49 protein-coding genes and 1 pseudogene (1 of these 50 only partly in view) are annotated in these 55,150 nt (G+C 66.4%); 23 read left to right on the plus strand and 27 right to left on the minus strand.

Annotated elements, in window-relative coordinates:
- From ACYCAX_RS07925 to ada, 4 genes are all read right to left on the minus strand, one after another.
- Nucleotides 1–90 carry the 5' end (the start) of an amino acid ABC transporter permease gene (locus ACYCAX_RS07925; RefSeq protein WP_460247751.1) on the minus strand. Its footprint begins 657 nt before the window's first position, so only the first 90 of its 747 coding nucleotides appear in the window; the start codon lies at nucleotides 88–90; its stop codon lies beyond the left edge, outside the window.
- 195 nt (nucleotides 91–285) lie between these two features.
- Nucleotides 286–1,194 (minus strand): glutamate/aspartate ABC transporter substrate-binding protein, encoded by a 909-nt coding sequence (locus ACYCAX_RS07930; RefSeq protein ID WP_294978285.1) that lies wholly within the window; start codon nucleotides 1,192–1,194, stop codon nucleotides 286–288.
- A gap of 231 nt (nucleotides 1,195–1,425) precedes the next feature.
- A complete protein-coding gene (locus tag ACYCAX_RS07935; RefSeq protein ID WP_294978282.1) occupies nucleotides 1,426–2,040 on the minus strand; it encodes a phosphatase PAP2 family protein in 615 nt (204 codons plus the stop codon).
- A 69-nt stretch (nucleotides 2,041–2,109) separates the two neighbouring features.
- Nucleotides 2,110–3,168, minus strand: coding sequence for a bifunctional DNA-binding transcriptional regulator/O6-methylguanine-DNA methyltransferase Ada (ada, locus tag ACYCAX_RS07940; protein ID WP_294978280.1), 1,059 nt, complete (start codon nucleotides 3,166–3,168; stop codon nucleotides 2,110–2,112).
- Nucleotides 3,169–3,364: 196 nt separating this feature from the next.
- Between ada and ACYCAX_RS07945 the strand changes: the two genes are divergently transcribed.
- The 5 genes from ACYCAX_RS07945 to ACYCAX_RS07965 all read left to right on the plus strand — a co-directional run bounded on the left by ACYCAX_RS07945 (nucleotide 3,365) and on the right by ACYCAX_RS07965 (nucleotide 9,742).
- Nucleotides 3,365–5,635: an ATP-binding protein gene (locus ACYCAX_RS07945; RefSeq protein WP_460247752.1), complete on the plus strand. Its 2,271-nt coding sequence runs from the start codon at nucleotides 3,365–3,367 to the stop codon at nucleotides 5,633–5,635.
- A gap of 65 nt (nucleotides 5,636–5,700) precedes the next feature.
- Nucleotides 5,701–6,882 carry an HD domain-containing phosphohydrolase gene (locus tag ACYCAX_RS07950; RefSeq protein WP_460247753.1) on the plus strand — a complete coding sequence of 394 codons (1,182 nt, stop codon included), beginning with the start codon at nucleotides 5,701–5,703 and terminating at the stop codon, nucleotides 6,880–6,882.
- Nucleotides 6,883–6,955: 73 nt separating this feature from the next.
- A complete protein-coding gene (locus ACYCAX_RS07955) occupies nucleotides 6,956–7,852 on the plus strand; it encodes a PA4780 family RIO1-like protein kinase (RefSeq protein WP_294978275.1) in 897 nt (298 codons plus the stop codon).
- 5 nt (nucleotides 7,853–7,857) lie between these two features.
- On the plus strand, nucleotides 7,858–8,409 hold the full coding sequence (locus ACYCAX_RS07960) for a nucleotidyltransferase family protein (RefSeq protein WP_460247754.1): 552 nt from the start codon (nucleotides 7,858–7,860) through the stop codon (nucleotides 8,407–8,409).
- A 442-nt stretch (nucleotides 8,410–8,851) separates the two neighbouring features.
- On the plus strand, nucleotides 8,852–9,742 hold the full coding sequence (locus ACYCAX_RS07965; protein WP_460247755.1) for an EamA family transporter: 891 nt from the start codon (nucleotides 8,852–8,854) through the stop codon (nucleotides 9,740–9,742).
- Nucleotides 9,743–9,877: 135 nt separating this feature from the next.
- Here the strand turns inward: ACYCAX_RS07965 and ACYCAX_RS07970 are convergent.
- From ACYCAX_RS07970 to ACYCAX_RS07985, 4 genes and pseudogenes are all read right to left on the minus strand, one after another.
- A pseudogene (locus ACYCAX_RS07970) lies at nucleotides 9,878–10,078 on the minus strand (type II toxin-antitoxin system HicB family antitoxin); the annotation flags it as partial.
- 113 nt (nucleotides 10,079–10,191) lie between these two features.
- The gene (gene cueR / locus ACYCAX_RS07975; protein ID WP_015475603.1) at nucleotides 10,192–10,593 is read right to left on the minus strand and encodes a Cu(I)-responsive transcriptional regulator; all 402 of its coding nucleotides are present in this window, start codon (nucleotides 10,591–10,593) and stop codon (nucleotides 10,192–10,194) included.
- Between the two features lie 47 nt (nucleotides 10,594–10,640).
- Nucleotides 10,641–13,043, minus strand: a complete 2,403-nt coding sequence (locus tag ACYCAX_RS07980; RefSeq protein ID WP_460247756.1) for a heavy metal translocating P-type ATPase — start codon at nucleotides 13,041–13,043, stop codon at nucleotides 10,641–10,643.
- A gap of 99 nt (nucleotides 13,044–13,142) precedes the next feature.
- A complete protein-coding gene (locus ACYCAX_RS07985) occupies nucleotides 13,143–13,601 on the minus strand; it encodes a hypothetical protein (RefSeq protein WP_460247757.1) in 459 nt (152 codons plus the stop codon).
- Nucleotides 13,602–13,756: 155 nt separating this feature from the next.
- On the opposite strand from ACYCAX_RS07985, the gene ACYCAX_RS07990 reads away from it, so the two are divergent.
- A complete protein-coding gene (locus ACYCAX_RS07990) occupies nucleotides 13,757–13,954 on the plus strand; it encodes a heavy-metal-associated domain-containing protein (protein ID WP_015475606.1) in 198 nt (65 codons plus the stop codon).
- Between the two features lie 180 nt (nucleotides 13,955–14,134).
- Here the strand turns inward: ACYCAX_RS07990 and ACYCAX_RS07995 are convergent, their stop codons facing one another.
- Nucleotides 14,135–14,767, minus strand: a complete 633-nt coding sequence (locus tag ACYCAX_RS07995; RefSeq protein ID WP_015475607.1) for a TetR family transcriptional regulator — start codon at nucleotides 14,765–14,767, stop codon at nucleotides 14,135–14,137.
- A 154-nt stretch (nucleotides 14,768–14,921) separates the two neighbouring features.
- On the opposite strand from ACYCAX_RS07995, the gene ACYCAX_RS08000 reads away from it, so the two are divergent.
- The 3 genes from ACYCAX_RS08000 to ACYCAX_RS08010 all read left to right on the plus strand — a co-directional run bounded on the left by ACYCAX_RS08000 (nucleotide 14,922) and on the right by ACYCAX_RS08010 (nucleotide 20,635).
- A complete protein-coding gene (locus ACYCAX_RS08000; RefSeq protein ID WP_460247758.1) occupies nucleotides 14,922–16,106 on the plus strand; it encodes an efflux RND transporter periplasmic adaptor subunit in 1,185 nt (394 codons plus the stop codon).
- Nucleotides 16,107–16,118: 12 nt separating this feature from the next.
- On the plus strand, nucleotides 16,119–19,271 hold the full coding sequence (locus tag ACYCAX_RS08005) for an efflux RND transporter permease subunit (protein WP_294978258.1): 3,153 nt from the start codon (nucleotides 16,119–16,121) through the stop codon (nucleotides 19,269–19,271).
- Nucleotides 19,272–19,459: 188 nt separating this feature from the next.
- Entirely contained in the window at nucleotides 19,460–20,635 is a 1,176-nt protein-coding gene (locus ACYCAX_RS08010; protein WP_015475610.1) for a multidrug effflux MFS transporter, read from the plus strand.
- Nucleotides 20,636–20,641: 6 nt separating this feature from the next.
- On the opposite strand, the gene ACYCAX_RS08015 is transcribed toward ACYCAX_RS08010, so the two are convergent.
- On the minus strand, nucleotides 20,642–20,821 hold the full coding sequence (locus tag ACYCAX_RS08015) for a hypothetical protein (RefSeq protein ID WP_015475611.1): 180 nt from the start codon (nucleotides 20,819–20,821) through the stop codon (nucleotides 20,642–20,644).
- A gap of 105 nt (nucleotides 20,822–20,926) precedes the next feature.
- Nucleotides 20,927–21,808, minus strand: coding sequence for an AraC family ligand binding domain-containing protein (locus tag ACYCAX_RS08020; protein ID WP_460247759.1), 882 nt, complete (start codon nucleotides 21,806–21,808; stop codon nucleotides 20,927–20,929).
- Nucleotides 21,809–22,041: 233 nt separating this feature from the next.
- On the opposite strand from ACYCAX_RS08020, the gene ACYCAX_RS08025 reads away from it, so the two are divergent.
- Nucleotides 22,042–23,937: a propionyl-CoA synthetase gene (locus tag ACYCAX_RS08025; RefSeq protein WP_460247813.1), complete on the plus strand. Its 1,896-nt coding sequence runs from the start codon at nucleotides 22,042–22,044 to the stop codon at nucleotides 23,935–23,937.
- Between the two features lie 109 nt (nucleotides 23,938–24,046).
- Here the strand turns inward: ACYCAX_RS08025 and ACYCAX_RS08030 are convergent, their stop codons facing one another.
- From ACYCAX_RS08030 to ACYCAX_RS08045, 4 genes are all read right to left on the minus strand, one after another.
- On the minus strand, nucleotides 24,047–24,214 hold the full coding sequence (locus tag ACYCAX_RS08030; RefSeq protein WP_460247760.1) for a YgaP family membrane protein: 168 nt from the start codon (nucleotides 24,212–24,214) through the stop codon (nucleotides 24,047–24,049).
- A gap of 89 nt (nucleotides 24,215–24,303) precedes the next feature.
- Nucleotides 24,304–24,927, minus strand: coding sequence for a Crp/Fnr family transcriptional regulator (locus ACYCAX_RS08035; protein ID WP_015475615.1), 624 nt, complete (start codon nucleotides 24,925–24,927; stop codon nucleotides 24,304–24,306).
- Nucleotides 24,928–25,029: 102 nt separating this feature from the next.
- Nucleotides 25,030–25,926, minus strand: coding sequence for a KPN_02809 family neutral zinc metallopeptidase (ypfJ, locus tag ACYCAX_RS08040; RefSeq protein ID WP_460247761.1), 897 nt, complete (start codon nucleotides 25,924–25,926; stop codon nucleotides 25,030–25,032).
- A gap of 66 nt (nucleotides 25,927–25,992) precedes the next feature.
- A complete protein-coding gene (locus ACYCAX_RS08045; protein WP_460247762.1) occupies nucleotides 25,993–26,853 on the minus strand; it encodes a PhzF family phenazine biosynthesis protein in 861 nt (286 codons plus the stop codon).
- A 174-nt stretch (nucleotides 26,854–27,027) separates the two neighbouring features.
- Here ACYCAX_RS08045 and alaC point away from each other — a divergent pair, with 174 nt between their 5' ends.
- Nucleotides 27,028–28,245 (plus strand): alanine transaminase, encoded by a 1,218-nt coding sequence (gene alaC, locus ACYCAX_RS08050; protein ID WP_460247763.1) that lies wholly within the window; start codon nucleotides 27,028–27,030, stop codon nucleotides 28,243–28,245.
- 155 nt (nucleotides 28,246–28,400) lie between these two features.
- Here alaC and ACYCAX_RS08055 read toward each other — a convergent pair whose 3' ends face one another.
- Nucleotides 28,401–28,835: a DUF411 domain-containing protein gene (locus tag ACYCAX_RS08055; RefSeq protein ID WP_015475619.1), complete on the minus strand. Its 435-nt coding sequence runs from the start codon at nucleotides 28,833–28,835 to the stop codon at nucleotides 28,401–28,403.
- Nucleotides 28,836–29,037: 202 nt separating this feature from the next.
- On the opposite strand from ACYCAX_RS08055, the gene ACYCAX_RS08060 reads away from it, so the two are divergent.
- The 3 genes from ACYCAX_RS08060 to ACYCAX_RS08070 all read left to right on the plus strand — a co-directional run bounded on the left by ACYCAX_RS08060 (nucleotide 29,038) and on the right by ACYCAX_RS08070 (nucleotide 30,422).
- Nucleotides 29,038–29,502, plus strand: a complete 465-nt coding sequence (locus tag ACYCAX_RS08060) for a DUF4345 family protein (RefSeq protein ID WP_015475620.1) — start codon at nucleotides 29,038–29,040, stop codon at nucleotides 29,500–29,502.
- Between the two features lie 166 nt (nucleotides 29,503–29,668).
- A complete protein-coding gene (locus tag ACYCAX_RS08065) occupies nucleotides 29,669–30,019 on the plus strand; it encodes a hypothetical protein (protein ID WP_157883297.1) in 351 nt (116 codons plus the stop codon).
- A gap of 100 nt (nucleotides 30,020–30,119) precedes the next feature.
- Nucleotides 30,120–30,422 (plus strand): DUF1883 domain-containing protein, encoded by a 303-nt coding sequence (locus ACYCAX_RS08070; protein ID WP_015475622.1) that lies wholly within the window; start codon nucleotides 30,120–30,122, stop codon nucleotides 30,420–30,422.
- Nucleotides 30,423–30,425: 3 nt separating this feature from the next.
- Here the strand turns inward: ACYCAX_RS08070 and ACYCAX_RS08075 are convergent, their stop codons facing one another.
- From ACYCAX_RS08075 to ACYCAX_RS08085, 3 genes are all read right to left on the minus strand, one after another.
- Nucleotides 30,426–30,923, minus strand: coding sequence for a DUF4136 domain-containing protein (locus ACYCAX_RS08075; RefSeq protein WP_294979230.1), 498 nt, complete (start codon nucleotides 30,921–30,923; stop codon nucleotides 30,426–30,428).
- 89 nt (nucleotides 30,924–31,012) lie between these two features.
- Entirely contained in the window at nucleotides 31,013–32,098 is a 1,086-nt protein-coding gene (trmA, locus tag ACYCAX_RS08080) for a tRNA (uridine(54)-C5)-methyltransferase TrmA (RefSeq protein WP_294979233.1), read from the minus strand.
- A gap of 185 nt (nucleotides 32,099–32,283) precedes the next feature.
- On the minus strand, nucleotides 32,284–33,579 hold the full coding sequence (locus tag ACYCAX_RS08085; RefSeq protein ID WP_460247764.1) for an NCS2 family permease: 1,296 nt from the start codon (nucleotides 33,577–33,579) through the stop codon (nucleotides 32,284–32,286).
- A gap of 277 nt (nucleotides 33,580–33,856) precedes the next feature.
- Between ACYCAX_RS08085 and ACYCAX_RS08090 the strand changes: the two genes are divergently transcribed.
- Nucleotides 33,857–34,348, plus strand: coding sequence for a SecDF P1 head subdomain-containing protein (locus ACYCAX_RS08090; RefSeq protein WP_015475626.1), 492 nt, complete (start codon nucleotides 33,857–33,859; stop codon nucleotides 34,346–34,348).
- A gap of 184 nt (nucleotides 34,349–34,532) precedes the next feature.
- On the opposite strand, the gene glyA is transcribed toward ACYCAX_RS08090, so the two are convergent.
- Nucleotides 34,533–35,786 carry a serine hydroxymethyltransferase gene (glyA, locus tag ACYCAX_RS08095; RefSeq protein WP_460247765.1) on the minus strand — a complete coding sequence of 418 codons (1,254 nt, stop codon included), beginning with the start codon at nucleotides 35,784–35,786 and terminating at the stop codon, nucleotides 34,533–34,535.
- 261 nt (nucleotides 35,787–36,047) lie between these two features.
- Nucleotides 36,048–40,214: an EAL domain-containing protein gene (locus tag ACYCAX_RS08100; RefSeq protein ID WP_460247814.1), complete on the minus strand. Its 4,167-nt coding sequence runs from the start codon at nucleotides 40,212–40,214 to the stop codon at nucleotides 36,048–36,050.
- A 392-nt stretch (nucleotides 40,215–40,606) separates the two neighbouring features.
- On the opposite strand from ACYCAX_RS08100, the gene ettA reads away from it, so the two are divergent.
- Complete coding sequence (ettA, locus tag ACYCAX_RS08105) at nucleotides 40,607–42,271, plus strand: energy-dependent translational throttle protein EttA (protein WP_294973878.1); 1,665 nt, start codon at nucleotides 40,607–40,609, stop codon at nucleotides 42,269–42,271.
- A 67-nt stretch (nucleotides 42,272–42,338) separates the two neighbouring features.
- Here the strand turns inward: ettA and ACYCAX_RS08110 are convergent, their stop codons facing one another.
- Nucleotides 42,339–42,635 (minus strand): prefoldin domain-containing protein, encoded by a 297-nt coding sequence (locus ACYCAX_RS08110; protein WP_294973875.1) that lies wholly within the window; start codon nucleotides 42,633–42,635, stop codon nucleotides 42,339–42,341.
- A gap of 214 nt (nucleotides 42,636–42,849) precedes the next feature.
- Between ACYCAX_RS08110 and gdhA the strand changes: the two genes are divergently transcribed.
- Nucleotides 42,850–44,184, plus strand: a complete 1,335-nt coding sequence (gene gdhA, locus ACYCAX_RS08115; RefSeq protein ID WP_015475669.1) for an NADP-specific glutamate dehydrogenase — start codon at nucleotides 42,850–42,852, stop codon at nucleotides 44,182–44,184.
- A gap of 176 nt (nucleotides 44,185–44,360) precedes the next feature.
- On the opposite strand, the gene ACYCAX_RS08120 is transcribed toward gdhA, so the two are convergent.
- From ACYCAX_RS08120 to ACYCAX_RS08140, 5 genes are all read right to left on the minus strand, one after another.
- Nucleotides 44,361–45,386, minus strand: coding sequence for a cytochrome-c peroxidase (locus ACYCAX_RS08120; protein WP_015475670.1), 1,026 nt, complete (start codon nucleotides 45,384–45,386; stop codon nucleotides 44,361–44,363).
- Nucleotides 45,387–45,513: 127 nt separating this feature from the next.
- Complete coding sequence (locus tag ACYCAX_RS08125; protein WP_015475671.1) at nucleotides 45,514–45,873, minus strand: hypothetical protein; 360 nt, start codon at nucleotides 45,871–45,873, stop codon at nucleotides 45,514–45,516.
- A 160-nt stretch (nucleotides 45,874–46,033) separates the two neighbouring features.
- Entirely contained in the window at nucleotides 46,034–47,254 is a 1,221-nt protein-coding gene (locus ACYCAX_RS08130) for an RtcB family protein (protein WP_460247766.1), read from the minus strand.
- Between the two features lie 52 nt (nucleotides 47,255–47,306).
- Complete coding sequence (locus ACYCAX_RS08135; protein WP_460247767.1) at nucleotides 47,307–49,172, minus strand: Lnb N-terminal periplasmic domain-containing protein; 1,866 nt, start codon at nucleotides 49,170–49,172, stop codon at nucleotides 47,307–47,309.
- Between the two features lie 61 nt (nucleotides 49,173–49,233).
- Nucleotides 49,234–49,722 carry a DUF3015 domain-containing protein gene (locus ACYCAX_RS08140; protein WP_015475674.1) on the minus strand — a complete coding sequence of 163 codons (489 nt, stop codon included), beginning with the start codon at nucleotides 49,720–49,722 and terminating at the stop codon, nucleotides 49,234–49,236.
- A 222-nt stretch (nucleotides 49,723–49,944) separates the two neighbouring features.
- Here ACYCAX_RS08140 and ACYCAX_RS08145 point away from each other — a divergent pair, with 222 nt between their 5' ends.
- From ACYCAX_RS08145 to ACYCAX_RS08170, 6 genes are all read left to right on the plus strand, one after another.
- Nucleotides 49,945–50,268 carry a TraR/DksA family transcriptional regulator gene (locus ACYCAX_RS08145; RefSeq protein WP_015475675.1) on the plus strand — a complete coding sequence of 108 codons (324 nt, stop codon included), beginning with the start codon at nucleotides 49,945–49,947 and terminating at the stop codon, nucleotides 50,266–50,268.
- 96 nt (nucleotides 50,269–50,364) lie between these two features.
- Entirely contained in the window at nucleotides 50,365–52,842 is a 2,478-nt protein-coding gene (locus ACYCAX_RS08150) for a Lon protease family protein (protein WP_294973858.1), read from the plus strand.
- Nucleotides 52,843–53,007: 165 nt separating this feature from the next.
- Nucleotides 53,008–53,349 carry a PA4575 family protein gene (locus ACYCAX_RS08155; RefSeq protein WP_460247768.1) on the plus strand — a complete coding sequence of 114 codons (342 nt, stop codon included), beginning with the start codon at nucleotides 53,008–53,010 and terminating at the stop codon, nucleotides 53,347–53,349.
- A 154-nt stretch (nucleotides 53,350–53,503) separates the two neighbouring features.
- Nucleotides 53,504–53,998, plus strand: coding sequence for a TIGR00645 family protein (locus tag ACYCAX_RS08160; protein ID WP_015475678.1), 495 nt, complete (start codon nucleotides 53,504–53,506; stop codon nucleotides 53,996–53,998).
- 124 nt (nucleotides 53,999–54,122) lie between these two features.
- Complete coding sequence (locus ACYCAX_RS08165) at nucleotides 54,123–54,419, plus strand: DUF6482 family protein (RefSeq protein WP_015475679.1); 297 nt, start codon at nucleotides 54,123–54,125, stop codon at nucleotides 54,417–54,419.
- Nucleotides 54,420–54,495: 76 nt separating this feature from the next.
- Nucleotides 54,496–55,113, plus strand: coding sequence for an FKBP-type peptidyl-prolyl cis-trans isomerase (locus ACYCAX_RS08170; RefSeq protein WP_460247769.1), 618 nt, complete (start codon nucleotides 54,496–54,498; stop codon nucleotides 55,111–55,113).
- The last annotated feature ends 37 nt before the right edge of the window (nucleotides 55,114–55,150 follow it).

The raw sequence follows: 55,150 nt of genomic DNA on the forward strand, positions 1-55,150 counted from the left end.
GCCCAGGCCGGTGACGTACCAGTCCAGGTAGCGCTCGTCGCCAATCCCGGTGGACTTGAAGAACACGCCCCAGTCCCAGTTGTAATCCATGACGGGTTTCCCCTCGGTTGCTTTGCACGGTTGCTTTAGTACGCTACGGGACCGGACGCGGGCGCAAGGCCGCCCGCCACCCGCGGGTAGCGGGTGGTCCGGCATCGTCATCAGGAAGTGTGGGCCGGGAGCGCATGGCTTGCGCTCCCGATCCCCCGCGTGGCTACGCCTTGTGAACGCAGCCGCGCGCGACCGTTACATCTGCTCGGCAGCCTTGTCGGTCGGAGTGGCGATCAGCTTCTTGAGCTCATCGCTCATCGGGAAATTGAGGTTCAGGTTCTTCGGCGGGATCGGCTGCATGAACCACTTGTCGTAGATCTTGTTCACTTCACCCGAGGCAAAGGTATCGGCGATGGCCTTGTCGACCACCTTCTTGAACGGCGCGTCGCCCTTGCGCACCATGCACGCGTAGATCTCGTAGGACTGCGGCTTGCCGACCACGTGCCAGTCGTCCGGCTTCTTGGCCTTGGCCATTTCGCCGTAGAGCAGCGCATCGTCCATCATGAAGGCCACGGCGCGGCCGGATTCGAGCATCAGGAAGGACTCGCCGTGGTCCTTGGCCGAGATGATGTTCATGCCCATCTTCTTCTCGGCGTTCATCTGCTTGAGCAGACGTTCGGAGGTGGTGCCGGCGGTGGTCACCACGTTCTTGCCGTTCAGGTCGGAGAAGTCGTTGATGCCCGAGGTGGTCTTGGTCAGCAGGCGGGTGCCCACTTCGAAGATGCCGACGGAGAAGTCGACCTGCTTCTGGCGCTCCAGGTTGTTGGTGGTGGAGCCGCACTCGATGTCCACGGTGCCGTTCTGCACCAGCGGAATGCGGGTCTGGGAGGTGACCAGGTTGTAGCGCACCTTCAGGTCGGGCAGGTTCAGCTCTTTCTTCAGGGCATCGACGACCTTCAGTTGCAGGTCGTGGGAGTAGCCCACCGGCTGGCGCGGATTGGTGGCGAGGTAGGAGAAGGGGATGGAGGCGTCACGGTGGCCGAGGACGACGGTGCCGGAGTCCTTGATCTTCTTCAGGGTACCGGTGAGCTCTTCGGCGACGACGGGAGTGGCGAGCAGGGCTGCGACAATGGCGGCGCCCAACGCACGGGGTGCGAAACGCATGGAATCTACCTCGACTGGTTGTGTTTGTTATTCAGTCCTGCGACCGGCGAGGGTAGCCATGCCGCATGCTCGGGGTGAAAAGGAGCAGGCTCTGTGCCAACTTCTAGTATTGTTTTTAACTGATTGAATTAAAACGATATTTTTTATTTTTCCGGTGCACCTGAAGCTGGACGATGTTCGGTTATCCGAAAATTTTCCGAATTGTCGTTCGGAAATCCGAACGAGATAATGTCAGACGTCCGGCTGGTCGGCCCATTGTCCGCGCTGAAACGGCAGTTCGCGGTCGGCCAGGTGCGCGGCCAGGCGTTCCAGCAGGTGATGGGTGGGCGCGCGCACGCCAGTGAGGCCCTGCGCGGCGCCGAGGGCCAGGACCAGCGCCAGTACCGCTGGAGTGAAGGCCGGCAGGCGCAGGCGGGTCGCGCCGAGGAAGACCGCGCTGGCCCCCAGCCCCAAGGCAAGGCCGACGTAGACCTCCGCCGGGGAGTGCACGCCGATCGCCAGCCGCGAGAGGCCGACCAGTACCGCCAGCCCCCCGGCCAGCCCGGCGGCGGCCAGCGCCCGGGGGCGAGTGCCGCAGAGTTGGGCGGCGAGAGCGGGCAACAGGCAGCCGGCCATCATGCTATGGCCGGAAATACCGGTGAAGTTCCAGGCTGGAATACCGATGCCCCAGCCCATGAACGCTAGCTTGGAGAACACCACCAGGGCGCATGCCAGGCCGAACACCGCCAGCCAGAGCACGGCCTTGGCCGCTTCGCCGCGGTACAGCAGCCAGGCGAAGAGGAAGGCTGCCGCGGGCAGCAGCAGCGCGCTATCGCCGAGCCGGGTGATCAGGGGCCAGAGGTTCATGGTGCGCCGCAGCACAAGGGAGTGGCGGGCACCTTAGCACGCCGGTCGCCGGTCCATGCGTGGCCGGTCTCATTCGTTGTCGCTGGGCTGACCGGCGGCTCCCTCGCGGCGCAGCAGTTCTCGCTTGCGCGGCAGGCCCCAGCGGTAGCCGCCTTCGCCCGTACTGCCGACCACCCGGTGGCAGGGCACCAGCAGGCCGATGCTGTTGCTGGCGCAGGCGCGGGCGATGGCGCGCGGATGGCTGTCGAGCTGCGCGGCCAGCTCGCCGTAGCGCCGTGTCTCGCCGCTGGGGATGCGCGTGAGGGCGCGCCAGACGCGCAACTGGAAGGCGCTGCCGTGCAAGTCGAGCGGCAAGTGGGCGGCCTGTTCGGGCTCCGCCAGTTGCGCCAGCACCTGATTCAACCAGTCGCCCAGGCCCGCGTCGTCGCGCACGCGCTCGGCGGCGCCGAAACGCTCGGCCAACTGCTCCTCCAGCTCGCCGGCCTCATCGGCGAACAGCAGCGCGCAGACCCCCTTGTCGGTGGCCGCCAGCAGCATCCGCCCCAGCGGGCAGGGCGCGATGACATAGCGCAGGCGTTCGCCGGCGCCCTTCTGCCGGCGCTGCGCCGGGCTCAGTGGGGTGGCGTTCTCGTAGAGGGCGCGGGTGCCGGAGTAACCGGCTTCCAGGGCGGCATCCAGCACGGAGCGCGCTTGCGGCAGTGCGGCGGCCAGGCGTTGTTCCCGACGTGATTCGGCCCAGGCGCGCGGCGTCAGACCGGTTCGGGCCTTGAAGGCGCGAGCCAGGTGCGAGGCGGAGAGGCCGATGCGGCTGGCCAGTTCGTCCAGGGTCAGCGGTTTTTCCGCCCGGTCGAGCAGGTCGCAGGCCGCGGCGACCAGCGCGTCCAGCTGCTCGCGGGGGCTCGGGCCTTGCGGCGAGCAGCGCTTGCACGGGCGGAACCCCGCGGCCTCGGCGGCGGCCGGGTTTTCGTGGAAGGCCACGTTGCCGCGCGAGGGGCGGCGGGCCGGGCAATTGGGGCGGCAGTAGACACCGGTGGAGCGCACGCTGAAGACGAAACGCCCCTCGAAGCGCGCGTCCCGCTCGCAGACTGCCTGCCAGCAGCGCTCAGGGTTCAGCTCGATGCTCATCATGGCGTGTCTCCACGGAATGGGGCGATGTGGGAATTGTCTGTCCGGCGCTGCGGGCGGGCAATCCGCATCGCGTTTTCAAACTGCGGACTACGCTTGCCGATGTCCGACTTCAGAGAGCGTTGCCTTGCTTCGATTCTGCTTCTGTTACCTGCTGCTTGCCCTGCTGTATGTCCCGGCGCACGCAGCGAGCCTTGCGTTGACCGATCAGGAGCGGGCCGTCATCAGCGCCCACGAACCGATCCGCGTCGGGCTGTTCCGCGCCGGCTGGCCGCCGTTCGAGGTGATCGACGAGTTCGACCAGTTCCACGGTATCAGCGCCGACTACCTGCAACTGATTTCCGAACGGCTGGGCATGCAGGTCCGACCGGTGATCTACAACACCTGGGACGACGTGCTCGCCGCCGTGCACGCCGGCGAGGTGGATCTGGTGCCGTCGGTGGCGATGACCGACGAGCGCAAGCGCTTCCTCAGCTTCAGCCAGCCGTACCTGTTGACCAGCAGCCTGATCTTCGCCCGGCGCGACAGTACCATCCGCACGCTCGACGACCTGTCCGGGCGGCGGGTGGCGGTGGAGCAGGGCTATGCCGTGCAGGAGTTGCTGGCGAAGGCCGTGCCCGGCGTGGTCTTCGTGGTCAGCGAGGATTCGGCCGGCGCCCTGAAGGCGGTGTCCATCGGCAGGGCCGATGCCTATGTCGGCAACCTGATCACCTCCAGCTACCTGATCGAGCAACTGAGTCTGAGCAACCTGGAAGTCCGCGGCGACAGCGGCCTGGGCAACAGCCAGGTGCGTTTCGCCGTGCGCAAAGCGCTGGAGCCGCTGGTGCCGCTGCTCGACCGCGCCTTGGGCGACATCAGCCGCGGTGAGCAGGAAGACATCCAGGCGCGCTGGCTGCCGTCGCTGGACGTGTTCGACTGGATGCACCTGCTGCAGATCGCCTGGCCCTGGGTGGTGGGTGTGCTCGCCCTGCTGGCCTTCGTGCTGGTGTGGAACCGGCGGCTGTCCATCCAGGTCGCCGAGCGCGCCCGCGCCGAAGCCGAGGAGCGCCGCCAGCGCAGTACTCTGCTGGCGCTGATCAACGCCATTCCCGACCCGATCTGGTTCAAGGACACCCAGGGTCGCTACCTGGGGGTCAACCAGGCGTTCGCCGACTGCCTGGGGCGGCTCCCGGAGGAGATCGTCGGGCGTAGCGACCGCCAGTTGTTCAGCCGCGCAGCCGGCGCCGGCCGGCACGAGCGCGACCAGCAGGCGCTGACCGGCAGCGAGCCGTACGCCAGCGAGGGCTGGGTGATCTATCCGGATGGTCGCCAGGTACTGTTCGATACCCTGCGCAGCGCCTTCCATGACGACCGCGGACGCCTGCTGGGACTGGTCGGCGTGAGCCGCGACGTCACTGCGCGCAAGTCCACCGAGGTCGCGCTGGCCCAGGCCCGCGATCTCGCCGAGGAAGCCGCGCAGCTCAAGAGCGACTTCCTCGCCAACATGAGTCACGAAATCCGCACGCCGATGAATATCATCATCGGCCTTGCCCACCTGTTGCAGGAAACCACCCTGGATCAGCAGCAACTGGACTACCTGGGCAAGATCCAGGGTTCGGGCCAGTACCTGCTGGAGCTGATCAGCGACATCCTCGACCTGTCGCGGGTGGAGGCCGGCAGGCTGGAGTTCGAGCGCATCGCATTCGACCTCGAACGCCTGCTCGGCGAGCTGTTCGACCTGCTCAGCATCCGCGCAGCGGGCAAGGGACTGGCGGTGCGTTGCCAGATCGACCCGAGGGTGCCGGCCCAGGTGGTCGGCGACTCGCTGCGCCTGCGGCAGATCCTGATGAACTACGCCAACAACGCGCTGAAGTTCACCGAGCGCGGCGAGCTGGAGCTGATCGTCGACCTGGAGCACGAAGACGAGGACAGCCTGCAGCTGTACTTCGGTCTGCGCGATACCGGCATTGGCATCTCCGCGACGCAGCAGGACCGCCTGTTCGAGTCGTTCCGCCAGGCTGACAGCTCGATTACCCGACGCTACGGCGGCTCGGGGCTGGGGCTGGCGATCTGCAAGCACCTGGCCGAGGCGATGGGCGGCAGTGTCGGTGTGGAAAGCGAAGCGGGGCAGGGCAGCCTGTTCTGGTGCCGCCTGCCGATGGGGCGGGTGGACGATGCGCTGGAGGTGAACCTGGACAGCATCAGCCATGCCGCGCCTCCGCTGCCCGCGCTACCGGCGGCGGAAGCGGCGCCCCTGCCGGAGCCGAGCGGCGACAGGGTGGAGATCGAGCGTGTCTGCCGGCGCCTGGCGCAACTGCTGGCCGCCGACGACCCGCGTGCGGGGCGTCTGCTGGGCGAGCGTGCAAGCCTGCTGCGCAGCGTCTTCAATGAGGGGTACGAGGGCATCGCGACGAACGTCAGGCGTTTCGAGTTCGAGCGCGCCCTGGAAAACCTGGTGAACCTCGCGAGGGAGCGCGACATCAGGATCTGAACGCCGGCGCGGATGGAAGGTCCGATCCGGTGCCGCGTGGCAGTCTGAACAATAAGGGGAATGCAATGGATAGCATGTTGGACCGGCCGGAACAGGAATTGATCCTGGTGGTGGATGACCAGCCGGATAATCTGATGCTGATGAGCGAGCTGCTGATGGACCGCTACCAGGTGCGCGTCGCCGCCAGCGGCGCCAAGGCGCTGCGCCTGGTGCAGAGCGATCCGCGCCCGGACCTGGTGCTGCTCGACATCATGATGCCGGAGATGGACGGCTACGAAGTCTGCCGGCAGCTCAAGGCCGACCCCTTCACCCGCGATATCCCGGTGATCTTCCTCACCGGCATGGTCAACGCCGCCGATGAGCAGAAAGGCCTCGACCTGGGCGCGGTGGACTACATCACCAAGCCGATCAGCCCGCCGGTGACCCTGGCGCGCATTCGCGCGCACCTCAACCTCAAGGCCAATGCCGATTTCCTGCGCGACAAGAGCGAATACCTGGAGCTGGAAGTGCGCCGCCGCGCCCGCGAGCTGCAGGCCATCCAGGACGCCACGCTGGAGGCGATGGCGACCCTGTGCGACCTGCGTGACAACCCGCACAGCCAGCATCTGGTGCGCATCGAGCACTACATGCGCCTGCTCTGCTGCACTCTGGCCCTGCGCAACGAATTTTCCGGCGAACTCTCGGTGGAGAATATCGAGCTGCTGGCGCGCTCGGCGCAACTGCACGACATCGGCAAGGTCGCGGTGCCCGACCGCATCCTGCACAGCCCCGGCCAGCTCGACGAGGCCGACCGGCTGATCATGCAGAGCCACACCACGGTTGGCCGCGACGCGCTGGCGGCGGCCGAACGCAAGCTCGGCTATCCGGCCGACTTCCTGCGCTACGCCAAGGAGATCGCCTACAGCCACCACGAGCGCTGGGATGGCCGCGGTTATCCGGAAGGCCTGGCCGGCGAACGCATACCGATGGCCGCGCGGATGCTGACGCTGATCGACTGCTACGACGAACTCACCAGCCGCCACGCCTACCGCACCTCGCTGGGCCCGGACGAGGCGGCGGCGCGGATCAAGGCCGGCGCCGGCAGCCAGTTCGACCCGCGCATGGTGGAAGCCTTCAGCGAGGCTGCCGAAGGCTTCGCCAGCATCGCCCTGCGCTATGCCGATAGCGACGAGGCCCTGGGGCTGGAGTTGCTGCGGCTGGAAGACGCGGTTATCGAAAGCATCGAACTGACGCCGCCGACCCCCTGATCGCGCTGGGCGGCCGCCGGGGATTGCCGTATAAGGTGCGCAGCGCCCGTAGAGAGGTATGCCAGGAAGCCCGATGAAGACCCCGAAACGCATTGAGCCGCTGATCGAAGACGGACTGATCGACGAAGTGCTGCGCCCGCTGATGAGTGGCAAGGAAGCGGCGGTCTATGTGGTGCGCTGCGGCGACGAGCTGCGCTGCGCCAAGGTCTACAAGGAAGCCAACAAGCGCAGCTTCCGCCAGGCCGCCGAGTACCAGGAGGGGCGCAAGGTGCGCAACAGCCGGCAGGCGCGCGCGATGGCCAAGGGCAGCAAGTACGGCCGCAAGGAGCAGGAGGAGGCCTGGCAGAACGCCGAGGTCGCCGCGCTGTTCCGCCTGGCCAATGCCGGCGTGCGGGTGCCCAAGCCCTATGATTTCCTCGATGGCGTGCTGCTCATGGAGATGATCGCCGACGAGGACGGCGATGCGGCGCCACGCCTGAACGACGTGGTGATGGAGCCGGAGCTGGCGCGGGAATTCCACGCCTTCCTGATCCGCCAGATCGTGATGATGCTCTGCGCCGGTCTGGTGCATGGCGACCTGTCCGAGTTCAACGTGCTGGTCGGGCCGGACGGCCCGGTGATCATCGACCTGCCCCAGGCGGTCGACGCTGCCGGCAACAACCACGCCTTCCGCATGCTCGAGCGCGACGTCGGCAACATGGCCGCCTACTTCGGCCGCTTCGCCCCGGAACTCAAGTACACCCACTACGCCAAGGAAATGTGGGCGCTGTACGAAGAAGGGAAGCTGTTGCCGGACACTCCGCTGACCGGCCATTTCGACGATCCCGAGGACGAGGCGGATGTCGATTCGGTGTTGCGCGAAATCGCCGAGGCCCTGCGTGAGCAGGCCCGCCGCGAGGCCGGCCGCGTCGCCCAGGATGCGCCGCAGACCCGCGACGAGCCGCCGCCTCCGCCGTGGGAGCAGGCTTGAGCGGAGTGAGCGCCCCCTCTGACATCCTGACGCTGATCGCCGCGCAACCCGAGCGCATGCGCCTGCTGCGAGGGGTGCGCGATGACGGACCGGCCGATGCCTGGATCGGCGCCGGCTTCGTGCGCAACGCCGTGTGGGATGCGCTGCACGGCTATGCCGAAAGCACGCCGCTGGCCGATGTGGATGTCCTGTATTTCGCCGCTGACCGCCTGGAAGCCGAGGCGGACTCCGACTGGGAGCGCCGGCTTCTGGAGGCCTGCCCGGGCGTGCCCTGGTCGGTGCGTAACCAGGCGCGCATGCACCTGCGCAATGGCGACGCGCCTTACCGCGACTGTGCCGATGCGCTGCGGCACTGGGCGGAAACCTGTACCGCGGTGGCGGTGCGTTTGCGCGGCGACCGACTGGAGTTGCTGGCGCCGCTGGGGGGCGACGACCTGCTGGACCTGCGCGTTCGGCCAACCGAACGCTTTCGCGCAAAGCCCGATCTCTACCGCCAGCGCATCGCCGCCAAGAACTGGCTGGCGCGCTGGCCAAAGCTGCAGATCGACCCCCTGTAGGAGCGGACTCCGTCCGCGATCTGCTTCGTGCTGTGCGGTGCTGTGCGGTTCGCGAGCAAGCTCGCTCCTACGAAGAGCTGTCCCGTCACCCCGGTAGGAGCGAGCTTGCTCGCGAACCGGCCCGGCACCGGCCCTGCCGGGGATCGCGGAGAAGCTCCGCTCCTACGAGATCAAGATCCCCTCACCCTCTCCCGCAAGCGGGAGAGGGAACCGTTCGGTGCAGGAGGAAGCCACGGTGTCAGCCGGTACGGACTGACCCCTCTCCCTGAGGGAGAGGGCTGGGGTGAGGGGGAATCGCAGGCGCGGATTTCCCCGATAGAAGACAGTTGTTCCTACGAGAGCCGATTCCCTGAGCGGCGTACAACTGTACGGCACCAACTGTATCCATACATCGCACGCCGGGGCTGGTAGCGTTGCTCCACTCCACTGCGAGTTCTACGCCATGCCCTTGCGCCATATCCTGCTCGCTCTGCTGGTCACCCTGATCTGGGGCATCAACTTCGTCGTGATCAAGATCGGCCTGCACGACTTCCCGCCGTTGCTGTTCTGCGCCCTGCGCTTCGCCTTGGCCGCACTGCCACTGGTTTTCCTGCGCGGCCCGCTGCCGGCGCCGTTCTGGCGCATCGTGCAGATCGGCGTGCTGCTGGGCGTGGTGAAGTTCGGGCTGCTGTTCGTCGGCATGCACCTGGGCATGCCGGCCGGGCTGTCCTCGCTGGTGCTGCAGAGCCAAGTGTTCTTCACCGTGCTGATCGCCGCCGTGCTGCTGGGCGAAAGGCCTACTCCACGTGCGCTGCTGGGCCTGGCGCTGGCTGCCGGCGGCCTGCTGCTGATCGGCCTGGAGCGGCCGCTGGGCGACAGCCTGCTGGCCTTCCTGCTGGTGATCGCCGCCGCGCTCGCCTGGGCCTTCTCCAACATCGCCACCAAGCGCTCCGGCGCCAGCGACATGCTGCGCCTGATCAGTTGGGTCAGCCTGATCCCGCCGCTACCACTGCTGGTGCTGTCATGGATCTTCGAAGGTCCCGAGGCGATCGGGCACGCCGTGCTGAATATCCACTGGACCGGCGCCGGCGCGCTGCTCTATATCGCTTTCCTCGCCACCACCGTCGGCTTCGGCCTGTGGAGCTTCCTGCTGCGCCGCTACCCGGCCAGCCAGGTCACGCCGTTCGCGCTGGCGGTGCCTGTTTCAGGTCTGCTGTCGGGCTGGCTGTTCCTCGGCGAAGCGCTGACCGCCCAGGACTGGATGGCTTGCGTGCTGGTCTTCGTTGGCCTGGCCGTGACCGTGCTGCCGGCGTCGCTGTGGCGTCGCCGTACGACAGTGAGCGCCCAAGGCTGACCCGTACCTGTAGGAGCGAGCTTGCTCGCGAACCAACCCCGCTGCAGGCTGTGTTCGCGAGCAAGCTCGCTCCTACAAAAGCGTCAGATTGCTGCACCGCGGTGATCCATCACCAGTTGTCTTGGGTCGTCAGTGAGAGACTGGCCGCTGCGGTTCGCGGCCGAGTTTCTCGCAGGTGGCCAGGTAGTCGTCCACGGCCTCTTCGAACGCCCCGCGCAACTCGCTCACCGACTCGCCGTGAAAACCAATCACGTCGCGGATACCGGCGATGTGGCCGATGAACAGCCCGTCGTCATCGCTGTATTCGATGCGGGCGGCGTAGCCTTGATATCTCATGAAGGAATTGTCCCGCTCTGTTGGGCAGTCGTTCTGCCCTCGGGCTTTGGTATCTATCAGTAACCGCGATGACCACAAATCGAACGGGGCGCTTAGCCCCGTCCGAAAGCTCCTCAATGACAGCAATTCCCCGACTCCAGGTCCTTCAGGATCGGGCAGTCCGGCCGGTGATCGCCCTGGCAGTGGTCGCTCAGTTCCTGCAGGGTGTCGCGCAGGCTGCTGAGTTCGGCGATCTTGCGATTCAACTCTTCGATATGCCGAGCGGCCAGGGCCTTCACGTCGGCGCTGGCGCGTTGGCGGTCCTGCCAGAGGGCGAGCAGTTGGCCGACTTCCTCCAGCGAGAAGCCGAAGTCCCGCGAGCGGCGGATGAAGGCCAGGGTGTGCAGGTCCTGCTCGCTGTAGTGCCGATAGCCGCTGGCGCTGCGGCCGGCGGGGGCGAGCAGGCCGATGGATTCGTAGTAGCGGATCATCTTCGCGGTCAGGCCGCTCTTCTTCGCCGCTTCGCCGATGTTCATGCCGATTCCTCTCGATCGAACGCCCCCGCTTGCGCGGGGCGTGGGTGTCACTGGTGATCCTGCGGTTTCCAGCGCTTGAGCAGCAGGGCGTTGCTCACCACGCTGACACTGGAGGCGGCCATCGCGGCGCCGGCGACCATCGGGTTGAGCAGGCCGAAGGCGGCCAGCGGGATGCCCACCAGGTTATAGATGAAGGCCCAGAACAGGTTCTGGCGAATCTTCGCGTAGGTGCGCCGGGAGATGTCCAGCGCCGCCGGGACCAGCCTCGGGTCGCCGCGCATCAGGGTGATGCCGGCGGCGTGCATGGCCACGTCGGTGCCGCCACCCATCGCAATACCGACATCAGCGGCGGCCAGCGCCGGGGCGTCGTTGATGCCGTCGCCGACCATCGCGACCACTTTCCCGCGCTTGCGCAGGGCGCCGACCACCTCGGCCTTGTCGCCGGGCAGTACTTCGGCGTGCACGTCGTCCAGGCCCAGCGCATCGGCGACCACCTTGGCGCTGCCACGGTTGTCGCCGGTGATCAGGTGGCTGGCGATACCGCGTCCGCGCAGGGCGTCGATGGCGGGCTTCGCGCCGTCCTTGAGGCTGTCGCCGAAGGCGAACAGGGCCACCACGCGGGCCTGCGGCTCGCGCTCGATCAGCCAGGACAGGGTCCGCCCCTCGGCTTCCCAGCGTTGTGCAGAGTCCGCCAGATCGCCGGGCGGCAGTTGCAGCTCGTCCAGCAGGCGGCGGTTGCCCAAGGCCAGCAGGCGGCCGTCCACACGGCCCTGGATACCGCGTCCGGCCAGGGCCTGGGTGGCGTCGGCGGCGGTCGGGGCCAGCCCGCGCTCGGCGCAGGCGTCGAGTACCGCCTTGGCCAGCGGGTGTTCGCTGCCGCGTTGCAGGGCGCCGGCCAGGGCGAGGGCCTGGGCTTCGTCGCTGGCGGCGAGGTTGGTGATGCGTGGCTGGCCGGAGGTCAGGGTGCCGGTCTTGTCGAAGGCCACGGCATCGACCGCGTGGGCGACTTCCAGTGCTTCGGCGTCCTTGATCAGGATGCCGTGTTTCGCCGCCACGCCGGTGCCGGCCATGATCGCGGTGGGAGTCGCCAGGCCGAGGGCGCACGGACAGGCGATCACCAGCACGGCGACGGCGTTGATCAGCGCGTGTTCCCAGCCGGCACCGGCGATCAGCCAGCCGACCAGGGTCGCCAGGGCGATACAGATCACCACCGGGACGAAGACGTTGCTGACCTTGTCGACCAGTTTCTGGATCGGCGCCTTGGCCGCCTGGGCGTCTTCCACCAGGCGAATGATCCGCGCCAGTACGGTTTCACCACCCAGGGCGGTGGTTTTCACCCGCAGCACGCCTTCGCCGTTGATGGCGCCGCCGGTGACGGCATCGCCGACGCCCTTGGCCACCGGCACGCTTTCGCCGGTGATCAGCGCCTCGTCGGCGTGGCTCTGGCCGTCGAGCACTTCACCGTCCACCGGGAAGCGCTCGCCGGGGCGTACCAGCACTTCGTCGCCCAGGCGCAGTTCGGCGATGGCGACATCTTCTTCCACGCCGTCACGGATGCGGGTGGCGCGCTCCGGGCGCAGCGCTTCCAGGGCCCGGATGGCGGCGGCGGTCTGGCGCTTGGCGCGGCTTTCCAGGTACTTGCCGAGCAGGATCAGGGTGATCACCACGGCGCTGGCTTCGAAGTACAGGTGCGGCATTTGCCCGGGCGTTGCGGCGTACCAGAGGTACAGGCTCAGGCCGTAGCCGGCGCTGGTGCCGAGGGCGACCAGCAGGTCCATGTTGCCGCTGCGGGCGCGCACGGCCTTGAACGCGGATACATAGAAGCGTGCGCCGATGATGAATTGCACGGGGGTGGCGAGCAGGAACTGCACCCAGGCCGGCAGCATCCAGTGCTGGCCGAGCCAGTCGCCGATCATTGGCAGCACCAGCGGCACTGACAGGACGATGGCCGCTATCAGCCACCAGCGCTCGCGGGCCAGGCGCGCTATCTGCGGATCGACCCCGGGGTGCTCGGATGCAATGGGGCGGGCCTTGTAGCCGGCCTTGTCGACGGCGGTGACCAGGTCGGCGATGTCCACCGCGCCGAGCAGGTCGAGGTGGGCGCGCTCGCTGGCGAGGTTCACGCTCACCTCGCGCACGCCGGGTACCTTGCGCAGGGCGCGCTCGACGCGGCCGACGCAACTGGCGCAGGTCATGCCGTCGATGGCCAGTTCCAGGCTATGGGCGGGCACGGCGTAGCCGGCCTGCTCGACGGCCGCCACCAGGGCCGGCAAGGCGTCGTCGCTGGGAGCCCCGGCCAGTTGGATGCGGGCCTGCTCGCTGGCGAGGTTGACGCTCGCCTCCTGCACCCCGGGCACCTTGCGCAGGGCGCGCTCCACGCGGCCGGCGCAGCTGGCGCAGGTCATCCCGGAAACGGGAAGGTCGAGTTCGATGGGGGTTGCGCTGCTCATGGGGACTCTCCCTGAAGTTCCCCGACAGAATCAACCTTGACATAAGGGTAAGGTCAAGCTTTTCCCCGCGGTTCCTTGCCGCAGGTCAGCGCATCCCGCTCAACTGCCGCTGGAGACCGGCATCAGATAGAGGCCGCTCTCGCTGTTGGCAATGCGGAACTTGCGCACTTCGCCGGCGCGCAGCAGTACCGACTGCGCGCGCAGGGGCTCCAGGCCGCCGTGGCAGAGCCCGGAATTGGCGGTGACGAGACGCAGGGAGGTTTCGCCCGGCGGGAGGTTGAGGGCTATCTCGCCCTCGGGTTGCAGGCGCGAGACCTTCTGGTCCTGCACATAGAGGTCGATGTCGCAGGCGGTGCCGGTGTCCAGCCGCGCGCGGCTGACGATCAGTACGGCATAGGCCGCGGGCTGGGCGTCGGGCACCGGCCAGGAGCCGGGCGTGGCCGGTGGCGGTGTCGACGGTACGGGGGGCGTCGGGGCGGGCGGTGCATCGGGCATGCCGTCGGCCTGTGCCAGGACGGAGATCAGCAGGCTGGCGGCCAGCAGGAGGGAGCGGCACATGGGGCGTTCTCCGGGACGGGGATCATGAGCGCAGCTTGGCCGAGAGACTGACGCAGGACAAGCGCGTGGGAACAAATCGCCAGGGGGCTTGACCTTGCCACGAGGGGAAGGTGGAGACTGCACGCAACGACTCATCACGCGACAGGAGAATTTCCATGCATACCTTCCAAGTCAAAGGCATGAGCTGCGGCCACTGCGTACGCGCCATCACCCAGGCGGTGCAGGCGCTCGACGCGGCGGCGGACGTTCAGGTCGACCTGGGCCACGGCGAAGTGCGGGTTGCCAGCCGCCTGGACGAGTCGGCGATTCTCGCCGCGATCCGCGAGGAAGGCTACGAGGCAGAGGCGGCCTGAGAGCCTGTCTACGATCTGCTGCGCGTTGGCCACAGGGCGTTGCAAAGCGCCCTCAGATGCTCATTTACAGCAGGTAAATTCCACTCTTCGGACGCTTTGCGCCTACTACGGTCCTAGCCCGCGAGATCGTAAACAGGCTCCGAGTCTTCTTTCCTTCCGGGCCGGCATCACGCCGGCCCATCAGGTTTGGGGCGCGCTCCAGTCGCGCACCAGCCCTCTGAACAGGGCATCGAACAGGAGGCGGGTTTCCCGCTCCGCGTCGAACAGCTCCGGGTCGCGCAGCCAGTCGCTGAGCAGGCCGAAAATCATCGCATGCACCGCGCGCGAGGCGATCTGCGGAGACACGCCCGGCATCAGCCGGCTACGGCAGCTCTCGCGGGTGAACAGCTGTTCGCACAGTTCGATGAACTGACGGATGAAGTGGTTGTGCCGCTCTTCCGCATCGCGCAATTCGTCGGTGAACTCGCAGCGTTGCAGCAGGATGGTGAGGATGCGTCGGCGCTGCGGATGGCGCGCCAGGTTCTCGATGACTTCCACGCTCAGTTCGAACAGCGACTGGATCGGGTCGTGCCCGTCGCAGCCGGAGAGACGCTGCGCCAATTGCTCCGGTGGCAGGCGTACCTGGTTGAGCAGTTCGTTGAACAGATGGGCCTTGTTCTGGAAGTGCCAGTACACCGCGCCGCGGGTCACGCCGGCGCTTCGGGCAATCTCTTCCAGGCTCGTGTTGGAGACGCCTTTGGCAAGAAAAATCTGCTCGGCTGAATCGAGTATCGTCTGACGCGTCTTTTCCGAATCTTCTTTAGTTCTTCGCATGGCGCATGCTGGTATACAGGCTAGGATCACTATTCATTGGTAGTTTACTGATTTTAATGTGTGAACAGTGCCTTACAGACACTGGCGCAAGTGAACTCCTCTCGGTCAATATCCATTTCATTCAGCTTTTTCTGTCATTCCATGGAGAGGTTACATGCAGTTTGTCCGCCGTTTGCCCGTTGCGCTTGCTGTTTTTGGCTTGCCTGCCTTGTTCGCCACGGTGCTGCAGGCTGAGGACAAACCCGCCGCTGCTGCACCGCCTCCGCCGGAGGTAACCGTGGAAGTGGCCAAGAGTGGGACCGTCCCCGTGACCCTGGAGTATGCTGCCCGGACCGCTGGTTACCGTGAGGTGGAAGTGCGCGCCCAGGTCAGCGGCATCCTGCAGCGCCGTACCTATGAAGAAGGTCGCCCGGTGAAGGAAGGGCAGGTGCTGTTCCGTATCGATCCGCGCCCCTACCAGGCGGCACTGGGGCAGGCCAAGGGCTCGCTGGCACAGGCCCAGGCGCGCTATCGGCAGACCGAACGCGATCTCAAGCGTATCCGCGAACTGCAGAAGAAGGGCTTCGCCAGCGAAAGCGAACTGGACCGTTACATTTCCGACTTCGAGCAGGCCAAGGCGGATGTCGAGGCTGCTCGCGCCAACGTCGATGCCAAGCAGATCGACCTGAACTACACCACGGTGACCGCGCCCATTTCCGGCATGGCGAGCAAGGAAACCCGTTCCGAGGGCAGCCTGGTGGCGGCGAACGACCCGAACTCCAGCCTGCTGACCAAGCTCACGCAACTGGATCCGGTGTACGTCAACTTCGCCTATCCCGATACCGAGGCCGCGCGCCTGCGCGATGGCGTGCAGAGCGGCAGGCTGAGCCTGCCCGCGGACGGCAAGCTGAGCGCCGAGTTGCGCTTCGGCGATGGTTCCAAGTATCCCGTCGATGGCGTGGTCGACTTCACCGACAGCTTCGTCAATACCGGCACCGGCACGGTGAATGCCCGCGCTGTGGTGCCCAACCCGAAGAACCAGTTGATTCCGGGGCAGTTCGTCCGTGTGCTGATCAAGGGCATCGCCCACAAGAACGCGGTGACGCTGCCCGAGCGCGCATTGGCCCAGGGGCCGCGCGGTACCTTCGTCTATGTCGTCGACAAGGACGGTTTCGCCCGCGTGCGCCAGGTGACGACCTCGCAGACCGTGAACGGCCGCTGGATCATCGACGCTGGCGTGGATGACGGCGACAAGGTCATCGTCGACGGCCTGCTCAAGGTTCGTCCCGACCAGCCGGTCCGAGCCGTCGAAGGTGGCGCGCAGGAACCGGCGGCCAATCCCGCCCAGACCCCGTCATAAGGAGCGCTTATCGTGATTTCGCGCTTCTTCATCGAGCGTCCCGTATTCGCGATGGTGATCTCCATCGTGATCCTGCTCGCAGGCCTGGTGGCCATGCGCGCATTGCCCGTTGCCCAGTACCCGGAAATCGTGCCGCCCGAGGTTTCGGTGACCGCTTCCTATCCGGGCGCCAGCTCGCAGGTCATCGCCGAGACCGTGGCCGCGCCGCTGGAGCAGGAAATCAACGGCGTGGAGGGCATGATCTACCAGCTGTCCAACTCCGACAGCAGCGGCGCCATGCAACTGACCGTGTACTTCGAGGTGGGTACCGACCCTGACCAGGCCACCATCGACGTCAACAACAAGGTGCAGGCCGCGCTTGCCAAACTGCCTGAAGAGGTGCGCCGGCAAGGGGTGAAGGTGGAGAAGAAATCCTCCGACATCCTGCAGGTGGTGACCCTGTTCTCCCCGGACAACTCCCGCGATCCGATCTTCATCAGCAACTACGCGCTGATCAACGTGATCGACGACCTCAAGCGGATTCCCGGCGTCGGTGACGTCAGCCAGTTCGGTTCCAAGGACTACTCCATGCGCATCTGGCTGCGCCCGGACAAGCTGGCGCAGTACAACCTGACACCCACCGACGTGGTGAACGCGATCCGCGAGCAGAACTCGCAGTTCGCCGCCGGCAGCTTCGGCCAGCAGCCGATGAAGGAGCCGCAGGACTTCACCTACATGGCCACCGCTCAGGGCCGCTTCACCGATCCCAAGGAGTTCGAAAGCGTCATCCTGCGCAGCGATTCCACCGGCGCCAGCCTGTTGCTCAAGGACGTGGCGCGGGTCGAACTGGGGGCGCAGGACTATTCCCTGGTGACGTCCCTGAACGGCCAGCAGAACGCCGCCTTCGGCATCTACCTGCAACCGGGGGCCAACGCGCTGGATACCGCCCAGGCCGTGCGTGACCACATGGCGGTCCTGGCCAAGCGTTTCCCGCAAGGCATCGCCTACAAGATCCCGTACGACACCACGACCTTCGTGAAGGTCTCCATCGAGGAGGTGATCCACACCTTCATCGAGGCGCTGATCCTGGTCATGGTGGTGGTCTTCGTCTTCCTGCAGAACCTGCGCGCCACGCTGATCCCGGTGCTGGCGATCCCGGTGTCGCTGGTCGGCACCTTCGCCGGCATGTACCTGCTGGGCTTCTCCATCAACCTGCTGTCGCTGTTCGGCATGGTGCTGGCGATCGGCATCGTGGTGGACGACGCCATCGTGGTACTGGAGAACGTCGAGCGGGTCATGCGCACCGAAAAGCTCAGTCCGAAGGAAGCGGCGATCAAGGCGATGGAAGAGGTGACCGGGCCGATCGTCGCCATCGTGCTGGTGCTCTGTGCGGTGTTCATCCCGGTCGGCTTCCTCGGTGGCCTGGCCGGCCAGATGTACCAGCAGTTCGCGATCACCATCGCGGTGTCGGTGGTGATTTCCGGCATCGTCGCCCTGACGCTCTCGCCCGCGCTCTGCGCGCTGATCCTCAAGCCCGAGCACAAGGAGCCGGCGGCGCCGTTCCGCTGGTTCAACCGCGCCTTCGAGCGCATCACCAACGGCTACGGCGCGGGTGTGCAGTTCTTCCTCAAGCGGGCCATCCTCGGCCTGGTGCTGTTCGGCGGCATGGTCGGCCTGCTGATCGTCCTGTTCGGCCGGGTGCCCGGCTCGCTGGTGCCTGACGAAGACCAGGGCTACGTGCTCAACGCCTACTTCCTGCCGCCGGCGGCCTCGCTGAGTCGTACCGAGAAACTCACCGGCGACGTGACCCACGAGTTGATGAAGCACCCGGCAGTCGCCGACGTGGTGACCTTCGCCGGCTTCGATATCCTCACCAACGGCACTCGCAGCAACGCCGGGGTATCCTTCGTCACGCTCAAGGACTGGAAGGAGCGCAACACGCCCGAGCTGGATGCACGCAACCTCACCCATGAGTTCATGAAAATGGGGGCCGGCCAGGAAGACGGCGTCGTGATGTCCTTCAACCCGCCGCCGATCACCGGCATGAGTACTACCGGCGGCTTCGAGGCCTACATCCAGGACCGCAGTGGCGGCACCTCCGAGCAGTTGGAGGAGGTGACCACGAAGTTCCTCGCCGCCGCCGCCAAGCGGCCGGAACTGGCGGGGTTGAATACCACCTTCAACGCCAACGTGCCGCAGTACTATATCGACCTCGACCGCACCAAGGCCCGCTCGCTGGGCGTGGCGATCGACGATGTGTTCACCGCGATGCAGTCGACTTTCGGCAGCTACTACGTCAACGACTTCACCCTGTATGGGCGTACCTGGCAGGTTTCCCTGGAGTCGGAGCCGGAGTTCCGCCGCAAGCCGGACGACCTGAGCCAGGTCTTCGTGCGTTCGTCCACGGGGGATCTGGTGCCGCTGACCACGCTGGTGTCGGTCAAGCGTATCCTCGGCCCGGACTCCTACGCCCGCTTCAACGTCTTCCCGGCGGCCAAGCTGCTCGGCGGCCCGGCCCCGGGCTACAGCTCCGGCCAGGCGCTGGCGGCGATGCAGGAAGTGGCGGACCAGGTACTGGGTGAAGACTACTCGCTGGCCTGGATCGGTTCGGCCTACCAGGAACTGGCGACCCAGGGCTCGGGCAGTACCGCGTTCATCTTCGGCCTGATCCTGGTGTTCCTCATCCTCGCTGCCCAGTACGAGCGCTGGACCCTGCCGCTGGCCGTGGTCACTGCGGTGCCCTTCGCGGTGTTCGGGGCGATCCTGGCGATCTGGCTGCGCGGGCTGGATAACGACGTGTACTTCCAGGTCGGCCTGGTGACCCTGATCGGCCTGGCGGCGAAGAACGCCATCCTGATCATCGAGTTCGCCGTGCTGTGCCGCGAAGAGCAGGGCATGGGACCGGTGGAGGCGGCGCTGGAGGCAGCCAAGCTGCGCTTCCGTCCCATCGTGATGACCTCGCTGGCCTTCATCCTGGGCTGCGTGCCGTTGGCCATCAGCACCGGCGCCGGCTCCGCGAGCCGTCACTCGATCGGTACCGGGGTGATCGGCGGGATGCTCGCCGCGACGCTGCTGGCGACCTTCCTCATCCCGATGTTCTACATGCTGGTGGAGTCCGCGGCCGACAAGCTTTCCGGTCGCAAGAACAAGGACAAGCCCGTGGAGGGCGGGGCCCACGAGGCCTGACGCCGGGGCGGACCGGCCGTGGGCCGGTCCGCCCTGGCATCTTTTCGGGAACTGCTTAGCGAGCTTGCTAATTTCCCGCCCATTGTCACAATGCAAGGCTTCGTCGCGCGGCACAGGCGCGGCAGAACCTTACGCCCCGTCCGTCCTGGCGCCTGGTCCGCCGCGACCGGTGCGTGCCCAGGTGACACATGACCCTCCGTATCCTGCTGATCCTCGGCGCCCTCAGCGCCTTCGGGCCGATGGCCATCGACTTCTATCTGCCCAGCTTCCCGGCGCTGGCGCAGGCTTTCGGTACCGATGTCGAGCACATTCAGCTGAGCCTGTCGGCGTACTTCGCCGGGCTGGCGATTGGCCAACTGCTCTACGGCCCGCTGGCGGATCGCGTCGGCCGGCGGATTCCGCTGCTGTTGGGGGTGAGCATCTTCACGCTGGCCTCGGTGGCCTGCGCATTCGCGCCGAGCCTGGAGTGGCTGGTCGGCGCGCGTTTCGTCCAGGCGCTGGGCGGTTGCGCCGGCATGGTGATTTCGCGGGCGGTGGTACGTGACCTGTGCGACCCTATCGCCGCCGCCAAGGCCTTCTCGCAACTGATGCTGGTGATGGGGTTGGCGCCGATCCTCGCGCCGCTGGGCGGCGGGCTGCTGCTGAACCTGTCCGGCTGGCAGTCGATCTTCTATTGCCTGACGCTGTTCAGCGCGCTGGCGGGCGCGGCCATCGCCCTGTGGCTGCCGGAAACCATCCCGGCCGGCCCGCGCGCGCCCCTGCGTGGGGCAGGGCGGCAATACCTGACGCTGTTCTCCGACCGTTCCTTCCTCATCTACGCGCTGACCGGCGGGGTCGCCGTTGCCGGGATGTTCTCCTACATCGCCGGTTCGCCCTTCGTCTTCATCCAGCTCTATGGTGTGCCGGCCGAACACTACGGCTGGATCTTCGGCAGTAACGCGGCGGGCTTCATCCTGATGGCGCAGGTGAATGCGCGACTGTTGCGCTATCGCGGGCCGGGCTTCTGGCTGCGCAGGGCGGTGTGGGTGTACTTCGCCTGCGGCGTGGCGCTGCTGGCGATCACCCTGGCCAGGCCGGCGCAGCTGTGGCCGATGCTGATTCCGCTGTTCGGCGCCATCGCCTGCCTGGGCTTCCTGCTGCCCAACACCGCAGCCTGTGCGATGGCCAGCCAGGGACGCCACGCCGGCAGCGCATCGGCCCTGATGGGCAGCCTGCAGTTCACCGTGGCGGCGGGCGCTTCGGCGCTGGTCGGCGCGCTGCACGACGGTTCGGCGCTGCCGATGGCCGCCGTGATCACCACCTGCGGCCTGGCCGCCGCGCTGCTGGGGTGGTCCAGCGGGCAGATCAGTGAACGCGCCGCCTGAGTAGCGTCAGCCGGCGACGCGCTGGCGCAGCTCCGGCAACTGGTGCGGGGCCCGCAGCCGGGCTTCCAGGGTGGCGACGAAGTGGCGAGCTTCCCGCTCGCTGCGGAAGCCGACGGCCTGCTGATCCAGGCAGACTTCCCAAGGCTGATTCTTGTTGGCGGAGGATGGGCGAACGAGGATGTTCATGACTGGGCACCCCTGAACGGTCGTTTGAAGGAATCTCAGTGTAGACCCGTCGCCGAACGGTAAAGGATGCGACGCAGGGTCGCCGACAACCGGCCCGCCCACGTCTCACGCGCCGCCGCGGCCCTGGCTCAGGCGTCTGCGGTAGGCGCTGGGCGACAGGCCCATGACCTTGCTGAAAAGTCTTGAAAAGTAATAGCTGTCGTCGTACCCCACGGCCTGGCTGACCTGGGCGATGCCGCAGGGGCTGCTGTCCAGCAACTGGCAGGCGTACTCGATCTTCAGGTGCAGGAAGTGCTGGATCGGCGTGCGCCCGGTCAGCGCGCGGTAGCGATTGACGAAATGGAACTTCGACAGGTTGCAGAACGCCGCCAGTTGCGGCAGCTCCAGGCGCTGGTGCAGGTTGTCGCGCATGTAGGCGTGCAGGCCGTCCAGGTCGAGCCCGGCATCGCGCACCGGGCGTAGCAGCGGCAGTTGGCAGAGCAGGGCGCGCAGGCGGCTGGCGGCGAGCAGGAAGGGCTGGAAGCGGTAGCCGCTGTGGTGTGCCTCCAGCAGTTGGGCGAAGCCGCTGATCAGGGTGTGCTGCGGGCCCCAATGGCGCACCGGCGAGTCCCCGTAGCCGGCGGCAAGGCGCAGCCAGTCGGCGCTGCCGCCGCGCAGGTGTACCCAGTGAATCGTCCAGGGGCTGGCGGGGTCGGCGTGGTAGGCATGGGCCATGCCCGGCGGCAGCCAGATCAGGTCGCCGCAGCCCACCGCCTGGGACTGTCCCTGGGCGACAAGCCAGCCCTGGCCTTCGCTGCAATAGATCAACAGGTGGTCGTCATGCTGCTCGCGGCTCATCTGGTGGTCGCGGGCGCGGCGGTAGTGGCCCAGGGAACTGGGATAGAGATCGCGGCTGAGTGGGTGCGTGGCGAGCTTCTGCAGCAGCGTCGGTGGCAGCACCAGGCGCAGGCTGTCGGCGGGAAGGGGCCAGTCCGAGGTTCTCGACATACGGGTAGCTCGCTCAGCAATTTAATCCAGCAAGAGCACAATTTAGTCGATCTTCGGGGCTGTGTGCCGGTGATAGCTTTGCCCTTGCCTGGAGTGTTCTGCTGTCTCTCCCGCAATAAAAGCCGGCTTATGCCTGAAGTTGGCCGGTATGCGACCAAAGGTTGATGGTGCGGGAGCGAACCCCGGCCATACTCGTTGTTCGACCTCGATAACAACAATAAGAGGCTCAGATGATGAACTACCGGCAGTGCTACGACCGCTCCATCGCGGAGCCGTCCGCTTTCTGGGCCGAGCAGGCCCGCCGCGTGGCCTGGTACCACGCCCCGCAGGATGTCCTGCACTCCCTGCCTGATGGCAGCCACCGCTGGTTCGCCGATGGCCGGCTGAACTCCAGCTACCTCGCCCTCGACCGGCAGATCGAGCTGGGCCGCGGCGAGCAGGCCGCGCTGATCTACGACTCCCCCGTCACCAACACCCGGCAGCGTTTCACCTTCCTGCAACTGCGCGACGAAGTCGCTCGCCTGGCCGGTGCCTTGCGCGCGCTGGGGGTGGAGAAGGGCGATGGGGTGATCATCTACATGCCGATGGTGCCGCAGGCCGCGATGGCGATGCTGGCCTGTGCGCGCATCGGCGCGGTGCACTCGGTGGTGTTCGGCGGCTTTGCGCCCTATGAACTGGCACTGCGCATCGACGACGCCAAGCCCAAGCTGGTGCTCACGGCCTCCTGCGGGCTGGAGTTCGAGCGGATCATCGAATACAAGCCGCTGGTGGACAAGGCGCTGGAACTGGCCATCCACCAGCCGGCCCATGTCCTGGTACTGCAGCGCCCGCAGGCAATGGCCGAGCTGCACGCCGGACGCGACCTGGACTGGCGCGAAACCCTGGCCCACGCCCAGCCGGCGGAGCCGGTGGAACTGGCCAGCGGCGATCCGCTGTACATCATGTACACCTCCGGCACCACCGGGAAACCCAAGGGCATCGTGCGCGACAATGGTGGCCATGCGGTGGCGCTGAGCTACGCGTTGCCGACCATCTTCGGCCTGCAGCCGGGCGACATCTGGTGGGGCGTGTCGGACGTCGGCTGGGTGGTCGGCCACTCGCTGATCGTCTATGGTCCGCTGATGAACGGTTGCACCACGGTGTTCTACGAGGGCAAGCCGGTGCGCACGCCGGACGCCGGCAGCTACTGGCGGGTGATCGAGGAGTACAAGGTCAACAGCCTGTTCTGCGCACCCACGGCGATCCGCGCGATCCGCAAGGAAGACCCCCACGGCGAACTGCTCAAGCGCTATGACCTGAGTTCGCTGCGCCACCTGTTCCTCGCCGGCGAGAAGCTCGACAGCAGCACCCAGCACTGGCTGGAGGAGCTGACCGGCAAGCCGGTGCACGACCACTGGTGGCAGACCGAGACCGGCTGGCCGGTGACCGCGCCCTGTGCCGGGCTGGATGGCCACGACCTGCGCGCCGGCTCCACCAACCGCGCGGTGCCCGGCTATCACGTGCAGGTGGTGGACGACGAAGGCCGCGTGCTGGGGCCGAACGAACAGGGCTCCATCGTCATCGCCCTGCCGCTGCCGCCCGGTTGCGCGCAGACCCTGTGGAACGACCATCCGCGCTACCTGCAGGCCTACCTGAAGACCTATCCCGGCTACTACCACACCGGTGACGGCGGCTATGTGGACGAGGATGGTTTCGTCTACATCATGGGCCGCACCGATGACGTGATTAACGTCTCCGGGCATCGCCTCTCCACCGGCGAGATGGAGGAGTTGCTGGCGCTGCACGATGCCGTGGCCGAGTGCGCGGTGATTTCGCTGACGGACAATCTCAAGGGGCACGTGCCGCTGGGTCTGGTGGTGCTCAAGGACGACGCGAAAGTCGCCGAGGACGCCCTGCAGCGCGACCTGGTGGCGCTGGTGCGCGAGCGCATCGGCGCGCTGGCCTGCTTCCAGCGCGCGGTGGTGGTCAAGCGGCTGCCCAAGACCCGCTCCGGCAAGATCCTGCGTGCCGTGCTGCGCAAGATCGCCGATGGCGAGGAGTATGCCCCGCCGTCGACCATCGACGACCCGGCCATCCTCGGCGAGATCGCCGAGCGCCTGGGCGCTGTCGGGCTGGCGAAGGCGAGCTGATCCCACGCGCCGGCCTTGCCGGCGTCTTTCCAGGGCCGCATTCCTGCGGCCCTTTTTTATCTCCCGCCCGGGAGCGGGAGCTTCACCGTTGGTCGACGATGATCTGCGGCTAGCGGCTGCAGCTGTTGCGGCCGAGCAGCCGGTAGACCGGGCAACTGCCGAGTGCGCCGGTGAGCAGCGGGACCAGGCCGACCCAGCCCCAGGCCGTTTGCGGGCCTACGAATACCAGGGCGAGCAGCCCCAGGCCGAGAATGATGCGGACGATACGGTCCGGCATACTGACGTTCCTGCACAACATGTCGTTGTCCTCATGGAGATGGAGACTGCAGTTGTAAGGCAGGTGCGCAGCAGTGTTCAGTGACTTGGTCACACAGTGGCGGCCAGCGCCCGCAGGGCCTGCGGGTCGAGCAGCTCCAGGCTGGCACGGCCCAGGCGCAGCCAGCCGCGCCGCTCGAATTCCTTGAGCTGGCGGCTGATGACTTCGCGGGAGCTGCCCAGGTCGCTAGCCAGTTGCTGGTGCGTCAGGGCCAGGCTGTGCTCACCGCTTTCCAGCAGGCGCGCGGCCAGGCGTATGTCGATGCGCTGGAAGGCGACATTCTCGAACAGCAGCATCAGCTCCACCAGGCGCTCGCCGCAGCTGGCGAACAACCACTGGCGGAACGCCGCGGACTCCTGCATGAGCCGGTCGAAGTCGGGCTGCGCGAGCATCTCCAGGGTGCAGGCGGTTTCCGTGACACCCTCGGCGGCATAGGGGCGGCGGGACATCAGGCAGGCGTTGGTCATGATGCAGCTTTCGCCCGGATGCACGCGGTAGAGCACGATTTCACGGCCCTGGGGCGAGACGGTCTGGACGCGGACCTGCCCGCTGCGCAGCCGCACGAAGTGCGCGCAGTCCGCGCCGTGGGCGAACAGGCGGGTGCCCGCCGGCACCTCCACAGTGCGGGCGAGTTTGGAAATGTCGTTGGCGATAGTGGAGTCGAGCTGGCTCATCGGCGCTCCGCAAGGGGACAACGGGCGCCGGGACCGGCGCATGCCGGTCCTCTATACCCGAACGGACGGCGGCGCGGGCTGAGCCAGGTCAGTCGGGACGGTTCAGAGCGTCTGCGCCTTGAACGTGTCGCACTTGCCCGGCGAGCCGCCTTCGAAACCGACCTTGAACCAGCGCACGCGCTGCGCCGACGAGCCGTGGGTGAAGGAGTCGGGCATCACCGTGCCGCGCGCCTGGCGTTGCAGGTGGTCGTCGCCGATGGTGTTGGCGGCGTTCAGCGCTTCCTCCACGTCGCCCGGCTCCAGCCAGTTCAGGCGCTGCTGGGCGTGGTTGGCCCAGACGCCGGCGAAGCAGTCGGCCTGCAGCTCCTGGCGCACCGAAAGGCCATTGGCGCCTTCCATGCGCGCGCCGCGCTGGCGGGCGGCATTGATCTTCGCGGAGATGCCCAGCAGGTTCTGCACGTGGTGGCCGACTTCGTGGGCGATCACGTAGGCCTGGGCGAAGTCGCCGGCGGCGGCGAACTTCTGCTCCATCTCGCGGAAGAAGCCGAGGTCCAGGTAGACCCGGCGATCACCCGGGCAATAGAACGGGCCGACCGCCGAGGAGGCGAAGCCGCACGCCGAGTTCACCCCGCCGTTGAACAGGATCAGCTTGGGCTGCTCGTATTGCTGGTTGCTGCGGGCGAAAATCTCGCCCCAGGTGTCCTCGGTGTCGCCAAGGATCGAGCGGACGAAGTCCACCTGCGGGTCGTTGCCGGTGGCCGGCTTGCCCTGCGCCGGGCGGCTTGGCGCCTGCTGCGAGACATCCATCTGGCCGAGCAGCGAGCCGAGGATGGTCATCGGGTCCTGGCCCGACAGCAGGCCGATCACCACCACGATGGCCACGCCGCCCAGGCTCAGGCCGCGCCCGCCGATACGCCGGCCGCCACCCCCCATGCCGCCACCGGTTTCGTTCCGCGCATCCACTACGTTGTCGCTGCGTCGTCCTTTGCGCCAGAGCATGGCGGCGTCTCCTTGAAGGGGTTGATTCAGTGTTGCTGCCGCTGGCGTGTACCGCCAGCCCGGTCGTCAGGCCAGGCGGTGCAGCAGTTCGGCGCGGGCGAGCAGTTGCACGTCGCCGCCGACGCGGACGTCGTCGTCCTGGCCGACCTGCACGTCGAGGCGGCTGGGACGGCCGGCAAAGCGACCCTGGGAAAGGTGGAACTGTTCGCCGCGGCGGGCCTTGCCCAGCTCCACCAGGTAGGCGGCGACGGGGCCGGCGGCGCTGCCGGTGGCGACGTCCTCGATGATGCCGGCGCCATCCCAGGTGCGACCCTCGCGGTTATCCACATCCAGCACGAAGACGAAGGCGGCGTTGAGCTTGGCCAGTTCGGCGCCCAGGTCCGCTCGCTGGCGGACTCGCCCCAGCGCTTCGGCGCGCACCGGCAGCAGCAGGTAGGGCAGGCCGGTGCTGACCACGGCGGCGGGATAGTCGGCGAGGTCGGCGACGGACAGCGAGAAGGCTTCGGCGAACCCGCGTCGCGCCTCGTCGTCCAGCACGGCGCCGAAGTCCGCCACGCCCTGGTTCATCTCGGCGTGGAAGCCGGCGCCGCGTCGGCGGGTGGCGACTTTCACGTCCTTGGCGGCCAGTTGCAGGGTCCAGAGTTCTTCCTCGCCGCGCTGGTGCAGGTGGTGCAGCAGCGCGGCGGCGCCCAGCACCGGGTGGCCGGCGAAGGGCAGTTCCTCGTCGACGGTGAAAATGCGCGCCGAGTAGGTATCCAGCGAGGCGGAGGGGAACAGGAAGATCGACTCGAACTGGCGCAACTCCTGCGTCAGCGCCTGCAATGTCGACTCCGCCAGGCCGCGTGCATCGGGGAACACCGCCAGGCCGTTGCCGGTCAGCGGTTGCTGCGCGAAGACGTCGAGCTGCCAGTACTGAAGGGGTGACATGGGACTCCAGGGGCCGCGTTTGAGCGGCGCGATAAGAAAAACTCGACAGCCAGCCTAGCGAGCTATATGTTCGCCGACAAGAAAGCGTGGGTCACAGCGCCGCGCTTTCCAGGCCACCGCAGTGGCCGGCGTCGCTCGGACGGTTCCGGGCGCCTACGTTCATCAGAGGACACCATGACTGAACCCCGTTCAGCTCGTCGCTTTGCGCGCATCGATCGCCTGCCCCCCTACGTCTTCAACATCACCGCCGAACTGAAGATGGCCGCCCGCCGCCGTGGCGAGGACATCATCGACCTGTCCATGGGCAACCCGGACGGGGCCACGCCGCCGCACATCGTCGAGAAACTCTGCCAGGTCGCCCAGCGCGAAGACACCCACGGCTATTCCACGTCCCGTGGCATCCCGCGCCTGCGCCGCGCCATCTCGCACTGGTACCGCGACCGCTACGACGTGCAGATCGACCCGGAATCCGAGGCCATCGTCACCATCGGCTCCAAGGAAGGCCTGGCGCACCTGATGCTCGCTACCCTGGACCACGGCGACACCATCCTGGTGCCGAACCCCAGCTACCCGATCCACATCTACGGCGCGGTGATCGCCGGCGCCCAGGTGCGCTCGGTGCCGCTGGTGCCGGGGATCGATTTCTTCAACGAGCTGGAGCGGGCGATCCGCGAATCGATTCCCAAGCCGAAGATGATGATCCTCGGCTTCCCTTCCAACCCCACCGCGCAGTGCGTGGAGCTGGACTTCTTCGAGCGCGTGGTCGACCTCGCCAAGCGCTACGACGTGCTGGTGGTGCATGATCTGGCCTATGCGGACATCACCTTCGACGGCTGGAAGGCCCCGTCGATCATGCAGGTGCCCGGTGCCAAGGACATCGCGGTGGAGTTTTTCACCCTGTCCAAGAGCTACAACATGGCCGGCTGGCGCATCGGCTTCATGGTCGGCAACCCGGAACTGGTCTCGGCCCTGGCGCGGATCAAGAGCTACCACGACTACGGCACCTTCACCCCGCTGCAGGTGGCGGCCATCGCCGCGCTGGAAGGCGACCAGCAGTGCGTGCGCGACATCGCCGAGCAGTACCAGAAGCGCCGCGACGTGCTGGTGAAGGGCCTGCACGAGGCCGGCTGGATGGTGGAGAACCCCAAGGCCTCCATGTACATCTGGGCGAAGATCCCCGAGCCCTACGCGCACCTGGGTTCGCTGGAGTTCGCCAAGAAGCTGCTCAAGGACGCCAAGGTCTCGGTGTCGCCGGGCATCGGCTTCGGCGACTACGGTGATGATCACGTGCGCTTCGCCCTGATCGAGAACCGCGACCGCCTACGCCAGGCCGTGCGCGGGATCAAGGCGATGTTCCGCGCCGACGGCCTGTTGCCGGCGAAGGCCGAGTGACCGGGCGTGGATAATAAAAAAAGGGCGGTCAGATGGCCGCCCTTTTTATTGGATACGCTGCTCTTCTGTAGGAGCGAGCTTGCTCGCGAACCTCATCGCAGCAGAACTAATGGATGGCTCGTTCGCGAGCAAGCTCGCTCCTACGAAAAGCTGCGTCAGTGGGCGGGATAATCCGCCAGTACTTCGCGCTTGCCGGTCTTGGTCAGGCCCAGCACCTGGTAGGCATCGTGGCGGTCGCCCATTTCCATGCCCGGCGAACCCACCGGCATGCCCGGCGCGGCGGCGCCGACCAGGTCCGCGCGCTCGCGCAGTTTGAGTACGTCGGCGGCCGGGACGTGGCCCTCGACGAACTTGCCGTCGATCACCCCGGTGTGGCACGAGCCCATGCTGTAGGGCACGCCGAGACGGGTCTTCACCGCGCTCATGTCGGCTTCGACGTGATCCTTGACGGTGAATCCGTTGTTTTCCAGGTGCTTGATCCAGTCCTTGCAGCAACTGCAGTTGGCATCGCGATGAACGTCGATGGTCGGCGGTTCGGCGGCCTGGGCGGCGCCGGCGACGAGGGCGGTGAGCAGAAGCAGGGTACGCATGGTGGGAAACCTCGGAAACCAGATGCGCCCGAGGATACTCCCGGCGGTGGGACCACCCCATCGACCAGCTGTATCCATATATGACGAGAGGCCAGAACTTGCCGCACCTTCCGGGGTCTCTAGCTGATCGGTGATGCGTCCGCGGCACTGGGTCGCAGGTGTGGACGCGCTGGAAATGGCTATTCGGCCAAGGAGAAAGAGGATGCTCTTCGCCCGTCTCGTCCTGCTGGTCCAGGCCCTGGTATGGGGTGGCCTGGGGCTGCTCTATTGGATTCGTCCCTACGAAATGGCCAACCTCAGCGGCATGCTGCTGATGGAGCCGTCCTCGGTGAGCGATGCCCGGGTGTTCTACGGCGGGCACCAGTTCGCCCTCGCGCTGTTCCTGGTGTTCGCCCTGCGTCGCCGCCTGCTGGTGCGCCCGGCGCTGATCCTGGTGATCCTGGTGCAGTTGACCCTGACCCTGTCGCGCCTGCTGATTGCCTGGACCGAAGGCGGGATGGCGATGGACGCCCAGTTGGCCGGTGTCGTCTATCGCGGGGTGATTTCCGCGCTGTCGATCTTCGCCCTCTACTGGCTGGAGCGGCAGTCGCGGAACCGGGTGACGGCCAGTCCGGCAAAGGAGCCCGATGAACCGGAGGAACGGCGCGCGGACTTCGAAGGGCTCTGAGCGCCGGCGCCAGGGTTGTTTTGACTCCGAATGAAGTCATAATGACTGCGGTGGATGAGGTCTTAATGACATCCTGTTTTCGTAACTAATTGTTTTTATTGGGTTCTTAAGTTGGCATGAAAGCTGGAATGGCTTGAGTGCTGTTTCATTGCCAACGGAGAGAACCATGAGTGTCATGCGTGTTGCGGTCGTGTTGTTCAGCGCGTTTTCCTGTGTCGCTGTACTGGCCGACGAGGTGGTTGCCGAGGTCCCTGACAATACCGTCGGCGGCGGTTTTGGCGCTGGCGCCGGGGTGTTGCTGGGCGGCGCGCTGGGCGGGCCGTTCGGGGCGCTGGTGGGAGCGGGGGTCGGTCTTTTCGGTGGTTCGGCGGCGCAGGAGGTCTCCGGCGGCAGCCAGACGTCCTACGTCGTCCGCGATGCCGCCGGGCATGAGCGGACCGTGCGCTCGCCCAATGCCGAATTCCACGTCGGCCAGCAGGTGGCGGTCAGCGGCGATCGCCTGCGTGCGCTGGACTGACTTCGGATGAGTGGCGGCGCTTCGCGGCATCGTCGCTGCGAGGCGCCTTGGCTCTCGTGCTATCGTATTGATTTTGCGGTAGAAGCAGCGTGGAGCCAGCATGAAGTTCGTACATCAACGTGAACACCTGAACGAAGGCGACCTGGTCGTCATCGAGTGCTCCATGACCTGCAACATCCGCCTGATGACCGATGCCGCCTTCCGCAGCTTCAAGAATGGCGGTCGCCACGTCTACCACGGCGGTGCGTTCGACCGCTTCCCGGCCAGGATCAAGGTGCCCAGCACCGGCTACTGGAACGTCACCATCGACACCGTGACCCGCCGCGCCATCAGCGTGACGCGCAAGGCCGACTTCAAGTACAGCATCAAGTTCGTCCGCAAGTCGCCATCCAACTACAGTTGATACTCAGCGCCCGGCGTGCGCGGGGAAATCCTTCAGCAGTTGGGCGATGCCATCGTCGAACGCTTGCTGGCTCAGGGACGGATCGTGCAACTGGCGCGCCAGCTGGGCCTGGAACAGCACTTCGCCTGAGGCTTCGTCGAGAATCCGCAGGGCCAGCCGGGCCTGTTCGGAGTCGGCGATCTGCGTCTGGGTGACCACGCCGGCCGAGGTCGCGATGGGCCGCTGGATCACCCCCGTCTGGTTGTCCAGCCCGAGCATGTAGATCACCCGCAGGTCCCCTGCACGCTCCTGATAGCGATAGCCCTTGGCTTCCAGCGCCCGGCGTACGCCCAGGTCGAAGCGGTCTTCGAGGTCTTCGCGATGGCCCTGTGCGCGTACGGCCTGGATGAAGAAGGTGCTTTGCCGGCCGTTGGCCGCGGGGGAGACGCTGATGTTGGCTGGGTCGGTACCGGCGCAGGCGGCCAGCAGCAGGCAGAGCAGGGGAAGGATCAGGCGGGACATGGACGTGCCTCTTGTCATTGTCCCGCAAGCGTAGCCGCCTGGCGCTGGCTCGCCGCCCAACCCTTGGTTGGGCGGCGGGTGAGCAGGCTTCAGCGGCGGGTCAGCAGGACGCCGGCTTCCATGTGGTGGGTGTAGGGGAACTGGTCGAACAGGGCGCAGCGGCTCACCTGGTGGGTGTCGTGCAACTGGGCGATGTTCTGCGCCAGGGTCTCCGGGTTGCAGGAGATGTACAGGACGTTGTCGAAGCGCCGGGTCAGCTCGCAGGTGTCCGGGTCCATGCCGGAGCGCGGCGGGTCGACGAACACGCTGCCGAACGCGTAGGACTTCAGGTCGACGTCGGCCAGGCGGCGGAACGGGCGTACGTCATTCAGCGCCTGGGTCAGTTCCTCGGCGGAGAGGCGTACCAGGGTGACGTTGTCCACGGCGTTGTCGGCCAGGTTGGCCAGGGCGGCGTTCACCGAGGTCTTGCTGATCTCGGTGGCCAGCACCTTGCGCACGCGGGTCGCCAGCGGCAGGGTGAAGTTGCCGTTGCCGCAGTACAGCTCCAGCAGGTCGTCCTCGCGCTGGCCCAGGGCTTCGTACGCCCAGTTGAGCATCTTCTGGCAGACCTCGCCGTTGGGCTGGGTGAAGGCGCCCTCCGGTTGGCGGTAGCGGAAGGTGCGGCCGGCGACGGTCAGTTCTTCGCTCACGTAGTCACGGCCGACGACCAGACGCTTGCCGCGCGAGCGGCCGACGATGCTCACGCCCAGTTCGGCGGCCAGCTTCTCGGCGGCGGCCAGCCAGGCCGCGTCCACCGGCCGGTGGTAGCACAGGGTGATCATGGCGTCGCCCGCCAGGGTGGTGAGGAACTCCACCTGGAACAGCTTGTGGCCCAGGGTCGGCTCGGCCCAGGCAGCCTTCAGGCGCGGCATCAGTTCGTTGATGCGCTGGCTGGCGATGGGGAATTCCTCGATCAGGATCGGCGTGTGCTTGTCGCCCTGCTCGAACATCGCGTAGTGGCGGGCTTCGCCCTCGCGCCACAGGCGGAACTCGGCGCGCAGGCGGTAATGCTCGCGGGGCGAATCGAACACCTCCGGCTCCGGCGCGGCGAAGGGCGCCAGCAGCTCGCGCAGGCGCGCGGCCTTTTCGGCCAGTTGGCTGTCGTATTGGGAGGGATCGAAACGCGGGCTGCTCATGGGGATAACTCTTCAAAGGGGCCCGGATTCGCTGGGCCGCTTTTCAATTAGGGACAACTCGAAACTATCGGGGCTCGCGAGCTAGGTCAGACAAGGCGCCAGGTCGATTCGAAAGCGGAGGGTAAATAAGCATTTCGGATTGATCTGGCAACGCAGTATGGCCGACGCGCAGCAGCCCCCTTCACTCAAGCGTTGAACCAGCCCAGCTTGATCACGAAGAGCACGGACAGGATAACCAGCGCCGGGTTCAGCTCGCGGAAGCGTCCGGACAGCAGCTTGCAGGCGGTCCAGGTGATGAAGCCGAAGGCGATGCCGTTGGCGATGGAGAAGGTCAGCGGCATGGCCAGGGCGGTCACCACCACCGGAGCGGCGACGGTCAGGTCGTCCCAGTCGATCTCGGCGAGGCCCGAAGCCATCAGCACGGCGACGAAGAACAGTGCCGGTGCGGTGGCGAACGCCGGCACGTTGCCCGCCAGCGGGGCGAAGAACAGCGCCAGCAGGAACAGCACGGCGACCACGATGGCGGTCAGGCCGGTGCGGCCGCCAGCGGAAACGCCCGCCGCCGACTCGATGTAGCTGGTGGTGGTGGAGGTGCCCAGCAGCGAACCGACCATGGCGGCGGAGCTGTCGGCGATCAGGGCACGGCCCATCTTCGGCATGTGCCCGTCCTTGCCCATCAGGCCGGCGCGCTTGGCCACGCCGATCAGGGTGCCGGAGTTGTCGAACAGGTCGACGAAGAGGAAGGCGAAGATCACGCTGAACAGGCCGATGTCCAGCGCGCCCTTGATATCCAGCTGCAGGAAGGTCGGCGCCAGCGACGGCGGCATCGATACCACGCCACCGAACTGGGAGACGCCGATGGCGATGGAGATGAAGGTCACCGCCAGGATGCCGATCATCACCGCGCCGGTCACGCGGCGGGCTTCCAGGGCGACGATCAGGATGAAGCCGAGGATCGCCAGCAGCGGCGCCGGCTTGGCCAGGTCGCCCATGCCCACCAGGGTGGCCTGGTTGGCGACGACGATGCCCGATTCCTTCAGCGCGATCAGCGCGAGGAACAGGCCGATGCCGGCGGCGATCGCCGAGCGCAGCGCCAGCGGGATGCTGTTGATGATCCACTCGCGGATACGGAAGATCGAAATGACGAAGAACATGCACGCGGAGAGGAATACCGCGCCGAGCGCCACCTGCCAGGTGTGGCCCATGTGCAGGACCACGGTGTAGGTGAAGAAGGCGTTCAGGCCCATGCCGGGCGCCAGGGCGATCGGGTAGTTGGCGATCAGGCCCATCACCGCCGAACCGATGGCGGCGGCCAGGCAGGTGGCGACGAAGATCGCACCCTTGTCCATGCCCGTCTCGCCGAGGATGCTCGGGTTGACGAAGAGGATGTAGGCCATCGTCAGGAAGGTGGTGATACCCGCCAGGATCTCGGTGCGCACGTTGGTATTGTGCGCCTTGAGTTGGAACAGCTTTTCCAGCATGTTTGGCTCCCCGTGACGCTGCTCGCGCCGTTGTCGTTCTGGCCGGGAAAAGCAAAGCGCATGCCCGTTCGGGACATGCGGCTTTCTTGTGACCGGCAAAAGGCGCGCATGATACCAGCTTGCCCTGAGCCGGAGAATTTCTGACCGGACCGCCAGCATCCGTTCGTCTGCAAGCTTAGTCGCGGCTGCCGACCAAGGGAGTGCAACTTGTGCCACAACAGTGGTCTGACTCTCTATGACCCCGGCCTGACCGGCCCTTCCGCTTGATTCGCATTCGATGAAACGCTCTATACCGTTCCTTTTCGCATCGCTGCTGGCCGCTTGTGCCGGCGAACCGCCGACCATCCCGCAGCACAGTTTCGATGTCCACACCCTGGCCGAGCGCCCCTCGGCCAGCACTCGCACCCTGGCCGACCCGCAGGGCAAGGCGGTGCTGGTGACGACCCAGCCGACCCTGACCCAGCACGACGTGCAGCAGGCCCAGCTGGCCAGCGTTGCCGACGGCAAGCCTGCCGTGCAGGTGCAGTTCACCCCCGACGCCAGCCTGCGCCTCGCGCACCTGACCCGAGAGGCGCAGGGCAAGGCGCTGGCGGTGGTGATCGACGGGCAGTTGCGCCTGTTGCCGAAGGTCGACCACCCGCTGACCGATGGCCGCGTGCTGCTCCAGGGCTTCGCCAGCCAGGTGGAGGCCGAGACCCTGGTGCGCCGGCTCAACGAGCTGCGTGATGTGCCGGTGCAGCCGGAGCAGAAGTCCGGCGGACAACCATAGCGCTCCATAGAAAGGCAGGGTGGTGCTTCGTAGGAGCGAGCTTGCTCGCGAACCCCACAACCCGGTACCCAGCTGGAATCCGTTCGTGAGCAAGCTCGCTCCTACAGATCGGACCTGCCTCCTCGGTGTGGCGCCCATGAAAAAGCCCGGCATCTGCCGGGCTTTTTCGACTCGCGGTTCGGGCTTAGGCGCCGTACACCGGGAACTTGGCGCAGATGGCCTTGACCTTCTCGCGCACGCCGTCCACCACGGACTCGTCGCCCATGTTGGTGAGGATGTCGCAGATCCAGCCGGCCAGCTCGCGGCACTCGGCTTCCTTGAAGCCGCGGGTGGTCACGGCGGGGGTGCCGATACGCAGGCCGGAGGTGACGAACGGGGAACGCGGGTCGTTCGGCACGCTGTTCTTGTTCACGGTGATGAAGGCGCGACCCAGGGCGGCGTCGGCGTCCTTACCGGTGATGTCCTGCTTGATCAGGGACAGCAGGAACAGGTGGTTCTGGGTACCGCCGGAAACCACGTCGAAGCCGCGCTCGATGAACACGCTGGCCATGGTCTGGGCGTTCTTCAGGACCTGCTGCTGGTAGGCCTTGAACTCGGGCTGCAGGGCTTCCTTGAAGCACACGGCCTTGGCGGCGATCACGTGCTCCAGCGGGCCACCCTGGGCGCCCGGGAAGACGGCGGAGTTCAGCTTCTTCTCGATCTCTTCGTTCTTGCGAGCGAGGATCAGGCCGCCGCGCGGGCCGCGCAGGGTCTTGTGGGTGGTGGTGGTGACCACGTCGGCGAACGGTACCGGGTTCGGGTAGACGCCAGCGGCGACCAGACCGGCCACGTGGGCCATGTCGACGAACAGGTAGGCACCGACCTTGTCGGCGATGGCGCGGAAGCGGGCGAAGTCCAGCACCTGGGAGTAGGCGGAGAAGCCGGCGACGATCATCTTCGGCTTGTGCTCGACGGCCAGGCGCTCGACTTCGTCGTAGTCGATCAGGCCGGCGTCGGTGATGCCGTACTGCACGGCGTGGTACAGCTTGCCGGAGGAGGAAACGCTGGCGCCGTGGGTCAGGTGACCGCCGTGGGCCAGGCTCATGCCCAGGATGGTGTCACCGGCCGACAGCAGGGCCAGGTAGACAGCGGCGTTGGCCTGGGAACCGGCGTGCGGCTGGACGTTGGCGTAGTCGGCGCCGAACAGCTCCTTGGCGCGGTCGATGGCCAGTTGCTCGACGACGTCGACGTGCTCGCAACCGCCGTAGTAGCGCTTGCCCGGGTAGCCTTCGGCGTACTTGTTGGTCAGCACCGAACCCTGGGCTTCCATCACCGCCGGGCTGGTGTAGTTCTCGGAGGCGATGAGCTCGATGTGCTCTTCCTGGCGCTGGGCTTCCTGCTCCATCGCGGCGAAGAGTTCGGCATCGTAGCGGGCGAGGGTCAAATCACGGCTGAACATGGCGGTCCTCTTAAGGATCGGGTGCTGGGGAAAGGCGCGCATTCTAACCCAAGGCGCCGGTGCTGGCACATGAAAGGCGGTCATGTGGCTGACAAGCGGGGTTCAAGGCCTGGAAGTGTGCGGGATTGCGAGCGGTTTGGCATCGACGGTGGCCGGGTGTGTAGCGGACTCCGTCCGCGATGTGCCACCGGCCGGCTCGGAGCCGCCGGGAATTGATCACGGACGGAGACGCATAGCCAAGCATCGCGCGGGTGCGTGCGATCAGCCGAGCAGGAACAGCGCATTGCTGGCGAACAGCGCGGCGAACTGGCCGGCCGGCACCGGGCGGCCGAAGAGGAAGCCCTGCACCTCGTCGCAGCCGTGCTGGCGCAGGAACTCCAACTGCTCGTGGCTCTCCACGCCTTCGGCGATCACCATCAGGTTCAGGCTGTGGGCCATGGCGATGATGGCGCGGGCGATCTGCGCGTCCTGCTCGCCGTGGGGCAGGCCGTCGACGAAGCTGCGGTCGATCTTCAGCACGTCGATGGGGAACTGCTTGAGGTAGTTGAGCGAGGAGTAGCCGGTGCCGAAGTCGTCCACCGCGATGGCCAGGCCCAGGCGTTTCAGCCCGGAAAGTATCTGCATCGCCTGGGAAACATCGCTCATCAGGATGCTTTCGGTCAGCTCCAGCTCCAGGCAGGCCGGCGGGATGCCGGTGTCCTTGAGGATGCCGGCGATGCGCTCGCCGAGCTGGCCGTCGGCGAACTGCCGGGCGGAGAGGTTCACCGAAACCTTCGGCACGCGCACCTTGTCGCGGTGCCAGGCCTTGAGTTGCAGGCAGGCCTGTTCCAGCAGCCAGTCGCCGACCTGGGCCACCAGCCCGAGCTCTTCCAGGACCGGGACGAACTCCGCCGGCGGGATCAGCCCGCGCTTGGGGTGCTGCCAGCGCAGCAGGGCCTCGGCGCCGGTCAGGCGGCGGCCGTCGCCGGTGAACTGCGGCTGGTAATGCAGGATGAACTCCTCCTGCTCGATGGCGCGGCGCAGGTCGCTTTCCAGCTCCAGGCGCTCCAGGGCGCGGGCGTTCATCTCGGCCTGGTAGAACTGGAAGTTGTTCTTGCCCATCTCCTTGGCGTGGTACATCGCCGTGTCGGCGTTCTTCATCAGTTGGCTGAGCTCGGCGCCGTCCTGCGGCGAGAGCGCCACGCCGATGCTGGCGGTGACGAAGAATTCGCGGCCTTCGAGGGTGAAGGGGCGGGCGAGGCTGGCGAGGATCTGCTCGGCCACCTGGATCGCCTGGCGCAGTGCCCGTTCGCGGTCGGCCTGGCCGGGCAGCAGCAGGGTGAACTCGTCGCCGCCCATGCGCGCCACGGTGTCGTCGTCGCTGACGCAGTGGCTCAGGCGCTCGGCCACCTCCTTGAGCATGCGGTCGCCGGCGGCGTGGCCCAGGGAGTCGTTGATCGGCTTGAAGCGGTCGAGGTCGAGAAACATCAGCACCACCCACTGCTGGTGCCGTTCGGCCTGCAGCAGCGCGGTGTGCAGGCGGTCCTGGAACAGCGTGCGGTTGGGCAGGTGGGTCAGGGCGTCGTAGTAGGCCAGGCGGTGGATGCGCCGTTCGCTGGCCTTGCGCTCGCTGATGTCGCTGAAGAAGCAGACGAAGCTGACCAGGTCGCCTTCCTCGTCGTGCACGGCGGTGATGCCGACCCAGGACGGGTACAGCTCGCCGTTCTTGCGCTTCTGCAGGATCTCGCCTTCCCAGCTGCCGCTCCTGCGCAGGCTGTCCAGCACATGCTTGAGCTGGTTGGCCTCCTGGCGGTCGGCGGTGAGCAGGCGTGGCAACTGGTCCAGCACTTCCTCGGCGCAGTAGCCGGTGAGGCGGCTGAAGGAGTCGTTGATCTGCACGATGTAGCCGGCCGGGTCGGTGACCATGATGGCTGCCGTGGAGTGCTCGAACACCGTGGCGGCCATGCGCATCTCGCGTTCGGCACGGCGCTGCTGGCTGATGTCGCGGGCGACGCCGAGCAGGCCCTCGAAGCAGCCGTGATCGTCCCACATCAGGGCGATGCGCAGTTCCACCGGAATCTTGTGGCCGTCGGCGTGTATGCAGTCGAGAGTGAACAACTGCGGCTCGGTGTTCTCGCGCAGCTCGGCGAGGCGCGTGGGCTCGCCGATGGCGTCGTGCAGCCGCTCCAGCAGCGCGGTGAGGCGTTCCAGCTGCGCCGGGTTGGCGGCCACTTGCTGGAAACCGTTCTGCCGCACCCATTCGGCGTTGTAGCCGAACACCTGCTGGATCGACGGGCTGACGTAGTTGAGCCTGACCTGGGCGTCGGTGGAGACGATCACGTCGCTGATACTCTCGGCCAGCATCCGGTAGCGGCGCCCGCTCTCGCGCAGGGAGTTGTGTGCCTCGACGGTGCCGGTGATGTCCTTGGCCACGCCGATCAGACGCGCCACGCGGCCAGCGGCGTCGCGGGTGAAGGCTTGTTCGCGGATGTCGAACCAGTGCCAGCTGCCGTCGCGGTGGCGCCAGCGCAACTGGCTGTCGAGCAGCAGGCCATCGCCCACCACTTGCTGCAGGTTGCGCACGCGCCAGTAGTACTCGGCGTCGTCCGGGTGCAGCACCTTTTCCCAGAAGCGCTCGCCCATCGCGCGCAGCTCGTCGCCGTTGTAGCCGAGCTGGTGGCCGAGGTTGTGGTTGCTGAAGATTACCCGGCGCGCGGCGATGTCGTGGATGTACAGGGTGTCGGGCACCGCGCGGACCGCGTCGGACCAGAACTTCTCGCGCTCGACCAGCGACAGTTCGACCTGCTTGCGCGAGGTGATGTCGGAGAGGCTCAGGGTGACGGCGTGGAAGTCCTGGATCATCTCCGGCACGCGCAGTTGCAGCCAGAGGTGGCGCTGCTCACCCTGGCGCGTGCGGATGCAGGCTTCCAGCTCGATCATGCCGTGGCCGGCCAGGACCGCGTCGAGCACCTTGCTGCGCACACCGTCCGGGCGCATACCGGCGCTGCCGAGGAGAATCTGCCAGGCCTGTTCGGTGGTGCTGATGCCCATCAGGCGCTTGGCGACGTTGTTGATCTCGGTGATGCGCACCTGGCGCAGCAGTTGGGGCAGGTGCTCGGGATGCGCGGCGATCCACGCCTGCAGATCGCTCTGCCGGCGCAGATTGAGGTCCACCAGGCTCTGCCGCAGCGCCGACAGATCGAGCACGCAGAGGGCGACGCCGACGCCGTCGAAAATGTCCTGGTAGCGCCGCCGCGTCTCTTCGAGGATGTGCAGCGCCTGCTGTTCCTCGGTGACGTCGCGCAGCACCCAGACCTGGTCGCCTTGCGGTGGATCGCCGCGCAGCAGCCACGGCAGGTCCGGGAGGTGGAGCGTGTCGTCCAGCGGACGCCGGCTGACCGCGAACAGGCGCGGCTGCCCCGTGTGGATGACCCGGACCAGCTCGGTGCCGCCGCTGTCCGGCAGGTTGGCGTCGCCATTGAGCTGTGCGCCCAGTCCCGGCAGGAGTTCCAGCAGGTGATGGTGGTGGGCCTGGTCGGCCTGGATGCCGAACAACTGCTCGGCCTGCGGATTGAGGTAGGCGAGGCGGCCGTCGGCGCGGGTCACCAGCACCCGTTCGTCGATGGCGCCCAGTGCCTGGGCGGCCTGGCGCAGGCGTTGCCGGGAGTCGGCGGTCAGCGCGCGCAGGTTCTGTTGCTCTCGTTGCAGGCGCAGCAGGGCGCCTCCGGTGACACCGGCGAGCAACAGCAGCAGCGCCAGTTCCCCGCTCAGGCGCGGCAGCAGCGCGGCGCGCACGCGCTGGACGTCGAACAGCGGGCGCAGTTGCCAGTCGGTGTTCTTGATCGGCAGCCCGTCGAGGCTCTGTGCCTGTTCCAGTGGCGAAGCGGCGCTGAGCGGGCCGGGGCGGGAGCCGTTGGAGCGGCCCAGGACCTTCTTGCGCACCTGGTCTTCGAGGATCCACGGCGGCGTGTCGGGGCGAACCTGCGCGAGCCAGCCGCGGCGGGCGAGCTTCTCGTCCAGGCGAATGATGCTGTCGCCTTCGCCGGGCGCAGTGGCCCGCAGCCAGACGTAGAACACGCCGCCCTTGTCTTCGCTGAAGGCGTAGTGATAGTCCTGCTGTCCGCCGCGCTGGCGCAGGGTGGCGATGGCGGCGGCATCCTTGAAGCCGATGGCGGAGTCGCTCCGGGCGCGGCCATTGCGCTCCAGGCGCACCAGGCTGTGGAAGGCGGGATAGATGCGACGCAGACAGATGAGCAGGGCAGGTTCGCCTTCGACGTCGCCACGCTCGTCGCGTTGCTGGAGCAGGGCCTGCGCGGCCAGCGCCTTCAGCTCGAGGGTCAGCGACATGCGCTGGGCCAGTTGCTCGCTGTGCAGCACCACGCGCTCGCGCTCGAAGCTCTCCTGGCTGCGGAACTCCTGGTACAGCCGCCAGAACAGCAGGCCGAGCATCAGCAGGACTAGCAGCAACAGGGCGGTCCGGGTTGCCACGCGGCCAGGCCTGGCCAGGGAGTCCGGGGAAGGGCGGGGTGTTGTAGACAAGGACCTGTTACCTGGCGGCGATACGGCGGGATTCGGCGCAGCTAGGATGCCCGGAAGCTGGGCGATGTGCCAGTATCGCCGACGAGCGTCGTTTGCCCTTCCTGGCCCATTCCGGTAGCTTTGCCGCACGCGCGCGGGTGAAATCACCGCGCCACGCCTAGCGCGAAGGCCCTGAACCGGCCCTCCGCGCCCGCCGGTGGGGGCACTCCACCGTATCCGGCCAGCAGCGCCGGCGATCCGGAACCTGCCGCAGTTCGTTCCGGCCCATTCCGATCACTTTTCATCCCAGAAGTCAGGTATCCATGGCTCAATACGTCTATACCATGCATCGGGTCGGCAAAGTCGTACCGCCCAAGCGTGAAATCCTCAAGGACATCTCCCTGTCGTTCTTCCCCGGCGCCAAGATCGGCGTGCTCGGCCTGAACGGCGCGGGTAAATCCACCCTGCTGCGCATCATGGCCGGTGTCGACACCGAGATCGAAGGTGAAGCCCGCCCGATGCCCGGCATCAACGTCGGTTACCTGCCGCAGGAGCCCAAGCTCGACCCGCAGGCCACGGTGCGCGACATCGTCGAAGAGGCCGTCGGCCAGATCAAGGCCGCCCAGGCGCGCCTGGACGAGGTCTATGCCGCCTACGCCGAGCCGGACGCCGACTTCGACGCCCTGGCCGCCGAGCAGGCCAAGCTGGAAGCCATCCTCCAGGCATCCGACGGCCACAACCTGGAGCGCCAGCTGGAAGTCGCCGCCGACGCCCTGCGCCTGCCGCCGTGGGACGCGAAGATCGAACACCTCTCCGGTGGCGAAAAGCGCCGCGTGGCCCTCTGCCGCCTGCTGCTGTCCGCCCCGGACATGCTGCTGCTGGACGAACCGACCAACCACCTGGACGCCGACTCCGTCGCCTGGCTGGAACACTTCCTCCACGACTTCCCGGGCACCGTGGTAGCGATCACCCACGACCGCTACTTCCTCGACAACGTCGCCGGCTGGATCCTGGAACTCGACCGTGGCCACGGTATCCCGTTCGAAGGCAACTACTCCGGCTGGCTGGAATCCAAGGCCAACCGCCTGGCCCAGGAAGCCAAGCAGGAAGCCTCCCACGCCAAGGCCATGAAGGCCGAACTGGAGTGGGTACGCCAGGGCGCCAAGGGCCGCCAAGCCAAGTCCAAGGCCCGTCTGCAACGCTTCGAGGAACTGCAGTCGCAGGAATTCCAGAAGCGCAGCGAGACCAACGAGATCTACATCCCGGCCGGTCCGCGTCTGGGCGACAAGGTCATCGAGCTGCACAACGTCTGCAAGGGCTACGGCGACCGCGAGCTGATCGACAACCTGTCGCTGAGCATTCCCAAGGGCGCCATCGTCGGCGTGATCGGCGGCAACGGTGCGGGTAAATCCACCCTGTTCCGCATGCTGACCGGCAAGGAGCAACCGGACTCGGGCACCATCGAGATCGGCGAAACCGTGCAGATCGCCAGTGTCGACCAGAGCCGCGAAATCCTCGAAGGCAACAAGACCGTGTGGGAGCAGGTGTCCGACGGCTTCGAGCAGATCAAGATCGGCAACTACGAAGTCCCGTCGCGCAGCTACGTCGGCCGCTTCAACTTCAAGGGCGGCGACCAGCAGAAGTTCGTCAAGGACCTCTCCGGTGGTGAGCGCGGCCGTCTGCACCTGGCCCTGACGCTGAAGCAGGGCGGCAACGTGCTGCTGCTCGACGAACCGTCCAACGACCTCGACGTGGAAACCCTGCGCGCACTGGAAGAAGCGCTGCTGGACTTCCCCGGCTCCGCCATCGTGATTTCCCACGATCGCTGGTTCCTGGACCGTATCGCGACCCACATCCTCTCCTATGAGGACGACGGCAAGGTGGTCTTCTTCGAAGGCAACTACACCGAGTTCGAAGCCGATCGCAAGAAGCGCCTGGGCGACGCTGCTTCGCAGCCGCACCGTGTGCGCTACAAGAAGCTGGCGTAAGCCGCTTCTGACTGAAAACGGGGCCTTCGGGCCCCGTTTTCGTTTCCGTGCCTTTGGCTGGCCGGCTTCAGCGGTTGCGCTTGAGATCGTCCAGGGCGCGGCGCTGTTCTTCCAGTTGGCGCTGCAGTGTGTCGATTTGCCGCGCCTGGTCCTGCAGCGTGCGTTGCTGTTCTTCCAACTGGCGTGACATGCGTTGCAGGTCGTCGGTGCTGAAGTTCGACTTGTGGATCACTTCGCTGTCGAATGTATCCGCCACGAGCAGCGCGCCGGACTCGGTGAAATCGCCCAGTTTCATGGCCGCATGGGCGGGCAGGGCAAGGCTGCAGACGAGCGCGGCAAGCAGTGTGAGGGGGTGGGGAGACATCGGGGCGCTCCTGTGGAGTCAAGGACGAGTGCGATTTTCTATTGATTTTGTATACAAAAATCTGGTTTTCTTCCGGGCCGGCGAGGATGCGATTTACATAATTGCACCATAAAGATTCAGAAAAGCGTCACGTTGCACTATCTGAGTGCGACATGGATTGATAGAGTCTGCCGGCAAAAAGCATCACATAACCAGAAAATGTACCGGTGTAGACATGACCCAATCCGTTGACTCGTTCCTCGAGCGCCTCAAGCGGCGCGACCCCGATCAGCCCGAGTTCCACCAGGCGGTGGAAGAGGTGCTGCGCTCCCTCTGGCCGTTCCTCGAAGCCAACCCGCATTACCTGGAAGCCGGCATCGTTGAGCGCATCGTCGAGCCCGAACGCGCGATCCTGTTCCGCGTGCCGTGGGTGGATGACGCCGGCCGGGTGCGAGTCAACCGTGGTTTCCGCGTGCAGATGAGCAGCGCCATCGGTCCGTACAAGGGCGGTCTGCGTTTCCACCCGTCGGTGAACCTGGGCGTGCTCAAGTTCCTGGCCTTCGAGCAGGTGTTCAAGAACTCCCTGACCTCGCTGCCAATGGGTGGCGGCAAGGGCGGCTCAGACTTCGATCCCAAGGGCAAGAGCGATGCCGAAGTCATGCGCTTCTGCCAGTCGTTCATGAGCGAGCTGTTCCGTCACGTCGGTGCGGATCTCGACGTGCCCGCCGGTGACATCGGCGTCGGCGCCCGCGAGATCGGCTACCTGTTCGGCCAGTACAAGCGCCTGTCCAACGAGTTCACCTCGGTGTTGACCGGCAAGGGCCTGGCGTACGGCGGCAGCCTGATCCGCCCGGAAGCGACCGGCTTCGGCTGCGTCTATTTCGCCCAGGAAATGCTCAAGGCGCGCAACAGCGGCTTCGATGGCCAGCGCGTGGCGATCTCCGGCTCCGGCAACGTGGCCCAGTACGCGGCGCAGAAGGTGATGGAACTGGGCGGCAAGGTGATCTCGCTGTCCGACTCCGAAGGCACCCTGTTCGCCGAAGCCGGGCTGACCTCGGAACAGTGGGAAGCGGTGATGGAGCTGAAGAACGTGCGTCGCGGCCGTCTCAGCGAGATGACCGGTCCCGGCCTGCGTTTCCTCGCCGGCCAGCGTCCGTGGGCGCTCGCCTGCGACATCGCGCTGCCCTGCGCCACCCAGAACGAGCTGGACGCCAGCGACGCGCGCACCCTGCTGGCCAACGGCTGCATCTGCGTGGCCGAAGGCGCGAACATGCCGTCGACCCTGGAGGCTGTGGATATCTTCCTCGAGGCCGGCATCCTCTACGCGCCGGGCAAGGCCTCCAACGCCGGCGGCGTGGCCACCAGCGGCCTGGAGATGAGCCAGAACGCCATGCGCCTGCACTGGACCGCCGGCGAGGTGGACCAGCGTCTGCACGGCATCATGCAGAACATCCACCACGCCTGTGAGCACTACGGCGAGGAGAACGGCCGGATCAACTACGTGAAGGGCGCCAACATCGCCGGTTTCGTCAAGGTCGCCGACGCCATGCTGGCCCAGGGCGTGGTCTGACCGCTTCCCCTGCATGAAGAACGGGCCCATCGGGCCCGTTTTTCTTTTCAGCCGGCGAAGCGCGGGCTGCTCTTCGTAGGAGCGAGCTTGCTCGCGAAAAACCGCCCGATGACTTCGACGTTAGGCTGGTTCGTGAGCAAGGGCTGGGCGCCCCCCTCGGTCCTACAGGCCCATCGTCAATCCACCGGTCGCGGCGTGGTCGCGGTGCTCGGCGGCAGCAGCGGGTATTCCACCTTCGGCTGCTTGCCGGTGACGGTCTTGAGGAAGGCGACGATGTCACCGACTTCCTCGGTGTTGAGCTGCTTGCCCAACTGCGCGGTGCCCATGATCGCCACGGCTTCCTCCAGATCCCAGACCTGTCCGCTGTGGAAGTACGGCGCGGTGAGGGCGACGTTGCGCAGCGGCGCGGCGCGGAACACGTACGCGTCGTTCTGCGTCTTGGTCACCTCGAAGCGGCCCTTGTCGCCGCTGGGCAGGACCTTGCCGTCGGGCTTCTTCACCAGGCCGAACGGGAAGTACGCCTGGCCGCCCAGGTTCACGCCGTTGTGGCAACTGATGCAGCCCGAGCTCATGAAGGTCTGTAGGCCCTTCTTCTCACGGGCGTCGAGGGCATTGTCGTCGCCCTTGAGGTACAGGTCGAAGCGCGAGTCGGGGGTGATCAGGGTCGATTCGAAGGCCTGCAGGGCGCGCGCCATGTTGTCGAAGCTGACCGGTTGCTTGTCGCTGGGGAAGGCCTTTTCGAAGGAGGCGACGTACTCCGGCATGCTGCGCAGCGTGGCCTCGACGTTGTTCGGTGTGTTGTGCATCTCCACCGGGTTCTGCACCGGGCCCTTGGCCTGTTCTTCCAGGTCCTTGGCGCGGCCATCCCAGAACTGCGCAACGTTGAACACCGCGTTGAACACGGTGGGCGAGTTGCGCGCGCCTTTCTGCCAGGCGTGACCGCTGGACGCGGGGACGTTGTCGGCGCCGCCGGTGCCGACGTTGTGACAGGTGTTGCAACTGATCACGTGGCTGGCGGACAGGCGTGGCTCGAAGAACAGCTGCCGGCCCAGTTCGACCTGGTTGGGGTCGAGCGTGTCGCTGGCTTGCTCCGGAATGGGCTTGAAGAGACCGTTGGCGTGGTCGCGCAGGGCGTCGGCGTGGGCGGCCGAGGTGCTGGCGAGCATTACCAGGCTGCCCAGGACCCATTTCAGTGGCTGCATGAGGTGTTCTCCTTTCTCAGGCGGATAGTCTTCTGTTCCACGTTCTAGGAGAGGCCAGCCGGCGCAAGGCCGGCTTGATCGGGGTCAAGGACAAGGGACGCGTCTGGTGCGGGGCTTTGCCGCAGTTTCAGTTGCCGCGCAAGGCGCGCCCCAGGGCACGGTCTTTCTCTTGTTCCCAGTCGCGCTCACGGTCGCTGTTGCGCTGCGACTCATAGCGCTGGCGGTCCTGGCTGACGGACTGGGCCTGGCATTGCTGGAAACCGTCGCCCCAGCCCAGGGCGTACTGCTTGTCGGCCAGGTAGCGCGGCACGTTCTTGCGGAACTCACCGGTGATGGCGCCAGCCGCCTGACGGCCACTGCCGCAGCCGTCGTCGAAACCGTCGGCGTAGGCGGGCGGATAGCCCTGGGCGATCAGTGTCTGGTGAGTGGTTTCGCAGCCGGCCAGCGGGGCGAGCAGAAGCAGGATGAAGATGGCGCGGGGCGCCATGAAAACTCCCGTGTGCCAATGGGCGGGCGCACGCGCCGGATGGAGAGATTCGCCACCGGCAGGGTGGCGTGGCGGCACTCTATCGGGCGGTGTGTGAGGAAAGCGTCAAGCCGGTGTGATCCGCCTGTGCTACCGGTCCTTCCGTCCGCTGAAGCCGGTCTCAGCCTTTCACGCAGACCACCTGGCGCAGGGTGTGCAGCACCTCCACCAGGTCGCGCTGGGCGTTCATCACCGCCTCGATGTCCTTGTAGGCCATCGGGATCTCGTCGATCACGTCCTTGTCCTTGCGACATTCGACATGCGCGGTGGCGCGCACCTGGTCCGCCACGCTGAAGCGTTTCTTCGCCTGGGTCCGGCTCATGGTCCGGCCGGCGCCGTGGCTGCAGGAGCAGAAGGCCTCTTCGTTGCCCAGGCCACGGACGATGAAGCTCCGGGCGCCCATCGAACCGGGGATGATACCGAGCTGGCCCTTCTGCGCGGACACCGCGCCCTTGCGAGTCACCAGTACCTCTTCGCCGAAGTGACGCTCCTTCTGCACGTAGTTGTGGTGGCAGTTCACCGCTTCCAGGCTGGCATCGAACGGTTTGCGGATCACCTGCCTCGTGGCGGCGATCACGGCGCGCATCATCAGTTCGCGGTTCTGCCGGGCGAAGTCCTGGGCCCATCCCACGGCTTCCACGTAGTCGTCGAAATGCCGACTGCCTTCCTCGAAGTACGCCAGGTCCCGGTCAGGCAGGTTGGCGATGTGCTGGCGCATGTCGGCCTGGGCCAGCTCGATGAACAGATTGCCGATGGCGTTGCCGACGCCGCGCGAGCCGCTGTGCAGCATGAACCAGACGCGGTCGGCCTCGTCGAGGCAGACTTCGATGAAATGGTTGCCGGTTCCCAGGGTGCCCAGGTGATGGCGGTTGTTGGTCTTTTCCAGCCTCGGGTACTTGCCGGTGATTGCCTTGAAGCGCCCGGCCAGTGATCTCCACGCCTCATCGGCGTGCGCCGGCACGTGTTCCCAGGCGCCCTGGTCGCGGCGGCCGAAGGTCTTGCCGTGGGGCACGGCCTTCTCGATGGCGCTGCGCAGGCCGTGCAGATTGTCCGGCAGGTCGGAAGCCACCAGCGAGGTGCGCGCCGCGATCATGCCGCAGCCGATGTCCACGCCGACGGCGGCCGGGATGATCGCGCCCTGGGTAGGGATCACGCTGCCGATGGTCGAGCCCTTGCCCAGGTGAACGTCCGGCATCACGGCCAGGTGCCTGAAGATGAAGGGCATCTTCGCGGTGTTCAGCAGTTGCCGGCACGCGTCGTCCTCCACCGGCACGCCGGCAGTCCACAGCTTGATCGGCTTGCCGTGGGCGACTTCCAGCAGTTGATAGGGCGTGCTGCTCATGGGCGATTCCGGCGTTCAGCAGGCTTTCCATTGTGCGCCGGAACCGCCGGGCTCAGTAGTGGTACCAGCGCAGCTCCAGCATCACTTCGTTGACCGGCGTGGCCAGGTGGCTGAACTCGCGCTGGGCCGACAGACGCAGGCCGAGGTTGCGGCCCAGTTCGACCTGCTGGCCGAGGCTCAGGCTGCGGCGGACTTCGCCGTTGTGGAAGTAGTCGCCCTTGGCCTCGAGGGTCAGGTTGCCCAGCGGATTGCTCCACAGCAGGCCGGTGTCGAAGCCCAGCGCCGGGGCGATGGTTGCGGCGAAGTCCTGGTTGTTCTCGATCCGCGCGGTGCCCAGGGCATAGGCCTGCAGCTCGTTGCTGAGCTTCCAGCTGCCACCGGCGCCGCCGTTGAGATGGCCGACCAGGGTGTCGTGGTCATTCTCGCTGTGCTTGCCGAGCACGCGCTCCCAGCCGCCGGAAACCTGCCAGGAGAGCGGCTTGAGCAGCTCGTTGCGCGGCGTCATCGAGCGGATGGTGACCAGGTCCAGTTGCTGCAGTTGCCAGCGATTGCCCTCGTACTGGCGCAGCTTCAGCTGGCCGAGCTCGATCTGCGCACCGAGGGGGAATCCGTACTGGTTGTCGGCGAGGTCGTGATAGGCCATGCGCAGGCCGTACTGGGCGAAGGCTTCGCCATCGCGGCTGCCGGCGCCCAGTTGCCAGGTGCGCGATTCATGGCCGTCTTCCGGCTGGCCGGGGCGCTCCACGGTCAGCGCGGGCGGTGGGTTCTGGTTGATGGCCTTGAGCAGGTTGTAGCTGCGCGAGGCGATGGCCTTGTCGCGCTCCTGACCGGTGGCGCGGTAGCGCACCAGGCGGAAGGCGGTGTCCTGCACCAGCGCCTGGCGCTCGGCGGGCAGGGCCTTGAAGTCGAGGCTGTCGAGCAGTCGGTCGTCGTCCGCCATCCGGCGCGCCAGGCGTTTTTCCTCATGGCTCAGCGGCGCGCCGCGGGCGAGCAGTTCGCGCTCGCGGGAGGGGCGGTAGTCGATGCGCTCGATCATCCCGGCGTTCTCCACCGCGCGCACGGTGTCGGTGGGAATGGCGGTGAGCGGGAACTGGTCGGTGAGTTCGGTGCCGGGGCGGGCGATTTCCAACAGCTCCAGCAGGCGGAACGAGCAGTTCTCGTCGAAGAAGTAGTACTTGAAGCGAACCTGTTTGAGCTCCCAGACGTGCTCGACCATCCGCCCGGTTTCTTCAGGGCTCAGGTTGAGCCGGTATTCCCAGAGGTCGCGGTTCTCCAGGCGGCCGTACTCGGAGAGCTTCTCGCGGTACGGCACCAGGGCGAACAGGCCGGGGTAGCCGCCCATCAGGCCCTTCCAGGCGTAGAGGATGCTGTTGTCCATGCCCTCGATGTAGGCGCCGAAGTTCAGGGCATAGCTCAGCAGGGCGGTGTTGTCGGAGTCGACGTCGGCCTGGTCGATGCGCAGCAGGGTGTGGCCGAACATCGAAGACGGACTGTTCAGGTAGGCCGCGGGGAACACCAGCACCGCGCTGTGCGGATTGATGTCGGTGTACCAGGTCTTGTACTCCTGGCAGGCCACGGACGGCAGGTCGTCGAGTTGCAGTTGCTGGCGCAGCCAGCGGGTGCGCGCCGGGTAGACGCACTGAGCGTGCTTGTCGCCGAGTTCGGCAGGGGCGTAGAGCGCCTTCACGGTAGCGGCCAGTTCGGCGTCGGGGTGCTGCTCGCCATCGGCGGCGAGGAAGAACTTCGGGTCGTCGACGAAGCTGCGCCAGCCGCCCAGCCTGGCGGGCTCGTAGTGGCCCAGGGCGAGCCAGTAGGGTTCGCTGGCCAGTGCCTGCAGGCGCTGCGGGGCGATCTGTGGTGCGGCGAACAGTGAGGAGCAGGCGCACAGCGCCATCCAGGGCAACAGGCGTTTGGGCATGGAGGGGACTACTGGAAGGAGAGGAGAGAGCCCACCGTGACGGTGGGCTCGCGCGTGGCCGTCAGGCCTGTTCGGCGTACTTGGCCAGCTGGGCGTCCTGCTTCAGGACAGCCTGGGTGTTGGCGTACACGTCTTCCGCGGTGACGTCGGACTTGTTGAAGATCTGGGCGAAGTGCTGGTGGGCCACTTCGGCGAAGTGCGCGCGATCCTGCGGCTGCACGCCCAGGACTACGGCGTAGGTGGTCAGGGCTTCGCCGTTACCCTTGGCCATGTCTTCGGACAGCTCGTCCATCATGCTGCTGAGCACGATCATCGGCTTGCCGCCGTAGGTCAGCGCGCCATTGGTGTGGCAGCCGTTGGTGCCGGTGGTCATGCCGAAGGTGTTGTTGCCGCTGGTGCCGTTGGTGGTGGCCGCCAGGACGTGAGTGGCGGTGCCGCGCTGGCCCTTGAAGAGCATGTTGCCCCAGCCGCAGCCGTCGCTGCCGGGAGCGTCGGCCAGAGCGCTGAGGGAGGCGGTGGCGAGGAGGGTACCGATCAGAATCCTTTTCATCGTGTTTTCTCTCTTTTCTTGAATACGGGCAGGTGTCGCTGACAGCAAACAGCGCCGCCTGAAGCTTTTAGGAATGAGCACGGGGTGTCAAGGAAGCCGATGCGCTCCTGTGCGGCGCATTCGGGCTTGCCGCCGCTCGCCGGCAGGTTATTGATCGGCATCAGCGGCGGTTGTCTTGGAACGGGCCACACTGGAAGGAGTTCCCCTTGCAAGGAGGTCGTCATGGCCGATTTCGATCCGCGTCCGACCCTGGATCAACTGGCGGTGGAGTATTCCCGGCGTGCCGAGGCGATCCGTCGCGATCTCGGTCGGACCCATTCGCCGGACTTCGCCGAGCAGGCCCAGCAGCGGCAGAACGACGACGTCCTGCGCGCGCTGCTGGCGGAAGCGGAGGCGGGCATGCGGCTGGTCGGGCTGGCGCGCCTGCGCCTGGCGGACGGCACCTACGGCCTCTGTGCGCGCTGCGGAGAACCGATCGAAGCGCGCCGTCTGCAGGCGTTGCCGGCGGCGGAGCATTGCCTGCGCTGCGCCGATGAAGTGGACTGATACTGTCACCAATACTGCCTTGCCAGTGGCGCGCGGGGGGCGCGAGAATGCGGACAACTCTCCGCGGCCTCGCGCCGCCCGAAGCAAGGACTTCCGATGCCCGATTCCGTTGCTGCAGGCCTGCGCCTGGCGCCCGATGAACTGACCCGTCCCTTCTCCCCCGAACAATTCCCCTTCACCACCACCGACGAACTGGAGCCCTTCCTCGGCGTACTCGGCCAGGAGCGCGCGGTGGAGGCATTGCAGTTCGGCGTGGCGATGCCGCGTCCGGGATACAACGTGTTCGTCATGGGCGAGCCGGGCACCGGTCGCTTCTCGTTCGTGCAGCGCTACCTGAAGGCCGAGGGCAAGCGTCTGCCCACGCCGGCGGACTGGGTCTACGTCAACAATTTCGACGAGTCCCGCGAGCCGCGCGCCATCGAGCTGCCGCCGGGCAGCGCGGCGGATTTCGGCGCTGACTTCGATCACCTGATCGACAACCTGCTCGCCACCTTCCCCTCGGTGTTCGAGAATCCGGCCTACCAGCAGAAGAAGAGCGCCATCGACCGCGCCTTCAACCAGCGCTACGACAAGGCCCTGGACACCGTCGAGCGCCTGGCGCTGGAGAAGGACGTCGCGCTGTACCGCGACAGCGCCAACATCGCCTTCACCCCGATGAGCGAGGGCAAGGCGCTGGACGAGGCGGACTTCGCCCAACTGCCCGAAGCCGAGCGCGAACGCTTCCACGCCGATATCGCCACGCTGGAAGAGCACCTCAACGAGGAACTGGCCAGCCTGCCGCAGTGGAAACGCGAGTCCAGCAACCAACTGCGCCAGCTCAACGAGGAAACCATCACCCTGGCCCTGCAGCCGCTGCTGGCGCCACTGGTGGAGAAGTACAACAACAACTCCGGTGTCAGCGCCTACCTGCAGGCGATGCAGCTGAACCTGCTGAAGACCGTGGTCGACCAGTTGGTGGACTCGGACCGCACCGACCCGCAGCGCAAGCAGGGGCTGCAGGAGCAGTACGCCCCCAACCAGGTGATCGGCCACCATTCCACCAGCGGCGCGCCGGTGATCTTCGAGTCGCATCCGACCTACGACAACCTGTTCGGCCGTATCGAATACGCCTCCGACCAGGGCGCGCTGTATACCAGCTACCGCCAGCTGCGTTCGGGCGCGCTGCATCGCGCCAATGGCGGCTTCCTGGTGCTGGAGGCGGAGAAGCTGCTCAGCGAGCCGTTCGTCTGGGATGCGCTCAAGCGCGCGCTGCATTCGCGCCAGCTGAAGATGGAGTCGCCGCTGGCCGAACTGGGCCGCTTGGCGGCCATGAGCCTGACGCCGCAAGTGATCCCGCTGAACATCAAGGTGATCATCATCGGTTCGCGGCAGATCTATTACACGCTGCAGGACCTGGATCCGGACTTCCAGGAGATGTTCCGCGTCCTGGTGGACTTCGACGAGGACATCCCGCTGGGCGAGGACAGCCTCGAACAGTTCGCCCAGTTGCTGAAGACCCGCACCTCCGAAGAGGGCCTGGCGCCGCTGAGCAGCGCCGCCGTCGCCCGCCTGGCGACCTACAGCGCGCGCCTGGCCGAACACCAGGGACGCCTGTCGGCGCGCATCAGCGATCTGTTCCAATTGGTCAGCGAGGCGGACTTCATCCGTCAACTGGCGAACGAAGAGATGACCGACCTCGGCCACATCGAGCGCGCCCTGAAAGCCAAGGAGACCCGCACCGGACGGGTGTCCGGGCGCATCCTCGACGACATGCTGGCCGGGATCATCCTGATCGATACCGAAGGCGCCGCCGTCGGCAAGTGCAACGGCCTGACCGTACTGGAGGTCGGCGATTCGGCCTTCGGCGTGCCGGCGCGGATTTCCGCCACCGTCTATCCCGGCGGCAGCGGCATCGTCGACATCGAGCGCGAGGTGAGCCTCGGCCAGCCGATCCACTCCAAGGGCGTGATGATCCTCACCGGTTACCTTGGCAGCCGTTATGCGCAGGAGTTCCCGCTGGAGATTTCCGCGAGCATCGCCCTGGAGCAGTCCTACGGTTACGTGGACGGTGACAGTGCCTCGTTGGGCGAGGTCTGCACGCTGATCTCCGCGCTGTCGCGCACGCCGCTGCGGCAGTGCTTCGCCATCACCGGTTCGATCAACCAGTTCGGCGAAGTGCAGGCGGTCGGCGGGGTCAACGAGAAGATCGAGGGCTTCTTCCGTCTCTGCGAAGCGCGCGGCCTGACCGGTGAGCAAGGGGTGATCATCCCGCGCTCCAACGTCAGCACCCTGATGCTGGATGAGCGCGTGCTGCAGGCGGTGCGCAATGGCCAGTTCCATATCTACGCCGTGCGCCAGGCCGACGAGGCGCTGAGCCTGCTGGTCGGCCAGCCGGCCGGTGCGCCGGACGCCAAGGGCAATTTCCCGAAAGGCAGCGTGAATGCCCGCGTCGTCGAGCGTTTGAAGGAAATCTCCGAGCTCGGCATGGAAGAAGACGAGAAGGAAAAACCGCTCAAGGAAGCCGCGGCGAAGGCCAAGGCGGCCAAGTCGCCGGTGGAGAAGGAGCGCGTGCGGAAGAAGAAGGACACCGACTGAGCAGAACCTGACCAGCCGCCTCCACGCCGCGCGGGGCGTCGCCCTGGTGCTCCTGCCCCCGCGCAGTTCACATGCTTATCCACAGCCGGCGTGGATAAAACGGCGCTTTCGCGTGTCGGAACCTGGGTGTAGTCTCAAAATCAGGACCACCGCGAGGGTGCCGCTATGCCGCGTAACCTCTGCCTTATCCGCCCCTGTCTGGGGCTGACCACGCGAATCGAATGCGCGATCAGGCCGCTGGCCGGAGAGAACGGACTCTGGATGCTGTTGTGTGCCGCCGGCATGGCCGGTGCGCAACCTACCGCCATCAAGGCGCAAGGCCCGTTCTTCGGGCCCTTCGTCGCGGAGGGGGTGCTCGACGCGATTTCCGATTGCCTGGCCCAGCAGGGTTACATCGAGGCGTCCGACCCACCGATCTGGCAACTGCACCTGCAGGCCGAGCTGCGCCGTTTGAACGGTGAGCGCTGTCGCCACCTGGGGAATTATCAGTTCCGCCCGGAGTCCTGATACAGAACGTGGCCTGAGTCGCGGGGCATTCGAGGTGTCTGGCTGTCGCCGGGCGGCCCCGTGGCGGGTTACATATTTGTCCACAAAAATGCGGAACAATACTGAAATTTCCTTCAGTTATACTTCGACCCTCCAGACTAATCCCACGAGTATCATGGAACGCTTCGTCGAAAACTCCCTGTACGCCGCCCGCTGGCTGCTGGCGCCGATCTACATCGGCCTGTCGCTGGCGCTGCTGGCCCTGACCATCAAGTTCTTCCAGGAAATCGTCCACATCCTGCCGAGCATCTTCACGATTGCCGAGGCGGATCTGGTCCTGGTGCTGCTGTCGTTGATCGACATGGCGCTGGTCGGCGGCCTGCTGGTAATGGTGATGTTCTCCGGCTACGAGAACTTCGTGTCGCAGCTGGACATCGACGAAAACAAGGAGAAGCTCAACTGGCTGGGCAAGATGGACGCCAGTTCGCTGAAGAACAAGGTCGCCGCCTCCATCGTGGCGATCTCCTCGATCCACCTGCTGCGCATCTTCATGGACGCCAAGAACGTCCCGGACAACAAGCTGATGTGGTACGTGATCATCCACCTCACCTTCGTCCTGTCCGCGTTCGCTATGGGTTACCTGGACAAGGCCACGCGCCACGACCACTGAGCCCCGACAGGCGTTCCTCCAGCCGCCCGTCCGTTGTGAAACGGACGGGCGGCTGCGTTTCCGGCTTGCGGTGACGGGGGGCTGTACAAGACTTTTGCATGACGCCATGTGCAGGAGGTGCCTCATGAATCTCGAGGAACTGACCAATCGCTCCCTCGCCGGGGATATCGACGAAATCAACCTGGTGTCGCTGGAAGGCGATATCTATGTGCTCGAAGCCCGGATGGGCGGACGCTTCTATCCGATCCAGGACGTGATGGGGCATGTGCTCAGCGTGCGCTCCGTCGCCCATGCCCGCGAGGTGCTGCATGCCTTGCCGGCGGTGCCGTTCCAACTGGTGCATGCGGTGGTGCATGACGAGATGGTCGGCCTGCAGGATGAGCTCGACATCGGTGACGGCGTGCCCATCCCGCTGCACTAGGCCGGCAGCGGTGGGGGCGGCGGATCATCTGTGCTAGGCTGGCGGCCCTTTTTTGACCCCCCAGCGGAGCGCCGCCATGAGCGAACTCAACCTTTCCACCGACGAAGCCCGCGTCAGCTACGGCATCGGCCGCCAGCTCGGCGACCAACTGCGCTCGAACCCGGTTCCGGGTATGACCCTCGACGCCGTCCTGGCCGGCCTGTCCGACGCCTTTGCAGGCGCCGAAAGCCGCGTGCCGGGCGAAGCCCTGTCCGCCAGCTTCCAGGTGATCCGCGAGCGCATGCAGGCCGAAGCCCAGGCGCAAGCCGAAGCCGCCGCCGCCGTTGGCCGCGAGTACCTGGTGGAAAACGCCAAGCGCGAAGGCGTGACCGTCCTGCCATCCGGCCTGCAGTACGAAGTGCTGGTGGCAGGCGAGGGCGCCAAGCCGTCCCGCGAGGACACCGTGCGTACCCATTACCACGGCACCCTGGTCGATGGTACCGTGTTCGACAGCTCCTACGAGCGCGGCCAGCCGGCCGAGTTCCCGGTGGGCGGCGTGATCGCCGGCTGGGTCGAGGCCCTGCAACTGATGAACGCCGGCAGCAAGTGGCGCCTGCACGTGCCGAGCGAGCTGGCCTACGGCGGCCAGGCCGTCGGCAGCATCCCGCCGCACAGCGTGCTGGTGTTCGACGTCGAACTGCTGGAAATCCTCTGATTTCCTAAGGGTCGCTGCGCAGCGCCATCCTTGGCGA

This window comes from Pseudomonas sp. MT3, from assembly GCF_054720805.1.

What these genes read in the sequence shown, in the direction of transcription:
- ACYCAX_RS07930 (WP_294978285.1), bottom strand. Translation starts at nt 1,194, where the DNA reads ATGCGTTTCGCACCCCGTGCGTTGGGCGCCGCCATTGTCGCAGCCCTG.
- ACYCAX_RS07935 (WP_294978282.1), bottom strand. Translation starts at nt 2,040, where the DNA reads ATGAACCTCTGGCCCCTGATCACCCGGCTCGGCGATAGCGCGCTGCTG.
- ada (WP_294978280.1), bottom strand. Translation starts at nt 3,168, where the DNA reads ATGATGAGCATCGAGCTGAACCCTGAGCGCTGCTGGCAGGCAGTCTGC.
- ACYCAX_RS07950 (WP_460247753.1), top strand. Translation starts at nt 5,701, where the DNA reads ATGGATAGCATGTTGGACCGGCCGGAACAGGAATTGATCCTGGTGGTG.
- ACYCAX_RS07955 (WP_294978275.1), top strand. Translation starts at nt 6,956, where the DNA reads ATGAAGACCCCGAAACGCATTGAGCCGCTGATCGAAGACGGACTGATC.
- ACYCAX_RS07965 (WP_460247755.1), top strand. Translation starts at nt 8,852, where the DNA reads ATGCCCTTGCGCCATATCCTGCTCGCTCTGCTGGTCACCCTGATCTGG.
- cueR (WP_015475603.1), bottom strand. Translation starts at nt 10,593, where the DNA reads ATGAACATCGGCGAAGCGGCGAAGAAGAGCGGCCTGACCGCGAAGATG.
- ACYCAX_RS07980 (WP_460247756.1), bottom strand. Translation starts at nt 13,043, where the DNA reads ATGAGCAGCGCAACCCCCATCGAACTCGACCTTCCCGTTTCCGGGATG.
- ACYCAX_RS07985 (WP_460247757.1), bottom strand. Translation starts at nt 13,601, where the DNA reads ATGTGCCGCTCCCTCCTGCTGGCCGCCAGCCTGCTGATCTCCGTCCTG.
- ACYCAX_RS07990 (WP_015475606.1), top strand. Translation starts at nt 13,757, where the DNA reads ATGCATACCTTCCAAGTCAAAGGCATGAGCTGCGGCCACTGCGTACGC.
- ACYCAX_RS07995 (WP_015475607.1), bottom strand. Translation starts at nt 14,767, where the DNA reads ATGCGAAGAACTAAAGAAGATTCGGAAAAGACGCGTCAGACGATACTC.
- ACYCAX_RS08000 (WP_460247758.1), top strand. Translation starts at nt 14,922, where the DNA reads ATGCAGTTTGTCCGCCGTTTGCCCGTTGCGCTTGCTGTTTTTGGCTTG.
- ACYCAX_RS08010 (WP_015475610.1), top strand. Translation starts at nt 19,460, where the DNA reads ATGACCCTCCGTATCCTGCTGATCCTCGGCGCCCTCAGCGCCTTCGGG.
- ACYCAX_RS08015 (WP_015475611.1), bottom strand. Translation starts at nt 20,821, where the DNA reads ATGAACATCCTCGTTCGCCCATCCTCCGCCAACAAGAATCAGCCTTGG.
- ACYCAX_RS08020 (WP_460247759.1), bottom strand. Translation starts at nt 21,808, where the DNA reads ATGTCGAGAACCTCGGACTGGCCCCTTCCCGCCGACAGCCTGCGCCTG.
- ACYCAX_RS08025 (WP_460247813.1), top strand. Translation starts at nt 22,042, where the DNA reads ATGAACTACCGGCAGTGCTACGACCGCTCCATCGCGGAGCCGTCCGCT.
- ACYCAX_RS08030 (WP_460247760.1), bottom strand. Translation starts at nt 24,214, where the DNA reads ATGCCGGACCGTATCGTCCGCATCATTCTCGGCCTGGGGCTGCTCGCC.
- ACYCAX_RS08035 (WP_015475615.1), bottom strand. Translation starts at nt 24,927, where the DNA reads ATGAGCCAGCTCGACTCCACTATCGCCAACGACATTTCCAAACTCGCC.
- ypfJ (WP_460247761.1), bottom strand. Translation starts at nt 25,926, where the DNA reads ATGCTCTGGCGCAAAGGACGACGCAGCGACAACGTAGTGGATGCGCGG.
- ACYCAX_RS08045 (WP_460247762.1), bottom strand. Translation starts at nt 26,853, where the DNA reads ATGTCACCCCTTCAGTACTGGCAGCTCGACGTCTTCGCGCAGCAACCG.
- alaC (WP_460247763.1), top strand. Translation starts at nt 27,028, where the DNA reads ATGACTGAACCCCGTTCAGCTCGTCGCTTTGCGCGCATCGATCGCCTG.
- ACYCAX_RS08055 (WP_015475619.1), bottom strand. Translation starts at nt 28,835, where the DNA reads ATGCGTACCCTGCTTCTGCTCACCGCCCTCGTCGCCGGCGCCGCCCAG.
- ACYCAX_RS08060 (WP_015475620.1), top strand. Translation starts at nt 29,038, where the DNA reads ATGCTCTTCGCCCGTCTCGTCCTGCTGGTCCAGGCCCTGGTATGGGGT.
- ACYCAX_RS08065 (WP_157883297.1), top strand. Translation starts at nt 29,669, where the DNA reads ATGAGTGTCATGCGTGTTGCGGTCGTGTTGTTCAGCGCGTTTTCCTGT.
- ACYCAX_RS08070 (WP_015475622.1), top strand. Translation starts at nt 30,120, where the DNA reads ATGAAGTTCGTACATCAACGTGAACACCTGAACGAAGGCGACCTGGTC.
- ACYCAX_RS08075 (WP_294979230.1), bottom strand. Translation starts at nt 30,923, where the DNA reads ATGTCCCGCCTGATCCTTCCCCTGCTCTGCCTGCTGCTGGCCGCCTGC.
- trmA (WP_294979233.1), bottom strand. Translation starts at nt 32,098, where the DNA reads ATGAGCAGCCCGCGTTTCGATCCCTCCCAATACGACAGCCAACTGGCC.
- ACYCAX_RS08085 (WP_460247764.1), bottom strand. Translation starts at nt 33,579, where the DNA reads ATGCTGGAAAAGCTGTTCCAACTCAAGGCGCACAATACCAACGTGCGC.
- ACYCAX_RS08090 (WP_015475626.1), top strand. Translation starts at nt 33,857, where the DNA reads ATGAAACGCTCTATACCGTTCCTTTTCGCATCGCTGCTGGCCGCTTGT.
- glyA (WP_460247765.1), bottom strand. Translation starts at nt 35,786, where the DNA reads ATGTTCAGCCGTGATTTGACCCTCGCCCGCTACGATGCCGAACTCTTC.
- ACYCAX_RS08100 (WP_460247814.1), bottom strand. Translation starts at nt 40,214, where the DNA reads ATGCTCGGCCTGCTGTTCTGGCGGCTGTACCAGGAGTTCCGCAGCCAG.
- ettA (WP_294973878.1), top strand. Translation starts at nt 40,607, where the DNA reads ATGGCTCAATACGTCTATACCATGCATCGGGTCGGCAAAGTCGTACCG.
- ACYCAX_RS08110 (WP_294973875.1), bottom strand. Translation starts at nt 42,635, where the DNA reads ATGTCTCCCCACCCCCTCACACTGCTTGCCGCGCTCGTCTGCAGCCTT.
- gdhA (WP_015475669.1), top strand. Translation starts at nt 42,850, where the DNA reads ATGACCCAATCCGTTGACTCGTTCCTCGAGCGCCTCAAGCGGCGCGAC.
- ACYCAX_RS08120 (WP_015475670.1), bottom strand. Translation starts at nt 45,386, where the DNA reads ATGCAGCCACTGAAATGGGTCCTGGGCAGCCTGGTAATGCTCGCCAGC.
- ACYCAX_RS08125 (WP_015475671.1), bottom strand. Translation starts at nt 45,873, where the DNA reads ATGGCGCCCCGCGCCATCTTCATCCTGCTTCTGCTCGCCCCGCTGGCC.
- ACYCAX_RS08130 (WP_460247766.1), bottom strand. Translation starts at nt 47,254, where the DNA reads ATGAGCAGCACGCCCTATCAACTGCTGGAAGTCGCCCACGGCAAGCCG.
- ACYCAX_RS08135 (WP_460247767.1), bottom strand. Translation starts at nt 49,172, where the DNA reads ATGCCCAAACGCCTGTTGCCCTGGATGGCGCTGTGCGCCTGCTCCTCA.
- ACYCAX_RS08140 (WP_015475674.1), bottom strand. Translation starts at nt 49,722, where the DNA reads ATGAAAAGGATTCTGATCGGTACCCTCCTCGCCACCGCCTCCCTCAGC.
- ACYCAX_RS08145 (WP_015475675.1), top strand. Translation starts at nt 49,945, where the DNA reads ATGGCCGATTTCGATCCGCGTCCGACCCTGGATCAACTGGCGGTGGAG.
- ACYCAX_RS08150 (WP_294973858.1), top strand. Translation starts at nt 50,365, where the DNA reads ATGCCCGATTCCGTTGCTGCAGGCCTGCGCCTGGCGCCCGATGAACTG.
- ACYCAX_RS08155 (WP_460247768.1), top strand. Translation starts at nt 53,008, where the DNA reads ATGCCGCGTAACCTCTGCCTTATCCGCCCCTGTCTGGGGCTGACCACG.
- ACYCAX_RS08160 (WP_015475678.1), top strand. Translation starts at nt 53,504, where the DNA reads ATGGAACGCTTCGTCGAAAACTCCCTGTACGCCGCCCGCTGGCTGCTG.
- ACYCAX_RS08165 (WP_015475679.1), top strand. Translation starts at nt 54,123, where the DNA reads ATGAATCTCGAGGAACTGACCAATCGCTCCCTCGCCGGGGATATCGAC.
- ACYCAX_RS08170 (WP_460247769.1), top strand. Translation starts at nt 54,496, where the DNA reads ATGAGCGAACTCAACCTTTCCACCGACGAAGCCCGCGTCAGCTACGGC.